We start from the raw sequence: 55,941 nt of genomic DNA, 5'->3' as shown, positions 1-55,941 counted from the left end.
TCCTCCTCGTTGCCGCCGCCAGCCTGGTGCTGGCTGCCTGTGCCACGGCGCCCAAGCCGCTACAGGGACAGTTCACCCCCGTTTCGCCGCGTGACGCAGTGGCGCAGAAGCAGACCGGCGCGCCGGTACGCTGGGGTGGCCGCATCATCGAGACCATCCCGGGCCAGGGCGAAACCTGCTTCCAGATGCTGGCCCGCCCGCTCAATGCCAGCGGCCGCCCGAGCACCACGTCCAGCGATGCCAGCGATGGCCGCTTCCTTGCCTGCCGCAGCGGTTTCTATGATCCGGCGGTGTTCGAGCCGGGCCGCGACGTGACCTTCATCGGCCGCATCGATGGCTACCAGAGCACCAAGATCGGCGAATACGACTACCCGCTTCCCAAGCTCTCCGCCGACGTGGTCTATCTGTGGCCGGTACAGCGCGAAGTGGAAGTAGTACCCGCCTACCCGTACGGCCCGTGGGGCCCGGGTTGGGGTCCCGGCTGGGGCTGGGGCTACCGCGGCTGGTGGTAACAAACTGAAAACGCCGCCCCAAGGGGCGGCGTTTTTGTTTGCTTCTTTGGCTCTTTTGTGGGAGCGGCGTAAGCCGCGAAGCTACAGATCCATCAAACACAGCAAGGCAAAGGCAAAGGCAAAGGCAAAACCAACCCCTCCCCAACCCTCCCCTTGCCTGCGGCAAAGGGAGGGAGCAAAGCTCGTCCCGCTCTTTTTTGTGGGAGCGGCGTAAGCCGCGAAGCTGGATATCCATCCGCCGCGAACTACGTCCCGCAATCAACAGCGGCTTGGCTGAGCCAAAGGGATCGGTCGTTGTTTTGTTGTTGTCAGCTTCGCGGCTCACGCCGCTCCCACAATCAACACAACAGCATCAAATCACGCGCCGAAATGCCCCAAGGGCGCACCCGCCAGCAGATGCAGGTGGATGTGGAATACGGTCTGCCCGGCATCTTCGCGGCAGTTCATCACGATGCGGTAGCCATTCTCGGCAAAGCCTTCCTGGCGTGCATACGCCGCAGCCGCCAAGGCCAGCTTGCCAATCAGATGCGCCTGCGTCGGCTGCAGATCATCCAGGGTCGGGATGACCTCGTTCTTCGGGATGAAAAGCACATGCACCGGCGCCTGCGGAGCGATGTCCTTGAAACCCAGCACTTCATCGTCTTCGTAGACGATGGCGGCGGGGATTTCGCGGCGGATGATCTTGCCGAAAATGGTGTCGGTCATGTGGGAGCTCGCTGCAGTAAACGACCTACAGCTTACAACCCCGACGCGGCTTATTCGCCGACTTCGCTGCGGCTGCCGAAGGCGTGCGACAAGGTGCCGCGATCCACGTATTCCAGCTCGCCGCCCAGAGGCAGGCCCTGCGCCAGGCGGCTGGGACGCACCTTGTTGCGACGAGCCAGCTGCGCCAGGTAATGCGCGGTGGCCTCACCTTCAACAGTGGAGTTGGTGGCGATGATCAACTCGGTGACCTCGCCCTGTGCCAAGCGCGTTTCCAGCTGATCCAGGCCCAGCTCGCGCGGGCCGATGCCATCCAGCGGTGACAAGCGCCCCTGCAGCACGTAATACACACCGCGGTAGCTGGTTGCATGCTCGATCGCCAGCCGATCGGCCGGTGATTCGATCACGCACAGCATCTGCCGCTCGCGGCTGCTGCTGGCGCAGACCGGGCACAGCTCGGTTTCGCTGAAATCACGGCATTGCTTGCAGTGGCCGATCTTCTCGATGGCCTCGGCCAGCACTTCCGACAAACGCTGGCCGCCGTCACGGGCACGCTCAAGCACGTGATAAGCCATGCGCTGCGCAGTCTTCTGGCCAACGCCGGGCAGCACCCGGAAGGCTTCGATCAGTTGTTCCAGCAGCGGCAGGCTCATCGCAACGGTCTCATCACAGCAGCGTATCGCTAAAACAAGCGCGCGAAGCCCGGAGGCTTCGCGGCGCGGGGACGTGCATGCGCCGGGCGAGCCGGCGCGGGCCACATCAGAACGGCAGCTTCATGCCCGGCGGCAGCTTCATGCCAGCCGTGGCCGAGCCCATGCGGCTCTGCGATTCGGCATCGATCTTGTTGGCGGCGTCGTTGAACGCGGCTGCGATCAGGTCTTCAGCCATTTCCGGATCACTCAGCACCGATGGATCGATACGCACCTTGCGGCACTCCTTGGTGCCACTCAGGGTCACGCTGACCATGCCGCCGCCGGCGCTGCCGGTGACTTCCAACTTGGCGATTTCTTCCTGGGCCTTCTGCAGGTTTTCCTGCATTTTCTGGGCCTGCTGCATCATTTGGGCGATATTGCCGCGCATGGTTCGTTACTCTTTGAAAGGACGGATGGAATCGGCCACGACCCGTGCACCCTGCTGTAGCAGCTGCTGCACCTGGGGGTCGGCCATGAACACGGCTTCGGCCGCGGATTGCTGTTCACCGCGCTGGCGATCTGCGCGCTGGTGCAAGGTTTCAGCCTGGGCGTTGCCGGTCTCAATAAGGATCTTGGGCGTGCTACCCAAGGCCTGCGACAGCGCCTGCGCCAAGGCATTCAAGGCGCGCTCAGACTGCAGGTATTCAAAGCCCGGCAACAAGGCCAGCCGCAGCACACCGTGCTGGAAACTGACGAAGGCGGCATTGGCGGCCAGCTCGCGCGACGGACCACTCAGGCCACTGTCGTCGATCAGGTCCAGCCATTGTTCTGCGTCGTTCAAGCTGCGCCCGCCCTGCGACGGTGCAACTGACTCTGCGGGTGCCGCCGGCTCGATGGCGATGCCGGTCGGGCGCACCGGCTCGGCCTGCTGGACCGGCTGCGGCGCGGCAACCGGCGCCGGCTTCGGCGCCTCAACCGGTATTGCAACCGGCATTTCAATGGCTTCGGGCGCTTCCGGCATGGCCATTTCGGCCGCCATTGCCTCATCGCGCGCATTCGCTTCAGCCGCCTCAACCGCCCATGGCGGCAGGTCTTCGTCAGCGGCTACTGGCTTGGCGGCTTGAACCGGGGCCGGCGCTGCAACCTGAGCTTGCACGGGCTCAGGCGCGGGCGCTGCGGGTTCCGGCGCAGGCGCGGCTTGCTGCGGCACGACGGCTGCGGGTTCGGGCACAGGCTCGGGCTTGGGTTCTGACACAGGCGCAACCGGTGCAACTACAGCCGGCTTGGCGGTTTGCGCCGACGCGGCGGCAGCGGCAGCGGCAGGAGCGGCTTGCGTGTTGCCACCCACGCCTGCGCCAGTCCCCGATGCGCTGCCTTCCGGCGTCGCCGGCACTGCGCCTGCCGGGCGGAACGCCAGCATGCGCAGCACGGTCATTTCAAAGCCCGCACGCGGGCTGGGTGCCAGATGCAGATCGCGACGGCCGCCAAGGGCCATCTGGTACCAGAGCTGCACCACTTCAGGCCGCAGGCGCTGGGCAAAGGCCACGGCGTCGACGCCTTCACCCGGCACCGAAGTACCCGGCACCAGTTGCTGCACCTGGATGCGATGCAGGCCTTCGGCCAGAGCGTCCAGCACGCCACTCCAGTCCGGCGAGAACTCGGCCAGTCCGGCAACCACCTGCAACAGGCGCGCACCTTCGCCATCGGCCAGTGCATCGAGCATGGCGCTGACCTGGGTGCGATCGACCGTGCCCAGCATCGTGCGCACCACATCGTCGCGCAGCGCGCCGCCGGCATAGGCAATGGACTGATCCAGCAGCGACAAGCCATCACGCAGCGAGCCATCGGCCGCGCGTGCCAGCTGCACGATCGCGCTGTCGTCGAACTCGATCTGCTCGGCGGTCATGATCCGGGTCATCTGCCCGCGGATCTGCTCCTCATCCAGGCGCTTGAGGTTGAACTGCAGGCAGCGGCTGAGCACGGTGACCGGCAGCTTCTGCGGATCGGTGGTGGCCAGCAGGAACTTCACGTGCTCCGGCGGCTCTTCCAGCGTCTTCAGCAACGCATTGAACGCCGCCTTGGAGAGCATGTGCACTTCGTCGATTAGGTAGACCTTGTACTGCCCACGCGAGGGCATGTACTGGGCGTTCTCGATCACCTCACGCACGTCATCCACGCCGGTATTGGACGCGGCATCGATTTCCAGCAGGTCGATGTAGCGGCCGGCGTCGATGTCCAGGCAGGCCCGGCACTGACCGCAGGGGTCGGCGCTGGTGCCGTTCTCGCAGTTCAGCGACTTGGCGAAGATGCGGGCAATGGTGGTCTTGCCGACACCCCGGGTGCCGGTGAACAGAAAGGCGTGGTGGACGCGGCCACTGTCGAGCGCATTGCTCAGCGCGCGGACCACGTGTTCCTGGCCCACCAACTCGGCAAAACGCTTCGGACGCCACTTGCGGGCAAGGACGAGATAGGACATCAGGCAACCGTCTTCATCTGAAGCCCCATTGTGCCACGCCCGACCCATCCACCAGCACCCCGTTCCGGGGGTGCTTGTGAACAGCCGCCAGTCCCTATAGAATCCACGCCCCTGCCGAGGCATTAGCGCGGCAGGATCCGGAGAGGTGTCCGAGTGGTTGAAGGAGCACGCCTGGAAAGTGTGTAAGCGTCTAAACCGCGCTTCGGGGGTTCGAATCCCCCTCTCTCCGCCAGATTACGCAAACCCCTGTTAACGCAGGGGTTTTTGCTTTTCTGGATTGTCTGCTGGGAAAGACGCAAGCCGGGACACATCGCCCTATGCGCATCCCTCATCACCTGGTTCGAGCCCGCTCTGGGCCCTGGTCGTTCCGGCAACGGGTTCCCACAGACTTGCAAACCCTCATCGGCAAACGTACCGCCCCCCCTCGCAGGAAGACTGGCGGAAGGCTCGCGGTCTCCAGCCAGTCAAGGCACAGCAGCACTCGCCGAAGCGAGGGAGCGGCCCACCCCTCCTGTAAGCTTCGGACGGAAACCCATGCGAGAGAAAACGACAGGACCCTACAGGACACTAGCAAAAGGAAAACATGGAACTGTTCTTACATCAGCGCAAGCAGAAAAGTCAGCTCGGCTTTCATTACACCAAGGCCTTCCGAGAAGCGACCGAGCTGTATGTGGTCTCCGCATACCTGACCGAGTGGGACGACACTTTAAAGATATCACCGGCTTGCAAGCGATTCCGCCTCATCGTTGGAAAAGACTTCGGCATTACCCGAAAAGATGCCTGTCGAAAGGTCCTAAAGTGGCTCGCCCCATCGAGGAAGGCAGAGTTCCTGGTTGCTGATGGAATCGAGGGATTCCATCCAAAGTCAGTCATCTGGAAGGACGTGAACGGTGACGCGTTCATGATCATCGGGTCTTCGAACTTGAGCAGAGCAGCCTTCAACAGCAATGTGGAAGCGAACATCCTCGTATCGATTTCCGCCTGTGAGTTCAATGACGTCAAAGCATGGATGGACTGGATCGAGGAATGGTCCATCCCAGTGTCAGAGGACTGGCTGGAGCACTATCGGGAGGCAGTGCGCCCGCCAAAAATCGGCAGTAATAAGAATAAAGCATCCTTCGCCGACAAGGCCTCTACCGTGGTCTTCAAGCTTCCCTGGCCCGCTAACGCCAAGGAGCGCATCAGAGAACGTCAGGACCAGATGAAGGCCTTTGAGAAGCACAAAAAGGGACTCATGACCCTTTTCAGGCGAACTGCGAATGGTGAAGTAACGAACAAAGAGTTTTATAAAATGCTACCGAGTCACTGGAGCATGGAGCTTGGCAATCGATTGCAAGGGAAAGGCTGGGAGAGACTAGGAATGGCGGCAGACTTTAAGGAAGTAGCCAATGCTTTCATTGCGATTGAAGGTGCTGCCAAACGAGACCGTGATGATGTCGTCAGGCGAGAGATAGACCGCCTTCATGATCGCGCCAACCCAGCACGCCGAGCTTTTCTTTCGGAAATGCTCTGCCTCCGATTCCCTGACTGTTACCCCGTCCTCAACAATCCGATTCGTGCATTCTTGGTCAAGCATCAGCTCAGCGCTCCGCGCGGATCCAGCGAAGGCTCGAAATATATAGATCTCGCGAAGAAGCTTAGGGCTGCCCTCCGCGCAAACCCTAGCTACATCGCGAAAAACCTAGCCGAGCTGGATCTGCTGATCTGGGATTCATCGGAATACAATCCACAGTGACGAAATCGGACAGCAGCAGACCGCCACGATAAGCGGCTGCGGCGACAGCGGATTGGCCTTTGCCTCGGCTGAAGGTTTTGATTGAGGTGTGGAAGATGGCCATAAAGATTCCTGTGAAGACAGCGACGTCCCCCCGGCCTGAGTAGAGGTCGGGTTTAGAGTCCTGTTTTGATCTTATCTGTCTTCGCCGCCAGCTGCGCGGCGTACTGGGCAGGTGTCATTCCGCCGAGTGCTCTTTTGGGTCTTTCTTCGTTGTAGTCACGTCGCCAGCTTTCGATGCTGGTACGGGCATGGAGCAATGTTGGGAACCAGTGTTCGTTGAGGCATTCATCGCGTAGCCGGCCGTTGAACGACTCAACATATGCGTTCTGATTGGGTTTCCCGGGCTCGATCAGGCGCAGGGCGATTTCCTTGTCGTGAGCCCAAGCCACCATCGCTTTTCCGCAAAATTCCTTGCCATTGTCCGTCCTGATGACTCGCGGCAGGCCGCGCTGAGCTGCCACCCTGTCCAGTACCCTGGATACCCCTTGGCCCGATATCGCTCGCTCCACTTCGATGGCAACTGCCTCATGGGTCGCATCGTCGACGATGGTCAAACACTTGATCACCCGACCCTCAGCAGTTCGATCAAACACGAAGTCCTTTGCAGCGAACCGCCGTATCAGCGGCTGTCGCTCGCCCACTGCGACCTTCTTGCGCTTCCTGCGGCGCACTTGTAGACCGGCTTCCTGGTACAAGCGCTCCACCCGCTTGTAGTTCACAACAAGCCCTTTTTGCCGCAGCTTCAGATGAATCATGCCCACGCCGTAGCGTTTGTGCCGTTGCGCCAAAGCGGCGATCTGCTCACGAAGCTCGGCGTTGTTGTCGGGCCTGGGCACATATCGCAACGCGCGCGCTCATGCGCGCTACCGCCAGCGCTCGTCGTTCGCTCAACCCCTTCTCAACCATGCTCCGCACCAGCAGCCTGCGCGCTGGTGCAGTCACCACTTTTTTCGCAATGCGTCCTTGATCACGTCGTTCTCGAATACCTGCTCAGCCAGTAGCTTCTTTAGGCGCGCGTTCTCCGCTTCCAGGTCCTTCAGCCGCTTGGCGTCGGGCACGCTCATACCGCCGAACTTGCTGCGCCACAGGTAGTACGAGGCCTCGCTGAAGCCGTGCCGGCGGCAAAGATCCTTGATGGGCATGCCTGCTTCAGCCTCACGCAGGAAGCCAATGATCTATTCTTCGATAAAGCGCTTCTTCACGTCCAATCTCCTTGTCATTGAGGATTGGACTCCAAACCCTTGTGCCACTCAATCTTGAGGGGACGTCGCGGTCGCGCTTCCAGTCTATGCCAAGGGGCAGTTTAAGAGGTGCCTGAAGGACAAGAGGAAGTTCTATCCATGATGTGTCCGAAAGTCAGTGGTAGGCTGTCATCCTTGCAACCTCCTCTCGTTCGGGCCGATGAACTTCCCTAAATCTCAGAAGACTGGTCGACAAGCAGAGCTTGCAGTAGAACAAGCCTTCTTAGATTGGAACTGGAATGTAGGGCACGATCAGATAGACATTGGTTACGACCTTTGCATCACTCCCGATCACACTGTCTACCACGGCATTCACTTTCTAGCACAAGTGAAAGGGACCTCTGTCGACCCCAGAGGGAGCCGCCTCACTGCTCAAGTTTCCAAAAGCAGATTGCGGCAGTATGCGAATAATGTGCTCCCAGTCTTCATTTTGAGGGTAACGCCCGACCGTTCCATCTATTGGGTTCACGCTCAAGAGTGGGCGAAGGGCAATCAAGAAAAGTTGATCGGCGATGGCAAAGGCGTGGTCACGTTCGAGCATTCAAAGGCCCTCAATGACCGTGAAGGCTTTGAACGCTATCTGTGGGACATCGTAGGGCCACTCCTTCAAACCCGAGATCCACTATCCATCGGAAATCAGCCATCCATTGATCTAGCAAAGCGCAGCGCCCGAAGAGCGCCCTCGGGTTCGGGCGAAAGCAAAACTCAGAAAGCGCAGGAGCTCTCGAAGGGGCTTTCTCGGCTGGATCTATCCTTCACACCAGTCGGAACTGCCGAGAACATAGCCCTGGTCCGAGACGCATATCTGTATGGCCTCCCACGCACATTTGACGTAAAAGACTTCAAGCTTGCGCCTCTCCCTGGCTTCCAGGATCAAATGAAGCCGCTACTTGCTCATGGCAAGCTCACCATGAAGACGAAAGCAGCCACCCAAGGCCATGTCCTCGTATGTCCAGGCCAGGAATATTCCGTCTTGGCGCAGGAAGTGAGCTTAGCTGCCGAGCTATTCAACGGCACCGCAGGAGCAGGCATTACGAATGAGTCTCTCCCATCACCATTGACGATCATCATTCGGTGCACGGTTGTAGAGACATCATTGAAGGCGGAAATTAACCTTAGCATCAGGGGCTCCGCGATATACGGAGTCGCGCTAAAGGAGCTTGATACTCTCGCCCCTCTAGCAACATGGGCCGACCAGATTGCTGCCGAGGACGCAATGATGCTGACTTTGGACTTCAATGGTATCCGCCAGCCACTGAACCCTGCGGTGTCGCCCATCGGTCAGATGCTTCCTGTGTTCCAGCGCATCAGAAGCCTGAGCAGACTCCATATGATTTGTCGCGCCCTCAACTCCCCCTTCATCCTCGAAAAGTCAGACGTGTTCTCCGAAGAGGACTTCCAGGACATCGACTTTGGCTTCGATCTTCTGAGGGGCGTACAGAGATCCGTTACCCTTAATACTATGGAAGTCGATCTAGTGGGCCCCGAGGCGCGCAAATTCATAACTGTTCCTGGCGAATTTCTCATTCAGACACATTGGCAACTGGATGTGGCTGGAAAGGCGCTCGGTCACTTCCCAGTCGAGATCCATATGACTGGCTATGCCTTTGAAAGCACCGCAGACCCCGAGAAGCTCAGGATTGTCAAAGATAGCAACGGGCAAGCTTGGGTTAGCTACAAGAAGCATGATGCAGCCGGGGACCATATCGTTCGGCGGAAGAGGTAGTCAGCGGCAAGCTGTCGCACCACATATGCCCTACGCGATAAGGAAATCAACATGGCTCAACCGCAAGAATCGACCGTCGCAGTAATGATTGACTGCGACAACGTTGCTCCCGAAATCGTGGATTTCGCGCTCCTCATGGCTGCACAGGCCGGGCGCGTAACGCTTCGGCGCGGCTATGGCAATCGCACTACCTTAGGCAACTCTTGGCAAGAGGCCTTGGTTCGCCAGGCCTTCACTCCATGCCTTCAGTTCCAATACGCAGCGAAGAAGAACACCTCCGATATCGCCCTGGCCTTGGATGCCCTGGAAGCGCTCTTCGATCAGAGGGCAGACATCTTCTGCTTGGTAACCAGCGACTCGGACTTTGCCTACCTCTGCAGGAAGCTCCGTGAGCGCGGGGCCACAGTTCTGATCGTCGGCGAAGCCGAGACTCCCGATGCTTTGCGCAATGCCTGCGATCAGTTCTTCGAGTGGTCCGCACAAGAAGCCTCATCGCTAGAGCCACCTGATCTTCAGGACCCGCCGCACCCTACTGACCCCACTAATGAAACCAAGACCACCGGCAGCGCGCCGCTCCCAAAGCGGCGTCCTCGGTTCGTCATCGAGGCTGTCTCACTGCTTGCCGGTAGTACCCCAGAGGGCAAGGTAAGTCTCAACTCCTTAGGCTCATATCTAAAGCGAGCAGATTCCGGCTTCTCGCCTGGCATCTATGGGCATTCCGGTCTTCTCAACATGGTGAAGACCTACGATCTCCTGTCGCTCAAGCAGGAAGAAAATGGGCAGTGGTCTGTAAGCCTGGCGCCTAAGGCAGAGACAGCCTGACGTAGGCCGCTACCGCCACTTGGCGAATTGCCCAAAAAAGCCCCGCATCTGCGGGGCCCTAGACTTCAGAGTCGGCTAGCATCCGGGACACACCACAGGACACAAATCCGGTTTGTGGACGCCTCCGGAGCTAGGCGGGACGGTCAAGGCACTGCTTCCCCCTCTCTCCGCCAGATAAAAAAGCAAAGGCCGCCCATCGGGTGGCCTTTGCTTTTTCCTGTCAATTGCCAGCCAGCGAAAAAATTCCCAAGGCCAAGTTCAGAGACTCGAAGAAATCACTTTCGATGGAATTGCAACGCTCGCTCTTTGAGCCTCCGGCAACCTCAATACCCGCAGCATCTTCAAGTTCACTCCACCGATTCCCCAAGAAACGTCGCTACCTTCGCCAACGCTTCATCCACAACACTGGCAGGCGCTCGCTCCACCTTTCGTGCACCACGCGCATTCAAATCCATGCTGCGCAGGTGATTGACCAGGACCACGCCCTGCGTCTCGGTGCCCGTCGCTGACAGCGACACCGCGAACCCTGCATTCCGCCCCACCATTCCACCTTGGGTGATCGGGGCAACGATTGCCAAACCTGTGCCGTTGAACGGTGCTGGACTCAGGACCAGTGCTGGCCGCATATCACCCTGCATTTCCTGGCCGGCGCTTGGATTGAGCTGGACCCGGATGATGTCGCCGCGATCGAATCGCGGGCGGCTCACCACGCTTCGTTTCCTACCGGCCTGCTGCTGTTCCAGGCGACCAGTTCGTCATCCTGCGGTGCGTTCAAATCGCACTGCGCCAGCAACTCTGACAATTGATAGCGGGGCCGTGCCTTGACCGGAGTCAGGATCAACGCGCCTTCTTCGACGCCAATCTCCAGCGTGTCACCACTTCCCAGATCCATGGCCTTGAGAATGGATGCAGGCAGGCGAACGGCCGCGCTATTGCCCCAACGCTGAATTTTGGCGCGCATGATGCCTCCACAGATGTAGATACATTGTAGATCCAAACTTCCGCCACAGCAAACCCGCATCCGGGTCAGGTTCAGTAGCCAAACCACCGTCGGCAACCTCCTGCCACAGTGGAGTTTGCAGCGCCGCGTCTCAGATCCAGACAGGACCGATGGCCCGCCAGACCGTCCTTGGACATGCTAGCTTCCCAACATTAGACCGATCCAAAAGGTGCGGGATGAAGCAGCTTGGCGCGACCCTGTTGGTGCTTGCAGCAACCGTAGCAACCTCTTCCCTGTCGCCGTCTTCGGCAATGGCGGCCTCGCCCGCCGCCAACGAAGCCGCCTATTCCGCCGTGAACCCCTTCATCGGTACCGGCGGCGAGGGTCATACCTATCCGGGTGCGACCGTCCCTTACGGCATGGTCCAGCTCTCGCCCGATACCCGCATCCAGTCGCGCAAGAACGGTTATGGCTGGGCGGCGGGTTACCGCTATGACGACAGCACCATCGTCGGCTTCTCGCATACGCACTTCTCCGGCACCGGCCATTCGGATCTGGGTGATCTGCTGATGATGCCCACTACCGGCGAGCTGAAGCTGGAGCGCGGCGATCCCGATCAGCCCTTGAGCGGCTACACCTCGCGCTTCAGTCATGCCAGCGAGACCGCCCAGCCGGGTTATTACGCGGTGACGCTGGACGACTACAAGGTGCGCGCCGAACTCACTGCCAGCGCGCGCGTTGGCATGCACCGCTACAGCTTCCCGGCTGGCAAGCCGGCACATGTAGTGCTCGACCTGCGCACCAGCATGTATGACTACCCGGGCAAGATCCTGTGGTCGCGCTTGCGGGTGCGAGCCGATGGCACGGTTACCGGTTTCCGCGAGACGCGTGGCTGGGCGCCGGGGCGACAGCTGTACTTTGCGATGCGTTTCTCGCAGCCGCTCAGCGGCCATCAGCTACACGACACCGAGCAGGATGTCGCCTACAAGGGCTTCCCGCCGCCGGGCGAGAAAGACCCGACGCAGCGCGCGCAGATCGAAGGGCCGCAGCTGGTTGCTGCCTTTGATGTGGTGCCGGAGGCCGGTAAGCCCTTGCTGGTGAAGGTCGCGATCTCGCCGGTCAGCGAGGAAGGTGCGATTGCCAACCTGGATGCGGAAGCGCCGAGTTGGGATTTCGATGGCATGCGCGCTGCCGCCAAACAGCAGTGGAGCGAGGCGTTGGGCGCAGTCGAAGCGCAGGGCAGCGCGGACGAACGCACGCGCTTCTATACAGCGCTGTATCACACGCTGCTTGGGCCAACCTTGTTCATGGACAGCGATGGCCGTTATCGCGGGCCGGACAACGCAGTGCATCAGGCCAAGGGCTGGACGAACTACTCGACGTTCTCGCTGTGGGATACGTATCGCGCCCTGCACCCGCTGGCCACGCTGGTGCAGCCGCCACAGCGCACCAATGACTTCGTCAATTCTCTGTTGGCCTCACGCCGCGAAAGCCCTTACGGCGTGCTGCCGGTGTGGTCGTTCCACGGCCTGGAGACCTGGTGCATGATCGGCTACCACGCGGTGCCGGTGATCGCCGATGCCTATATGAAGGGCATCCGTGGCTACGACACCGAGGAAGCGCTGCAGGCGATGGTCGCCAGCGCCAACTATGGCCCGTACGACGGCATCGCGCAGTACCGCGAGCTCGGCTATGTGCCGATCGATGAGGAAGGCGAAGCAGCCAGCAAGACGCTGGAATATGCCTATGACGATTGGACCATCGCACAGGTGGCCAAGGACATGGGCAAGACCGAGGTAGCGAGCGAGTTCAGCAAGCGCGCGGCGAACTGGAAGCATGCCTTCGACCCGGGTACAGGCTTCATGCGCGCGCGCAAGCGCGATGGCAGTTTCCGCGAGCCGTTTGATCCCAGCGCCAGCGGTTACGGCACGGATTTCACTGAAGGCAATGCCTGGCAATACTCGTGGTATGTGCCGCAGGATGTCGCCGGCTTGGCTGCGGCGCATGGTGGCAGCGACAAGCTGCTGCAGCGTCTGGACGATGTGTTTGAAGCCAAGGTTGATCCGTCGATCTTCGCGCACATGGAAGACATCACCGGGCTGATTGGCTGGTACGCACATGGCAACGAGCCAAGCCACCATGTTGCCTATCTGTATGCACATGCCGGGCAGCCGTGGCGCACGCAGGCACGCTTGAAGCAGATCATGGACACGCAGTACGCGGCACGCCCGGACGGCTTGGCGGGTAACGATGATCTTGGGCAGATGTCGGCCTGGTATGTGTTTACCGCGCTGGGTTTCTATCCGGTTACGCCGGGTAGCAACCAGTACATCATCGGTCGGCCATTCCTGCCGCAGGCGACCTTGAATCTGCCGGATGGGAAGCGTTTCAGCATCGTTGCTACCGGGCTGGATGCTGCGCATACGTATGTTGGTTCGGTGAGCCTCAATGGCAAGCCGCTGGACCGTGCATATGTGACGCACCAGGAGATTGTTGCTGGCGGGGAGCTGCGGTTCACGATGCAGGCTGAGCCGAACAAGTCTTGGGCTGCGGATGCGGCGACGTTGCCTTATTCGATGTCGCGTTGATTGGTTTTTGTGCTGCTAGGTTTGCGTTGTTTGACCGTTGAAAGCACGCTTCGCGCTCCCCTCTCCCCAACCCCTCTCCCGCAAGGGGAGAGGGGCTAAAGCTAAAACCAAAACCAAAGCCAAAGCAGCCCCCCTCCCCAGCTGTTAGATTGCAGCACATGCCGATTCGCCCCTACCAACCTGCTGATGCCGATGCCTGCTTGTCGCTGTTCGACAGCAATGTGCCCAAGTACTTCACGCTAGCCGAACGCGCAGACTTCGAGCAGTTTCTACAGCGCGATGCGCAAGGTTGCGACTATCACCTGATCGAGCACGATGACCAGGTTGTCGCCTGCGGCGGTTTGGCGATACGCGACGATGGCGTCGCCGTTTTCTGCTGGGGCATGGTCGAGCGCAGCCTGCATCGGCAGGGGTTCGGCAGGCAATTGAGTCTTGCCCGTTTACAGCAGGCCAGACAGAGCCCGAACGCGAAGCGCGTGGAGCTCAGCACCAGTCAGCACACGCAGGACTTCTACGCGCGACTCGGATTCAGCATGACCCGGATCGTGGCCGATGGCCACGGCCCGGGTCTGGATGCGGTCGAGATGGTGTTGGTGCTGCGCGAGGACTGAGGCTGTTATCAGCTGCTGGACAGTTTCATCAGCACCAGGCCGCTGACGATCAGCACCGCCGCACCAATACGCATCGCGCTGACCTGCTCGCCCAGGAAGATGATGCCGATGACGAAGGCACCTACCGCGCCGATACCGGTCCAGATCGTATAGGCCGTGCCCAGCGGCAAGGTGCGCATGGCCAAGGCCAGCAACCAAAAGCTGGCGATCATGCCGACGATGGTGACGATGCTGGGAACCAGCTTGGTAAAACCGTGGGATTGCTTCATTGCCAGCGCCCAGACGATTTCCAGCGCACCAGCGATCACGAGATAGATCCAAGCCATACAGCCTCCTAGAGAAGCCAGGCCGTCCTGGGTGAAGTCCCGTGATGGGCGGAGGTCGTCCTCCGTTGGGTGGGCATTCTATCCAAGCCGGGCGTCTGGGGCCGCTAAACGGCGGCTGCGGGTTACACGGGGTTCAAGCCGGAACGCTGGTCGGGCGGTAGTGCATACGCTACAATCGCCGCACACGATCAGGACCTGCTCCAGTTTGTGTCCGGTCCATGAAGCATCGGCGGCTGATGATCGCATCGCCCCAGCCTCTCGTATCGTGAATGGCCGCGCCTAGCGCGGCCAAACCGTCTCTATGGTGGCCCCGTCGGCCCCTCGCGACGCTAGGTCGAAAATCCCGCCAGGGCCGGAAGGCAGCAACGGTATCGATCGACGCGGGCGCCGAGGTCAGCCGGCGGGGTCGCCACCTTTTTGGGCCTTGGAAAGTTCCGCCGCTGATGAAGCGGTGGCTTTTGCTTGTGCGCGTTGTAGCCCGGGTAAGCGCAGCGCACCCGGGGCTCTGGCCGTGCAGCTGTTTTGCAGGATTGCCCGCCACGAGCTGGCCTTTCTTGATTGTGAGCCCCCGGCACGCATCCCGGGTGCGCTGCGCTTACCCGGGTCACGTTGCTGCGGAGGGTTCGGGTGAGGCTGATCTGGACCGGCTCCGGCCTTGCCCTCACCCCAACCCCTCTCCCGCTGGCGGGAGAGGGGCTCAGTGATCATTGCTGCGGACAATTTGGGCTCTACGTGCGCCCAAGCTTCGTGGAGCCGAAGCACGACGCTCAACCCTCAAACGGCTCCGCACGCGGCGCCGTCGGCTCGGCCAACACAACACATTCACCCGGCATCGCCACGCGGTGGCCGCGCGCGCGCAGCGCTTCGCCGTCGGCGGCGCTGGCGTAGTGGTAGAGCATCATCCGCGCCTGGGTGGCGGCGTCGTATTCGCGCTCCAGGTCGTCAACGCCGGTATGCGAAGGATTGCCGTGCAGTCCGCAGTCGTGGGCGATCAATTCGTTGTCGCCGGCAAATCGCGCCAGCATCTCCGGGATCGGGCGGGTATCGCCGCTCCACACCACTGCGCCCTGCAGGCGCAGGCCGTAGGCGGTTTCCGGCCAATGGTGGCGCACCGGGAACACTTCCAGGCGCACGCCCTCATGCCAGAACGCATCGCCCACTACGATCAGCTGGAAGGCGTCCCAGAAGTTGGCGCCACCTTCGGCCAGCACGTTCGGGTAGTCCCCTACCCGCTTGTGCAGCAGCGGCACCAGCGGCGCTGGCACGTATAGCCGCACCTTGCCGCGCCGTTGAGGGTTGAAGAAGGCATCGACGAACAGGCGCTCGAAACCGGCCACATGGTCCAGATGGATATGGGTGACGAACACCGCATCCGGCATGGCGCGGTAATGGCTGCGATAGGCCGTCAGTCCTTCGCCGCCGCAATCAATGGTCAGCCAAGGCTGGCCGCCGTGCTCGATCACCGACATCGGCGAACCCAGCTCCACCGCCGACGCATTGCCGACGCCAAGGAAACGCAACGCCCAACTCATGTCACACGCCCCGGTTCCAGGCCAGATCATAGGCGCGGCGCAGCCGCGCATAGTCCTGCTCGACGTCCTCGCGGCTGCGCGCGCCGCGCAGCTTCAGCAGGGAGCGCAGCAGGCGCTTGAGGTTACGCTCGCGCCAGCGGGTGGCGGGAATGCGCAGCACGCCGCGATCGAAATCGATCAGCCAACCACGGCGGGCGTCATCAAACAGGATGTTGTGGGCATTCAAATCAGCGTGATCCAGGCCCGCACGGTGGAAGCGCGCGATCATCCGCCCGGCCTCCTCCCATGGCGCGCCGCGCCCGGCGACCTGCGCGTGGTCGGCCAGCGAGCGCACGTCTTCCAGCCGCTCCATCAGCAGTGCCGCCTTGTAGCGCAGGCCTTCGCGCATGTAGAACGCCGCGTAGGGGTGCGGCACCGGCAGCTTCTGCGCGATCAGCTCGCGCATCAGGCGAAACTCGGCAAAGCTGCGCGTCCGGTTGGCACCACGCCACAAATAGCTGCTGTGGCTGATCTTGGCGGCGACACCGCCGCGCAGGTACTGGCGCAACACGCTGCGACCGAACGGCGCGTCGATGAACCATGCGCCGCCACGGCCGCCATCGCCCACCGGATGGGCCTTGCTGCCCCACTGCGCAGGCACGAACAAACCGGGATCGGCTTGCCGCAGGCGTTCGCGGTCGAACAGAATGGCGCCATAGCCGCGACCATCGCGGCAGGGCGTCAGCGCTTCAGTGGCGTCGAATGCGACCATCTTTACGAGTCTAACAACACATGCCTGCATCGTCGTCCCCGTTGTGTCTTTTGCGCCTCTCGGCACTGGGTGATGTCACCCATGTGGTGCCGCTGGTACGCACACTGCAGCGGGGGTTTCCGGGCACGCCACTGCACTGGGTGATCGACAAGGCCGGCCACAAGCTGCTCGACGGCCTGCCCGGGGTCAGTTTCCACGTCTACGACAAGAACAGCGGGTTGGCTGGAATGCGTGCGCTGCGTCGCGAATTTCCGCCTGGCCGTTTCGATGCCCTGCTGCAGATGCAGGTGGCCGCCCGCGCCAACCTGCTGTCAGCCTTCATCCCGGCCAAGCGCCGCATCGGCTACGACAAGTCACGCTCCAAGGACCTGCATGGGCTCTTCATCAATGAGCGCATCCCCGACCGCCCCGGCATCCATGTGCTCGATGCCATCGGCAGCTTCTGCGAGCCGCTGGGCCTGAAGCAGACCAAGGTCAGCTGGGACCTGGCCACACCGCCGGAAGCGCACGAGTGGGCGCGCGCCCAATGGGAGGAAGATGGCCGGCCGGTGTTGATGATCTCGCCCTGCTCCAGCCACCAGCGCCGCAACTGGTACGCCGAGCGCCACGCCGCGCTGGCCGACCACGCTGCAAGCCAGGGCTGGCGGGTGGTGCTGTGCGGCGGACGCAGCGAACTGGAACGCAGCACCAGCGACGCAATCCTCGCTGCGATGAAGCACCCGGCGCTGGACCTGGTCGGCAAGGACACGCTCAAGCAGTTGCCCGCCCTGCTGGCCCGCGCCTCGCTGCTGGTCACTCCCGACTCCGGCCCGATGCATATCGCCAATGCGGTCGGCACCAAGGTGCTGGGCCTGCATGCGGCCAGCAACCCGGCGCGCAGCGGTCCCTATTCCGACCGCCGCTATTGCGTGGACCGCTATGACGATGCCGCCCGCCGCTATCTCAACAAGCCGGCCAGCGAGCTGAAATGGGGCACCAAGATCGAGTTCGACGATGTGATGTCGTTGATCACGGTGGAGGATGCGATTGCCGCGTTTGAGCGCTATCGCGCGGATCATCAAAGCTGACCAACTGCAGGAGCCGCTTTTTTTGTAGGAGCGGCGTAAGCCGCGAAGCCAACCATGCTGCAGCGCTGGGAATTCCCGCCATCTGCTGATCTACGAGTTTCGCGGCTTACGCCGCTCCTACAAAGCAGATGCAGGCATTTTGTAGGAGCTGCGTCAGCGGCGAAGCTGGCCTTGCTGACGCGCCAGCACTTTCCGCAATCTGCTGGTCCAGGAGCTTCGCGGCTTACGCCGCTCCTACAACGCGGATTCAGCCCGCGCGGTAATCCTGGTAGGACTTCTCTTCCACGTAGCTGGAACCCAGCGCCAGGTTGATGGCCTTCTTGATGCGCGCGCGCTCATCGTTCTGGATGTAGACGCTGCGGGCCAGCTGCACGAACGCATCGTCGAAGGCCTGCGCCTTCTCTTTCAGGCGGATGTCGTCTTCGATGTCCCACAGGCGCTCATTGACCGCCTTCAACTCGGTACGCAGCGCTGCGATGTCCTGTGCCGCGGCCGGATGCGCGGCCCAGGTGCTGTCCAGCGCGTTCAACTCATTGCGCACATTGACCAGCTTTGCCGCATCGCTCATGCGCTCGGACTTGATCTGCAGGATGGAGATCTTGTCCAACAACTCACCGAAGGACACGGGGACGAGAATTTCTGACATGGGGCTTACCGGTTGGATCAGGCGCACAGTGTAGCCGCTGCTGTCGGGTATTCAGCCGCAGAGCCAAGGTGCAGGAGAAGCAAAAAGAAAAAGCCACCCGAGGGTGGCTTTTTCAAGTATCTGGCGGAGAGGGGGGGATTCGAACCCCCGAGGCGCTATAAACGCCTGCCTGATTTCGAGTCAGGTACATTCAACCGCTCTGCCACCTCTCCAGATGGTCCCCGGCGAACCGGGCTGCGAATAATAAGGGGCATCGGCTGCGCGGACAAGCGGTTTTTAACAAAAAAACGCTATTGGCCATCCAGGCGCTGCATTCCGCCAGCCAAACGAGTGTCTGCAGGCGCTTGCCGTACACCTCCATGAACGCGATGATGCAGAGACCTTCACCGTTGATATACAGCCCGCTCGGGCACTCATGATCGAATTTGGACACCTCAGCCACGTCGGCCTGCGTCGCCAGCTCAATGAAGACACCTACTACGGTGACGGCGAGCTGGGCCTGTGGCTGGTGGCAGACGGCATGGGCGGCCATGCCTGCGGCGAGGTAGCCAGCGCCCTGGCGCGCGAAACCATCGTCCGCGAGGTGCGCAACGGCGCTTCGCTGGTGCAGGCCATCCGCACCGCCGATGAGGAGATCATCCGCACCTCGCGCCGCCGCAACGACAGCCTGCCGATGGGTACCACGGTGGTGGCCGCACGCGTGCAGGGCAATCGTTTCGAGGTGGCCTGGGTTGGCGACAGCCGCGCCTACCTGTGGCGCGACGGCAAACTGGGCCAGCTCAGCCAGGACCACAGCTATGTGCAGGAACTGATCGCCCAGGGCACGCTCACCGCCGAGCAGGCGCGCGCGCATCCTCACCGCAATGTGGTCACGCAGGCATTGGGCGTGACCGATCCGGCCCACCTCAACGTCGCCACCATGACCGGCGAACTGCGTCCTGGCATGCAGCTGCTGCTGTGCAGTGATGGGCTTACCGAGGAAGTCGACGATGCCGGCCTCACCGAGGCACTGGCCCACGGCGACTGCAGCGCGCAGGAATGCGTGGATGCGCTGGTCGCCGCCGCACTGGATGGCGGCGGCTCGGACAACGTCACCGTCGTCCTGGTCCGCTGCCCCTAAGGCAGCGGAATTCCGTTCAAATCAACGACCGGCGTGACTCAGGCCGGCTCGCCAGGCGCGGGCGCGGGCTCGCCGTCCCACCATGCGTGTCCGGCTTTCTTGCGCAGCCTGGCCAGGCGCGCCTCGTGCGCCTCCTGCTCGGAGGCGGTCACCAGTACGCGGGGGCGCGGCAACAACGCCGATACATCGAATGCCTGCACGACACCGCTGGCACTGGTCGATTCGGCTTCCGGCTGGCCAAAACCAATCTCTTCCTGGCCCGAGGTCAGTGCGATATAGACGTCGGCCAGGATCTGCGCATCGAGCAGGCCGCCATGCAGCGTGCGGTGGGCATTGTCCACACCCAGCCGCCGGCACAGCGCATCCAGCGAGTTGCGCTGGCCGGGATAGCGCTCGCGCGCCATCGCCAGGGTATCGGTCACCGTCACCCGGCTGGCCAGGCGGCCCTTGCCGGCCAGGCTCATCTCGTTTTCGAGGAAGCCCATGTCGAACGAGGCGTTGTGGATGATCAGCTCGGCACCGTCCACATAGGCCAGGAATTCATCCACCACTTCTTCGAAGCGCGGCTTGTCGGCGAGGAAGTCCAGGCTCAGGCCGGTCACTTCCGCGGCGCCGGATTCAAAGTCGCAATCCGGCTTCAGGTAGCGGTGGAAGTTGTTGCCACTGGGGCGCCGCTCAAGCAGCTCCACGCAGCCGATTTCGACCACGCGGTTGCCCTTCTTCCATTCCAGGCCGGTGGTTTCGGTATCAAGGACGATCTGGCGCATCAGCTACCTCAGTTGCTCGCGGCGCCAGCGCGCACGCGGATTGCAGCATCGCGGGCCAACTGGTCCACGCGTTCGTTGTCCGGGTCACCGGAATGGCCCTTCACCCAGCGCCAATCGATCTGATGACGCTGCGTGGCCTCGTGCAGGCGCTCCCACAGGTCACGGTTCTTGACCGGATCACCGCCGGCGGTCTTCCAGTTGCGCCGCACCCAGCCCGACATCCACTCGGTGATGCCTTGGCGCACGTACTGCGAATCGGTGAACAAGGTGATGTTGCAGGGCTCGCTGAGCGTTTCCAGGCCCATGATCGCAGCCATCAACTCCATCCGGTTGTTGGTGGTGTGGGCTTCGCCACCGGCCAGCTCGCGCTCATGGCCCTTGTAACGCAACAACGCGCCCCATCCGCCGGGGCCGGGATTGCCGAGGCAGGCGCCATCGGTATGTACTTCAATTGACTTCATAGTGTTCCGTTGAATTCAGGTCGCCACCGGGTCGCGCCAACTGACGCGACTGGCCTTGATCGGGCCGATGTAAGCCTCGGTGCGTTTTTCAGCTTCCAGCACGCACAAGGCGCGCAGGGCCGGCAAAGCCGTGCCCGGGGTGTTGCCCGACTGCGTCCACAGCGGACCATAGTGCCGCAGCGAGCGACATCGTATGCCCTGCCGCTGCAATAGTGTCCTGCAACGTGTCACCGAAGGTGGCCGCGCGCCCTGCCATTGCCAGTGCGCGCGGTAGGGACTGCAGCGGTTGAGCAGGGTCACCCAGACCCGACCGCCGGGCATCAGCACCCGCGCGCACTCGGACAGCAAGGGCTCCAGTTCCTCGGCCGCCGGGTGCTCGATGACGATGGCCTTGATCGACTCGCTGGGCAGCGGCAACGGCAGGCTGCAACGCAGATCGCCCGTCCAGCCCGGCGCTTGCGGGTTGCGGTGCAGGCGCAGGCCACGGCCCTGCGGCGGGGAATCTGGCTTCCAGAAGGCGTTTGGCGCCAGCCACAGCCACGGCGGCGAGGGAAATCCGCGCATTTGTTCAGACAGCAGCCGCTGCTCCCATTCGCGCATCGCCTGCGCCCCGGCTTTCTCAAACCAAGGCGAGACTGCAGCTTGACGGGGGGACTGGGCGGCAGGCATTTTCCAATTCTATGCGACTGATCGCCCTGCCCGCATTTCAGGACAACTACATCTGGGCGTTGCAAACGCCCGATGACCGCACGATTTTCGTCGACCCCGGCCAGGCCGGTCCGGTTTTCGAAGCCGCTGCGCAAGGCATGCAGCCTGCAGGTGTCCTGCTCACCCACCACCACGACGACCATATCGGCGGGGTGGCAGAGTTGCGTGAGCGTTGGCCGCGCTTGCGGGTCATCGCGCCGGTAGATGAACGCATCGCACTGGAATGTGAACGAGTCAGCGAAGGCAACCGGGTAGAATTGTCGGGCTTCGACTTCAGCGTGATGGAAGTTCCCGGTCACACCCGAAGCCATATTGCCTACTACGGCCACGACCATTTGTTCAGTGGCGACATGTTGTTCAGCTTGGGCTGTGGACGCATGTTCGAAGGTACGCCGGCCCAGATGTTGGCCTCGCTCCGGCGAATGGCCGCCCTGCCCCCACAGACACTGGTCTGCTGCGGGCACGAATACACGCTGGCCAATGCCGTGTTTGCGCGGCATGTCGACCCCACCAACGCGGCATTGCAGCGCCGCCAACAGGAAGCCTCGGACATGCGCAGCAGTTCCCGTCCTACCGTTCCCGCCATCCTGGCGAGCGAACTGGAATGCAATCCATTTCTGCGGACTGCCGATACCGCGATCGTTGCAGCGATCGCGGCCCGGCTTGGTCGCGCGCCCACCGACGAGGTGGAAGTCTTCGCCGAATTGCGGCGGTGGAAAGACGGTTTTCGCGCATGAGGCGGCTTTGTCTGCCGTTGGCGCTGGGGATGTTGTTGGGCACGGGCAGCGGTACGCTGGCCGCGCAGACGCTTCCCGTCAGCGCCGGCATGACCCAGAACGTCGCCGCGCTCACTGCATTACCGTTGGACCCGGCCTCGCTGCCGGCCCCGACCACCCGTAACGGCCGCGAGATCTTCGCCAACTTCCGTGAGGGCCTGGCCGCACCACAGTGCGATGCCGAAGCCACCAGCCCACGCTGGCGCAAGCAGTTCTCGCACGCCCCTTCGCGACTGGGCAATGTCGAGGACGACGCGCTGCCGCTGTTCGGCTACGTCGTCGACGAGCTGCGCAGTGCCGGCCTGCCAACCGAATTCGCCCTGATCCCCTTCGTTGAAAGCGGCTACCGCCCCGGCGCTCGCAACGCCAGCGGCCCGGCCGGGCTGTGGCAGTTCATCGCCACCACCGCGCGCAACCACCGCGTGCCGATGGAGAAGGGCTATGACGGCCGCCTGTCGGCGGTGGATTCCACCCGCGCCGCGGTGCGCTACCTGAAGACCCTGCACGGCATGTTTGCCGGTGACTGGCAGCTGGCGGTGATGGCGTACAACGCTGGTGAATACCGCATCCTGCAGTCGCTGCGCCGCGGCGGCATGAACGCACAGAACGCCACCGCTTCCGAACTGCCGGGCCTGTCGCCGATCACCTACGCCTATGTAGAAAAGCTGCACGCACTGGCCTGCGTGCTGGAACAGGCCGAGAACGAACCCGACCTGATGGCGGCGCTGGACCGGCAGGTACCGATCCTGAAGGGCCACACCCTGCCAGCCAACACCACCCTGGCGGCCTGGTCGGCGCAGAACGCGCTGGACCCGGCCCGCATCGCCCGCCTCAACCCCGCCCTGACCAGCTCGCGCTCCGGTACCCGGGTGTTGGCACCGGCTGCGGCCATGGGCAGCGTGGAGAGCGACAACAGCGACAGCGTGCTGGTAGCCACCCGCGACGCGGCACCTGCCGCAGCGACGCCCGTCGCCAGCCGCCGTCCTGCTGCTCCCTCGCGCGCGGTCGCCTCGCCAAACACTGGCAGCCGCCACACCGTCCGCAGCGGCGAATCGGCCTGGACCATCGCCCGCCGCTACGGCATTTCGGTGAAGACCCTGCTCTCGTCCAACAACCTGGATGCCAGCGCGGTGCTGAAGCCGGGCATGGTGCTGCGTTACGACGAGGCGCGCTGAGCCATAGCTGCCACAGCAGAACGAAAGCAGAAGCCCGGCCAATAGCCGGGCTTCTGCGCTTGATGTAGTGCCGAGCCATGCTCGGCAGGGGCTTCAGCGCTGATCTTTCCGCTTGTGGGAGCGGCGTAAGCCGCGAAGCTGATGATCCATCCGATTGCGCGGATACCGGCGATTCCATTGCTGTCGGCTTCGCGGCTTATGCCACTCCTACAAAAGCTGGAGATTGTCGGTAATGCCCCTGCCGAGCATGGCTCGGCACTACAGATGCTGCTGGCTGTATCGGCAATGCCCTGCCGAGCATGGCTCGGCACTACCGGGTGCTGCTGGCTGTATTGGCAACGCCCTCTGCCGAGCATGGCTCGGCACTACATAAGAAAAAGCCCGGCTTTCGCCGGGCTTTTTGTTTGTTGATGCTCAGGTGCTCAGAGCTGGGATTCCTGCACCTGCACCTTGTAGCGCTTGCGCATGCCGTCGACATAGGTCTTGGCTGCGGCTGCGCCGTCGATCTGGCTCAGCTGGTCCTTGAGCATGGCCTGCTGCGCTTCCGGCACTTCGGCCGGGTTGCCCGGCGTCACCTTGGTGACCGCGAACACGGCATAGCGGCCCGGCTCCATCTCGACCTTGCCATAGCTCGGCTTGTCGCCGACCGGAGCCGCGGCAGTGAACGCAGCGCGGTTGGCTTCAACGGTCGGCATCGGCGCGGTGCGCGGCAGGCCCGGCATCGGCAGCAGCTGCAGCTGCTCGCTGCCAGCCAATGCCTGCAGGGTCTGGCCGGCATTCAACTTGGCCAGCAACGCGTCCGCAGCCTTCTTCGAGGCTTCTTCGGAACGGTGCGCACGTACCGCGGCAATCACCTGCTCACGCGCCTGCGCAAGCGGAATCGCCTGCTCCGGGGTGTGTGCGGTAACGCGGACCATGACCGTGTGGTTCGGAGCCAGTTCGATCGGGTCGCTGACCGTACCGTCTTCCTTCAAGGTATCGGAGAACACAGCCTTCAGCACGGCCGGATTGGCAGCGATGCCGCTGGCGGTGGCGCGGTTGAACGGGCCCAGGGTCTGCACCGGCAGGCCAACTTCCTTGGCTGCGCCACCCAGCTCGGTCGGGTTCTTGTAAACCAGATCGACCAGGCGACCGCTCAGCTCATTGAATGCCTTCTCGGTATCTGCCTGCAGCTGCTCGGCAGCCAACTGGTCACGCACTTCCTCGAACGGACGGCCTTCGCCACCCTTGATCTCGCGCAGCTTCAACACGTGGTAGCCGAACTCGGTCTTGACCGGGCCGACCACATCACCGGCCTTCATCGCGAACAGCGCGTCTTCGAACGGCTTGACCATCACGCCCTTCTCAACCCAGCCCAAGTCGCCACCGGAATCCTTGGAGCCCGGATCTTCCGAGTTGGCCTTGGCCAGCGCGGCGAAATCGGCACCCGGCTGCTTGGCCTCCGCGGCCAGCTTGGCTGCCTTGGCTTCGGCAGCCTTTTCATCGCTGCCCTTGGCAATCAGGATGTGCGAAGCCAGACGCTGGTCGGCGCTGACAAAACGCGCCTTCTCGTCTTCATAGCGCTGACGCAGCGTGGCTTCGTCAGCCGCCGTCGCGGCCGGCATGCTCGCAGCATTGAGCTCGACGTACTCGATGGTGACGCTTTCCGGCTGACGGAAGTCCTTCGGATGCGCCTTGTACCACTGGTCGATCTCGGCGTCCGTGACCGCTGCAGTATCAGGCGCAACGACCGGCAACAATGCGAATTCCACGTCGCGGGTTTCGCCCAACAGCTTCAGCAGACGCTCGCTTTCGCCCTTGGTGGTGAAGCCCGATTGGGCCAGTGCCGAAGGAATGATCGACTGCTGCAGGCTAGAGCGCACCAGCTGTTCGAACATCGCCGGCGTACGCGGCGGCATGCTCTGGGCAAGCGCCAGGCGGTACTGGTCCGGATCGAACTTGCCATCCTTCTGGAAGCCTGGAATCGCCGCGATGTAGTCGCGCACGGCCTTGTCGCCGATGACGATATGCGCGTCTTCGGCAGCCAGACGCACAACCTGCTCGTCGATCAGCTGATCGAGCACGAGGCGCTTGTTCTCGGCGGTTTCAAATTCGCGCGGGTCGAAGTTGTCGCCCTGCTGCTCACGCGCCTGCATGCGCGCCTGCTCAAAACGGGTACGGAAGTCCTCGACGCTGACTTCATGGTGGTTCCAAAGGAACGACATCGGCCACCATGACGGTGCCGAGGTCCACCACGACGGCGGCGCCGACACTTTGGCAACGTTCTGTGCGCCGACGCCACCGAGGTAGCTGTTGTCGATCACAAACAGGAACGGGATCATCAACAGGCCCATGATCACCGTAACGATCCAGCCTGAGGTCTTGTCGCGAAGTTTCTGCAGCATGGGCAAATCGAGGCCTGAGTGGCGAGCCCGGCAGTTTAACCCGCTTCCTGCCCCGCGCCCAACTCGGCCGCTGCCAATAGCGGGGCAAAAAAAAGCCCCCGGCTTGCGCCGAGGGCTTTGAGACATCTGGCGGAGCGGACGGGACTCGAACCCGCGACCTCCGGCGTGACAGGCCAGCATTCTAACCAACTGAACTACCGCTCCACACTTTCAAACTGTACTGCAATGCTTAACTTGGTGGGTGCTGAGGGTTTCGAACCCCCGACCCTCTCCGTGTAAGGGAGACGCTCTACCGCTGAGCTAAGCACCCCAGCTGAGCCGCTTAGTTTACAGCGTCTTTCAGAGCTTTACCAGCCTTGAAGGCAGGATTTTTTGCAGCGGCGATTTTGATCTCTTCGCCGGTCTTCGGGTTACGGCCGGTGCGCGCAGCGCGCTCACGAACCTGGAACGTACCGAAGCCCACCAGAGTCACGGCATCACCCTTCTTCAGGGCCTTGGTGATCTCGGCGATGACGGCATCAACCGCACGGCCAGCTTCAGCCTTGGTCAGGTCAGCAGCACCGGCAACGCCATCGATCAATTCGGTCTTGTTCATTCTGTAAAACTCCCTTTGCGGTAATCCGCGGAATTATTGAGTGGCACCCGTACGTCCCCAAGACGCACGACTGCCGAAGAACCTGCAAACACGCCGACAAAAAAACACTGCCGCGTGAGTCGCACTTTTATACCAGCGCCCCCCTACCCGCGCAAGCTGAAAAGCCTTTAATGACGCGGGTTTTGAGGGGTTTTACGTTCACATTTCAGTGCTTGACGCGGGCCGTCGGAGCTGCCTTCGCCTTGCCGCGAACTGCGACACGCTGCGCACTTTTGCCGACTTTCTTCGGCCTCAGCGGCGTTGCCAATGCGATATCCAGCACTTCGTCGATCCACTTCACCGGCACGATGGTCAGGTCGCGGGTGACATTGGCCGGGATGTCCACCAGGTCCTTGCGGTTCTCTTCGGGAATCACCACGGTGCGGATGCCGCCGCGCAGCGCGGCCAGCAGCTTCTCCTTCAGGCCACCAATTGCGGTAACGCGACCACGCAGAGTGATCTCACCGGTCATCGCCACTTCGGCCTTGACAGGCACCTTGGTCAGCGTGGACACCAGCGAAGTCACCATCGCGATGCCGGCGCTCGGGCCATCCTTCGGCGTCGCGCCATCGGGCACGTGCAGGTGGACATCGTGTTTCTGCAGGAAATCCACGTCGATGCCGAGTGCTTCGGCACGTGCACGCACCACCGACAAGGCGGCCGTGGCCGATTCCTTCATCACGTTGCCAAGCTGGCCGGTGAGCGTGACCGCGCCCTTGCCCGGGATCAGCGTCGACTCGACCTGCAGCAGCTCGCCGCCGACTTCGGTCCAGGCCAGGCCGGTGACCAGGCCGATCTCGTTTTCTTCCTCGGCACGGCCGAAGTCGAAGCGCTGCACGCCCAGGTACTTGTCCAGGTTCTTCGCGTCGACCACCACCAGCGCCTTCAGCTTCTTGGCCGACTTCTTGGCAGCAGCCTTCTTCACCGGCTGCGGACCAGCGAGGGCGATTTCCTTCACTACCTTGCGGCAGATCTTGGCGATTTCGCGCTCGAGGTTACGCACACCGGATTCGCGCGTGTAATAGCGCACGATGCCGCGGATGGCATCTTCTTCGATCGCCAGCTCTTCCGCCGTCAGGCCATTGGCCTTGAGCTGCTTGCTGAGCAGGTAGCGGGTGGCGATGTTGAGCTTCTCGTCTTCGGTATAACCCGGGATGCGGATCACTTCCATGCGGTCCAGCAGCGGACCGGGGATATTCAACGAATTGGAGGTAGCCACGAACATCACTTCGCTCAGGTCCAGGTCGACCTCGAGGTAGTGATCGTTGAAGGCGTTGTTCTGTTCCGGGTCCAGCACTTCAAGCAGTGCCGAAGACGGATCGCCGCGGAAATCCATCGACATCTTGTCGATCTCATCCAGCACGAACAGCGGGTTCTTGCTGCCGACCTTGTTGAGGTTCTGCACGATGCGGCCCGGCATCGAACCAACATAGGTACGGCGATGGCCACGGATCTCGGCCTCGTCGCGCACGCCACCCAGGCTCATGCGCACGAACTTGCGGTTGGTGGCCTTGGCGATGGACTGACCCAGCGAGGTCTTGCCCACGCCCGGCGGACCGACCAGGCACAGGATCGGGCCCTTCATCTGCTTCACCCGCGCCTGCACTGCTAGGTATTCAAGGATGCGATCCTTGACCTTGTCCAGGCCGTAATGGTCGGCATCCAGCGTGTCCTGCGCGACCTTCAGATCCTTGCGGACCTTGGTGCGCTTCTTCCACGGCACGCCCAGCAGCCATTCCAGATAATTGCGCACCACCGCGGCTTCGGCCGACATCGGTGACATCTGCTTGAGCTTGTTGAGCTCGCTCTTGGCCTTGGTCTCGACCGGCTTGGGCATGCCGGCTTCGGCGATCTTGCGCGCCAGCTCTTCCATCTCACCCGGCGCTTCATCCAGGTCACCCAGTTCTTTCTGGATGGCCTTCATCTGCTCGTTGAGGTAGTACTCGCGCTGGCTCTTCTCCATCTGCGATTTGACACGGCCGCGGATGCGCTTCTCCAGCTGCTGCACGTCGATCTCGCCGTCGACCAAGCCGACCAGCATTTCCAGGCGGTCGCCGACCTGCAGGGTTTCCAGCAGCTTCTGCTTGTCGGCCAGGCGCACACCGATGTGCGCGGCGATGGTATCGGCCAGGCGCGTTGGTTCTTCGATGCCGGCCAGGGTCTGCAACAGCTCCGGCGGCAGCTTGCGGTTGGTCTTGACGTACTGCTCGAACAGCGACATCAGCGAACGGGCAATCGCCTCGATCTCACGCGGCTCGCGCGATTCGTCCGATTCGATTTCCACGCCATGGCCCTGCAGCGAGCCGTCCTGCTCATGGACCTTGTCCACGGCAACGCGCGACAGGCCTTCGACCAGCACCTTGATGGTGCCGTCGGGCAGCTTCAGCAATTGCAGTACCTGCGCCAGGGTGCCGACGGTGTACAGGTCGGCAGCCGCCGGGTCGTCGGTTTCGGCAGACTTCTGCGCAAGCAGCAGGATGCGCTTGTCGGCCTCCATCGCGCGCTCCAGCGCCTGCATGGACTTGTCGCGGCCCACGAACAGGGGGATGACCATGTGCGGGAACACCACCACGTCGCGTAGCGGCAGGACCGGCAGGTCGAGGACTTCGAGTTGGGACTGGGCCATGGGGGCTCCGAGATTCGGTGGAGGCTAAATAAAAAAGCCGATGGCCCCGTTATGGGGCCATCGGCGAGGTGTTGCAAGAGCTGTCGAAAGCTGAACGTGAGCGGCGCAACCGCCTATTCACCTCAGTTCGCCCGGGTTCACTCGCCTGAGGCGGTTTTGACCGGTTCCGGCGGCGCCTGGTAGACGATGTACGGCTCGGATTTGTTCTCGATGACCGATTCGTCCACGACCACCTTGCTGACGTTTTCCTGCGAGGGCAGCTCGTACATGGTGTCCAGCAGTACCGACTCGACGATGGTGCGCAGGCCACGGGCGCCGGTCTTGCGCTTCAGCGCCTTCTTGGCGATGGCCGACAGCGCATCGGGGCGGAACTCCAGCTCCACGTTCTCCATCTCGAACAGCTTCTTGAACTGCTTGGTGATGGCGTTCTTGGGCTCGGTCAGGATCTGGATCAGGGCCGCTTCGTCCAGCTCTTCCAGGGTCGCGACCACCGGCAGGCGGCCAACGAATTCCGGGATCAGGCCGAACTTGATCAGGTCTTCCGGCTCGACTTCAGCCAGCACCTTGCCCACTTCCTGCTTGCGCTCGGCGCTCTTCACCTTGGCACCAAAACCGATGCTGCTGGTATCGGTGGAACGGGCCTGGATCACCTTGTCCAGGCCAGCGAACGCGCCGCCGCAGATGAACAGGATGTTCTTGGTGTCGACCTGCAGGAACTCCTGCTGCGGGTGCTTGCGGCCGCCCTGCGGCGGAACGCTGGCCACGGTGCCTTCGATCAGCTTCAGCAGGGCCTGCTGTACGCCTTCGCCGGACACATCGCGGGTGATCGACGGGTTCTCGCTCTTGCGCGAGATCTTGTCGATTTCATCGATGTAGACGATGCCCTGCTGTGCCTTCTCGACGTCGTAGTCGCACTTCTGCAGCAGCTTCTGGATGATGTTTTCCACGTCCTCGCCCACGTAACCGGCTTCGGTCAGGGTGGTCGCATCGGCCATGGTGAACGGCACGTTGAGCAGGCGCGCCAGCGTTTCGGCCAGCAGCGTCTTGCCCGAACCGGTCGGGCCGACCAGCAGGATGTTGGACTTGGACAGCTCGACGTCGTCGCTCTTGGAACGACTCTCGATGCGTTTGTAGTGGTTGTACACCGCAACCGCCAGCGTGCGCTTGGCGCGGTTCTGGCCAATCACGTACTGGTCGAGCACCTCGAGGATCTCGCGCGGCTTGGGCAGCGAACTGCGCGCCGACTGCGCCTTTTCCTCAAGTTCCTCACGGATGATGTCGTTGCACAGCTCCACGCATTCATCACAGATGAATACGCTCGGGCCTGCGATCAGCTTACGAACTTCGTGCTGACTCTTGCCGCAGAACGAGCAGTACAGAATCTTGCCGCTGCTGTCCCCGGTACGACCTTGCCGGTCTTCGCTCATGCTTCGCTTACCCAGTTGCTTCCCCCTCTGAACAGGGGGTTCAATTTCGAGAATAGCACAGGGCCGGAAGGACACCAGTCCGGTTCCGACCCTGCAAAATCAGGCCGATTTTCTGGCCGTTCAACGCATCAGGAGGCCTGGATGCTCTCTTCCGGACGGCGCTCCAGCACCTGGTCCACCAAGCCGTAAGCCGCAGCTTCGGCCGCGCTCTTGAAGTTGTCACGCTCGGTGTCGCGGGCGATGGTCTCCAGGTCCTGCCCGGTGTGCTTGGCCAGCACTTCGTTCAGGCGCGAACGCAGGGTCAGGATTTCACGGGCGTGGATGTCGATGTCCGTGGCCTGGCCCTGGTAGCCGCCGAGCGGCTGGTGGATCATCACGCGTGAGTTCGGCAGCGCGAAGCGCTTGCCCGGCGCACCGGCAGCCAGCAGCAGCGCGCCCATCGAGGCGGCCTGGCCGATGCAGGTGGTGCTGACGTCCGGCTTGATGTACTGCATGGTGTCGTAGATCGCCATGCCAGCCGTGACCACGCCGCCCGGCGAGTTGATGTAGATGCTGATTTCCTTCTCGGGGTTTTCCGACTCAAGGAACAGCAGCTGCGCGACCACAACGTTCGCCATGTGGTCGTCGATCGGACCGACCAGGAAAATCAGGCGCTCTTTGAGCAGGCGCGAATAGATATCGTAGGCGCGCTCGCCGCGGCTGGTCTGTTCGACCACCATCGGAACCATGTTCAGAGCTTTGGTTCGGTTGTCCATTACGTGAGGCACCTATTTTGGGAGGGAACTCCCCGCGCCGTGGCGCGGGGATGAAACACCGCCAGCTTACTGGCGGATGGCTTCCTGGAACGTCAAGGCCTGCTCGGTGTGCTGGGCACGCTCGGCGATCCAGTCGATGACCTGCTCTTCCATCACACGGTTCTGCAGACCCGACATAAGCTGGGGATCATTGCGGTACATCTCAATGACCTGCTCCGGCTCTTCGTAGGTCGAAGCGATCAGGCGCATGGTTTCGTTCAGGCGCTTCGGGTCCAGGCGCAGCTCGTTCTTGCGGGCCACTTCACCAACCAGCAGGCCGACCAGCACGCGCTTGGAAGCGGCGTCCTTGAAGCCTTCGTGGGCATCGGCCGGCACTTCGCCCGGGTTGCCGCCCTGGCGACGGATGGCATCGATCTGCTGGGCCAGCATCGAGCGGGCTTCACCCTCGACCAGGCGCGGCGGCAGCTCGACCGAGGAATAGGCGGCAATCAGCTGCTCGCCCACTTCGCGGCGCAGGCGGTTCATCAGCGCGCCCTTGAGCTCGCGCTCCAGGTTGGAACGGATGTCGGCGCGGAACTGCTCCACGTCGCCGTTCTTCACGCCGAAGCTCTTGATGAAGGCGGTGTCGACTTCCGGCATGTCCTGCTCGGAGACTTCAACGGCCTTGACGGTGACCTGCACGGTCTTGCCCGCCAGTGCCGGCACGCGCCAGTCAGCCGGGAACTCGACGTCCAGGGTCTTTTCTTCACCCTTGGCCAGGCCGACCAGGCCCTTTTCGATCTGCTCGAACATCATGCCCTGGCCGATGATGATGGTGCCCTTCTCGACACCCTCAGCCGGCAGACGCTCGTCGCCAGCCTGCGACCAGGTTTCCAGGCCGACCAGATCGCCTTCCTGGGCGCCGCGTGCAACCGGCTTCCAGGTGCGACGCTGGGCACGCAGGTTCTCGATCATCTGGTCGATGTCGGCATCGCTGATTTCGGCGGTGTGGCGCACGACGGTCAGCTTGGTGACGTCGACGTCGCCGAAGTCCGGGATCAGCTCAACGGTGGCAACGAAGTCGAACTCGCCTTCGCCAGCCTTGTCGATGCGCGGGTTACCGGCAATGCGCAGCTCGTGCTGGCGCAGGGCGGCGTCAAAGGTCTCGCGCAGCAGGCCGTCCAGCGCCTCGGCGCGCACCTGCGGGCCAAAACGCTGTTCGATCACCTTGGCCGGCACCTTGCCCGGACGGAAACCCTTGATGCGCGCGGTGCGCGCGATTTCGCCCAGACGGCCGCTGATATGCCCCTGCAGACGCTCTTCCGGCAGCGAGAAGCTCAGGCGGCGTTCCAGATTGCCGGTGGATTCGATCGAAGCTTGCATGTTGACTCCTGCCACCGGCGGCAACCGCCCCGGTTCGATGTGATGGATGAAACGGTTGTAGGGCGCGGTTATGCACCGCAGCCCTTTAGTTTGGCCGATATCGCCCGTGGCCGCCAGCGGGCAGACCCATACAGGTTGTCTGAAAAGGCCCGCAGCGGGCGGAGAACACCACTGACTGGTGCGAAAGGGGGGACTCGAACCCCCACGCCTTGCGGCACTGGAACCTAAATCCAGGGCGTCTACCAATTCCGCCACTTTCGCAATACTGACCCAGCGCAGCATTGTTGCAGGAGCGCCCGCAAAGCGGAAGCCAGCCCCGCCTGCGCATCGCTCCAACAATGAGCGCCTGAACAATGACCGGGCGGCATGCCGCCCTGGCTAAGAAAAAAGCCGCCAGATTTCTCCAGCGGCTTCTTGATTTGGTGGGCTGTCAAGGATTCGAACCTTGGACCTATTGATTAAGAGTCAACTGCTCTACCAACTGAGCTAACAGCCCTGAAACTTCGAGGTGAATTCTACACTACAAGCGTGTTTCATGCACCCGCCCAAAACACCGGGCTTACATAAAAAGAGAAAGCCGCTGGATCGCTCCAACGGCTTTCTTGATTTGGTGGGCTGTCAAGGATTCGAACCTTGGACCTATTGATTAAGAGTCAACTGCTCTACCAACTGAGCTAACAGCCCTGAAAATCAGGAGGCGAATAATGCCCCAATCCGACTTTTATTGCAAGCCCGGATTTCACTCCGAAGCCTTGAAACAGTGGGGTGGCTGAGGGGATTCGAACCCCCGACCACCGGAATCACAATCCGGTACTCTAACCAACTGAGCTACAGCCACCACTGAAACCTTGCTTACCTACCGCTTGCACCTGATGGCGCGCCCGACAGGAATCGAACCTGTAACCGCCGGCTTAGAAGGCCGGTGCTCTATCCAGTTGAGCTACGGGCGCTCTGACCGGATTGTCGCACTCCAACACGCGCTTGGTGCGTTGGATGGTCGGGGTAGAGGGATTCGAACCCCCGACATCCTGCTCCCAAAGCAGGCGCGCTACCAGACTGCGCTATACCCCGGCGGTGAATCCTTCCAATGCCCCGGAAAGGTCGGCTATTGTGGGAAAAACGCGCCTACCTGTCAACGGTAAATTTCATTTTGTTTGAATTGGGTATGCTGGCGTTCGATTCCCGCCCATTTCATAGCAACGGAGCATTGCATGCGCAGCGGCAACCCTGCCCTTTCCGATACAACCTTCCTCGACCTTGGCAGCGGCAGCGTGGTGTCGCGCGGCGCCGATGCGATGAGCATCAACGGCACCGTCAACAAGACCGGCATCCTGTTGCTGCTGGCCGCACTGACTGCCGCGTTCGCATGGAACGGCACCCTCAGTGACAGCGGCGAGCTGCTGCCTGCCGCCAAACTCTACATGTGGGGCGGCCTGATCGTCGGCTTCATCCTCTCGATGGTGACCATCTTCAAGAAGACCTGGGCACCGGTCAGCGCGCCACTGTACGCACTGGCGGAAGGCCTGTTCCTGGGTTCGATCTCGGCCATCTACGAAGCACGCTTCAACGGCATCGTGTTCCAGGCGGTGATCCTCACGTTCGGCACCTTGTTCGCGCTGCTGTTCGCCTACCGCAGCGGTCTGATCAAGGCCACCGAGAACTTCAAGCTGGGCGTGGTCGCCGCTACCGGCGGCATCGCCCTGGTGTACCTGGCGACGATCGTGCTGGGCCTGTTCAACATCAACATCCCCTTCATCCATGAGTCCGGCCTGATCGGCATCGGCTTCAGCCTGTTCGTGGTGGTGATCGCCGCACTGAACCTGGTGCTGGATTTCGACTTCATCGAAAGCGGCGTGGAAGCCGGCGCACCGAAGTACATGGAGTGGTACGGCGCGTTTGGTCTGATGGTCACCCTGGTGTGGCTGTACATCGAGTTCCTGCGCCTGCTGTCGAAGCTGCAGTCGCGCAACTGAGGTTGCTGCAGGTTGTTTGCGAAGGGCGCCCAATGGGCGCCCTTTGTTTTGTAGTGCCGAGCCAAGCGGGGCCTTGGGGTGTCCGCTAGCAAACCATCCGCGGCAATGGCGTTACCGATAGAAAACCTGCCGAGCATGGCTCGGCACTACATCAACAAAAACGGAGCGCTTTCGCGCTCCGTTTCTGTACCAGTAGCTACCGCAGCTGCAATCAGAGGCGGCTGGCGATGGCCTGGGCGAAGCCCATGGTGGAGCCGTTGCCGCCCAGGTCGCCGGTCAGCGAATCCTTGGCTTCCATCGTGGCAACGATGGCCTTGCGCAGGCGCTCGGCGTTTTCCGGCTGACCGACATGGTCCAGCATCTGTGCAGCGCCCAGCAGCAGGGCGACCGGGTTGGCCTTGCCCTGACCGGCGATATCCGGAGCGGTGCCGTGCACGGCTTCGAAGATGGCCGCATCAACGCCGATGTTGGCACCCGGGGCCAGGCCCAGGCCGCCGACCAGACCAGCACACAGGTCGGAGATGATGTCGCCGAACAGGTTGGTGGTGACGATGATGTCGAACTGCTCCGGACGCATCACCAGCTGCATGCAGGCGTTGTCGACGATCATTTCCTGGAACTCGATCTCCGGGTACTTAGCGGCGACTTCGCGCGCCACGTCCAGGAACAGGCCCGAGGTCGACTTGATGATGTTGGCCTTGTGCACGGCGGTGACCTTCTTGCGGCCGGTGCTCTTGGCCAGCTCGAAGGCGTAGCGCACGATGCGCTCGGAGCCCTTGCGGGTGATGCGGGTGCCGGAGAACGCGGTCTCGCCGTCGGCCGACACTTCCTGGCCTTCGGCCAGGTAGGCGCCTTCGGTGTTCTCACGCACCGTGATCATGTTGATGTTCTCGTAGCGCGACTTGGTGTTCGGGAACGAGATGGCCGGGCGCACGTTGGCGTACAGGTCGAACTGGCGACGCAGGGCAACGTTGATCGAGCTGAAACCGCCACCGACCGGCGTGGTCAGCGGGCTCTTCAGGGCGACCTTGTTCTTCTTGATCGACTCCAGGGTGGAAGCCGGGATCAGCTCACCATGCTTTTCCAGCGCGGCCAGGCCGGCGTCGGCGAACTCATAGCTCAGGCCAGCGCCCAGCTTGTCCAGCACGAACAGGGTGGCGTCCATGATTTCCGGGCCGATGCCATCGCCGCGGATGACGGTGATTGTCTGCGTCATTTCTAGGTATTCCGAACAGGGAGGAGGAATGCGCCATCCGGCTGCCCGGAACCCGGCGCGATTGAAAAGGTTTCAACTGTCAATTATGCCTGATCAGCCGCGCCAGCCCCAACTGGACGAAGGTCTGGGGTTCAGCTGTGCTCGTGCCCGGCCGGCGCCGCGGCCTCCCCGTTCTCCAGTTGGTCGAGGAAATCCACCGCCCGCCGCAGGTGCGGGATGACGATGGAACCACCCACCACCAGGCCGACCGAGAAGGTCTCGAAGAATTCCTCGCGGCTGACCCCGGCCTCCTTGCACTGGGCCACGTGGTAGCTGATGCAGTCATCGCAGCGCAGCACCATCGAGGCGACCAGGCCCAGCAGCTCCTTGGTCTTCACATCCAGCGCGCCGGCCTGGTAGGTCTGGGTATCGAGCGCGAAGAAGCGCCGCACCACCTGGTTGGGCTCGGCCAGGATGCGCTGGTTCATGCGCTGGCGGAATTCGGTGAATTCGGCCAGGCGGTCCTTTTCGTTGTCCGCGCTCATGCGCCCTGCCCGGCCAGCAGCGGCTCCAGCTTGCCTTCGCGGTGCAGCGCGATCATGTCGTCGTAGCCGCCCACATGAACGTCGCCGACGAAGATCTGCGGCACGCTGGTGCGCTTGGTCAGCGTCATCATCTTCTCGCGCGCGGCCGGGTCAAGATCAATCCGGACCTCGGTCCAGGACTGGTTCTTGCTCTTCAGGAAATTCTTGGCCGCTACGCAATACGGGCAGACGGCGGTGGAGTAGATGGTGATCTCCGGCGCACCGGTGCTGGATGAGGTTGTCACAACGAAACTCCTGGGTGGAAACATTGTCTATATATGGTACCGGTCGCGCGGATTAACGATGCCACCGACAGAACACAGCGGGTTAACCTGTGCTTCACACCCGCACCCCGCTTCCCCGTCATCCTCCGCCTTGCCACTACCCGGAGTCACCGCTTGCGCAACCTGCTGCTTGCCACCGCCATAACGCTGGCCCTGGCCACCCCGCTGTCCCGTGCCGATGAAAGCAAACTGCCCGATATCGGTTCGTCGGCGGGCGAGCTGCTGACCCCGGCACGGCAGGCGGAGTACGGCGGCATGATGCTGCGCGAACTGCGCAACTACGGCTACCTGCTGGACGACCCGCTGGTGGCCGACTGGCTCACGACCATGGGCACCCGGCTTGGCTCCAACAGTGCCCAGCCGCAGCAGAAGTACACGTTCTTCATGATGAAGGACCGGCAGATCAATGCGTTTGCCACATTGGGCGGCTACATCGGCATGAACGCCGGCCTGGTCCTGACCGCCGAGCGCGAGGACGAGGTGGCCGCGGTGCTGTCGCACGAAATCGCCCACGTCACCCAGCAGCATGTGCTGCGCGGGGTGGAACGTGCCCAGCGCGACCAGATCCCGATCCTGCTCGGCATGCTGGCGGCGGTGGTCGCCGCGCAGCAGGCCGGCGGCAACTCCTCCGGCGACGCCACCATGGCCGCGATCACCTCCGGCATGGGGCTGATGCAGCAGCGCCAGATCAACTTCACCCGCTCCAACGAGTCGGAGGCCGACCGCCTCGGCATCCGCACCCTGGCCCGCAGCGGCTATGACGTGGACGCCATGGCCGGCTTCTTCGAGCGCATGTCGGCAGCGATGCGCGGCAACGAAGGCGGCTATTCCACGCCGGATTTCCTGCGTACCCACCCGGTCAACATCACCCGCATCAGCGAAGCCAAGGCGCGCGCCGAGCAGATGAAGAAGGACACTGTCCTGTTGACCACCCAGACCCCGACCGGGGTCCTGCAGGAGCGGGTCAATCCGTCAGTGCCCGATACCAGCAGCCCGCTGGGTGGCGGCAATCCGCTGCTGCCAGCCGGCCTGCAGCTGTCCCTGCCCGACAACAGCCTGCCACGTGGCGCCACCGGCCAGTTCGACTGGGCCCGCGAACGCCTGCGCGTGCTCAGTGCGCCAACCCCGTCGGAACTGGTGCGCGAATACGAAGGCCTCAAACGCAGCCAGAAGAATGGCCTCACCGACGCGCAACGCTATGGCGTGGCCATCGCCAGGCTGCGTGACGGCGGCGCCGGCGGCGTTGCCCAGGCCCTGCCGGAGCTGCTGCAGCTGCTGCAGGAATACCCGGGCAACCTGTGGATCAACCTGGCCGTGGGCGAGGCCGAATCACGCAGCGGTCGCCATGAAGACGCCAACCAGCGCTTCGATGCCCTGCTCAAGCGCCTGCCACAGAGCCGCCCGGTGGCCCTGACCTATGCGCAGGTGCTCAATGAGCAGGGTGGCGTCGCCGCCGGCCAGCGCGCGCAGGCCATGCTGCGGCCACTGCTGGCCCGTTCCAGCGACGACCCGGTGTTCCAGGCCACCTTCGCCCGCGCCAGCGAACTGGCCGGCGACAGCACCCGCGCCAGCGAGGGGTATGCCGAGGCTGCGTACCTGAATGGACGGCCGGAACAGGCGTTGATCCAATTCCAGGCCCTGCTCAAGCAACCCGGGCTGGACTACGTGAGCCGCGCACGGGTGGATGCCCGCATCGAGTCGATCATGCCGACTGTGCTGGAAATGCGCCGGCTCGGCGTGCAGGACCCGGAAATGTCACGAAAGTGAACCTGCCAGCGACATTTCCGGGGTTTAGCCTCCACCAATGTCACAAACCCGTCATCAAACCGTAGTCTACTGAGCACATCCCTTATTGATGGGCATTCCGGTAGGCGCCACGTGCAGAAACGTATCCTGATTGTCGATGACGAACCCGCGATCCGTGACATGGTCGCCTTCGCCCTGCGCAAGGGTGAGTACGACCCGGTCCATGCCGGCGACGCACTCGAAGCGCAGACCGCCATTGCCGACCGGGTACCGGACATGATCCTGCTGGACTGGATGCTGCCCGGCACCAGCGGCCTGGAACTCGCCCGCCGCTGGCGCAAGGAAGTCCTCACCCGCGATGTGCCGATCATCATGCTCACCGCACGCGGTGAAGAAAATGATCGCGTCGGCGGCCTGGAAGCCGGCGTCGACGACTATGTGGTCAAGCCGTTCTCGGCGCGCGAACTGCTGGCACGCATCCGTGCAGTGATGCGTCGCACCCGCGACGATGACGAAGACGGCAGCGTCGGCGTTGGCAACATCCGCATCGATGGCGCCGCCCACCGCGTCTTCGCCGGCGATGTACCGGTGCCGATCGGTCCCACCGAATACCGCCTGCTGCATTTCTTCATGACCCACCCGGAGCGCGTCTACACCCGCTCGCAGCTGCTCGACCATGTCTGGGGCGGCAGCGTGTATGTGGAAGAACGCACCATCGACGTGCATATCCGCCGCCTGCGCAAGACGCTGGAACCCTTTGGTGCCGAGAACATGGTGCAGACCGTGCGCGGCGCCGGCTATCGCTTCTCCGCCGCCACCTGAACCGCGGCGGCCACGCGGTCGCAGGCGATGCTATAACCCGGGACACCCCCGACGGATCCACCCAGTACCACCGAGAGCGCAATGCCCCGCCAATTCCGATCTGCCTGGTTGAAGACGCTGGCCACCGTGGCCGCGTTGTTGTTGCTGGCATGGGGGCTGGGGGCGTTGCTGGGCCATCCCGCCCTGAGCGTGGCGATCACCGCCATGGCAATCCTGACCTGGCACTACTGGCGCCTGCGCCAGTTGCTGTTGCGGCTGACCGCCCGCCAGCGCTGGGACACGCCGCAAGGCGTGGGCGTCTGGAACGAGCTGGACCGCCTGCTGTCACGCAACCAGCAGGAAATGCGCGCGCGCAAGCGCCGTCTGGTCGAAATGCTGCGCAGCTACCGCGCCGCCGCCGCCGCGCTGCCCGATGCGGTGGTGGTGGTCGACCGCAACACCCAGCGCGTGCAGTGGTTCAACGAAGCCGCGACTGCCCTGCTCGGCCTGCAGCATCCGGCCGACATGGAGGCTGCGCTGGTGCCCCGCCTGCAGCCGCTGCCGTTGGCCCATTGGCTGGCCGGTGGCCGCAATGCCGAACCGATCCTGGATGCGAATTCGCCGGTCGATCCGGCCATCCGCCTGCATATGCGCCTGATCCCCTACTCGGATCACCATTGGCTGCTGGTCGCGCGTGACGTGACCAAGCTGCTGCACCTGGAACAGGTGCGCCGCGACTTTGTTGCCAATGTCTCGCACGAGCTGCGCACGCCGCTGACCGTGGTACACGGCTACCTGGACATGATGGACCCGGAGGATTTCCCCGATACCGGGCCGATGCTGTCGGAGATGCGCAAGCAATCGCAGCGCATGGCGCAGCTGGTCGAAGACCTGTTGACCCTGTCACGGCTGGAATCCCAGCAACATACCGAGCTGGAAACGGTGGGCATGACCTCGATGCTGGCATCGCTACGGCGCGAAGCCGAAGCACACAGCCAGGGCCGCCACACCATTGTCGTCGAGGACCTGGCCGGGGTGGATCTGGCAGGCTCGAACAAGGAACTGCACAGCGCCTTCTCCAACCTGCTGACCAATGCCGTGCGCTACACCCCGGCCGGTGGCCGCATCACCTTGACCTTCAGCCGCGAGGGCAATGGCGCGGTACTGGCGGTCACCGACACCGGTTATGGCATCCCGGCCAATCACCTGCCGCGCCTGACCGAGCGCTTCTACCGTGTTTCCAGCAGCCGTTCGCGCGAAAGCGGCGGCACCGGGCTGGGCCTGTCCATCGTCAAACACATTCTTGGCCTGCACCAGGCACGCCTGGAAATCCGCAGCGAAGTCGGCCAGGGCAGCACCTTTGCCTGCCACTTCGACGCCGAGCATGTACGCCCGCGCAATGCATCCCCCTCGCCCTTGTCCATGGAAGACTTTCCGGCATGACTCCTCCTCCGCCCCCCGCCACGCCCGCTGTCGGCACCGATCCCCTGCGTGATCCGTCGCTGTACATCAACCGGGAACTGTCACAGCTGGATTTCAACTTCCGCGTGCTGGCCCAGGCGATGGATGAGCAGGTGCCATTGCTGGAGCGGCTGCGCTTCCTGTGCATCTCCTGCACCAACCTGGACGAGTTCTTCGAGATCCGCGCCGCGGCGGTACGCCATGCGCAGGAATTCGGCCTGCCACCAGCACCGGACGGGATGAGCCCACAGGCCATCCTCAACGCCATCCATGACCGCGCCGCCGAACTGGTGGACCAGCAGTACCGCTGCTGGAACCAGGTGCTGCGTCCGGCCCTGGGCGAGGCCGGCGTCGGCATCCTCGCCAACAAGACCTGGACCCCGCGCCAACGCCGTTGGCTGCGCGCCTACTTCCGCAACGAGATCATGCCGGTGCTGTCGCCGCTCGGCCTGGACCCGTCGCACCCGTTCCCGAAGATCCTCAACAAGTCGCTGAACATCGTCGTCGTGCTGAAGGGCACCGACGCCTTCGGTCGCGCCGGCCATCTGGCACTGGTGCGTGCACCGCGTTCACTGCCGCGCATCATCCAGCTGCCCGAGTCGCTGGGCGGCCCACAGAACTTCGTGCTGCTGTCGGCGGTGTTGTCGGCCTTCGTCGACGAGCTGTTCCCGGGCATGGATGTGCAGGGCGCCTACCAGTTCCGCGTCACCCGCAACTCCGAACTGGTGGTGGACGAGGAAGAAGTGGAGAACCTGGCGCTGGCGCTGCGCGATGAGCTGGTCGACCGCGGCTATCGCCCGGCGGTACGCCTGGAGATCGCCCACGACTGTCCCAAGCCCATCATGCAGACCCTGCTGCAGAATTTCGGCCTGTCCGAAAACGCGGCCTACCGCATCGATGGCCCGGTCAACCTCAACCGCGTCATCCAGGTGTATGACCTGTTGCAGCGCGCGGACCTGAAGTACCCGCCGATGACCCCGCGCGTGTTCAAGTCGCCCGAGGGCATCTTCGAGACCGCCGCACAGGGCGACGTACTGCTGCACCATCCGTTTGATTCCTTCAGCACCGTGCTGGAGCTGATCCGCGAGGCCGCGGTCGATCCCAACGTACTGGCGATCAAGCAGACGTTGTACCGCACCGGCAAGGACTCGGGCATCGTCGAGGCGCTGATCCTGGCCGCGCGCAACGGCAAGGACGTCACCGTCGTGGTCGAACTGCGCGCGCGCTTCGATGAAGAAGCCAACCTCGGCCTGGCTGACCGCCTGCAGGATGCCGGCGTGCAGGTCGTCTACGGCGTGGTCGGCTACAAGACCCACGCCAAGATGCTGCTGATCGTGCGCCGCGAGGGCCGCAAGCTGCGCCGCTACGTGCACCTGGGCACCGGCAACTACCACAGCGGCACCGCCCGCGCGTATACCGACCTGAGCCTGATCACTGCCGACGCCGACATTGGCAACGATGTGCACCTGCTGTTCCAGCAGCTCTCCGGGCTGGCCCCGAAGATGAAGCTCAAGTGCCTGCTGCAATCGCCCTTCACCCTGCACACTGGCCTGATCAAGCGCATCGAGCGCGAGACCAAGCTGGCATTGGAGGGCAAGCCGGCACGCATCATCGCCAAGATGAACGCCCTCAACGAGGCGCAGGTGATCCGCGCCCTGTACGCAGCCTCGCAGGCTGGCGTGCAGATTGACCTGATCGTGCGCGGCGCCTGCACCCTGCGCCCCGGCGTGGAAGGCGTATCGGACAACATCCGCGTGCGTTCGATTGTTGGGCGCTTCCTCGAACACAGTCGCGTCTACTGGTTCGGCAACAACGGCGCGCCCGAGCTGTACTGCGCCAGCGCCGACTGGCTGGAGCGCAACCTGCTGCGACGCGTGGAAACCTGCTTCCCGATCCTGGATACCGATCTGTCCCGGCGCATCTACCGCGAAGTGCTGCAGAACTACCTGGACGACAACCTCAATGCCTGGGACCTGCAGGAAGACGGCCGCTACATCAAGAGCACGCCCGCGCCTGGCCAGCCGCCACATTCGGCGCAGCAGGCATTGATGGAAGGGCTGTAACCAGCAGCTACCGGGAACAAGTGACAGGAACCAGTGCAACAGCGGGCATCCGCCCGCTTTCACTGGTTCCTACGTGGGCGACCGTTAGCGTCTGGGCCACCTGTCGCAGACCGCGTCGCCACTGGTTCCCGGATCCCACATCTATGTCCCTGGTTACTTCATCCGCTACCATTCCGTCATGCCCCAGTCTTCCCTGACCCCACCGCCCCTGCAGGACGGCGACCTGCTGGCCGCCATCGACCTGGGTTCCAACAGTTTCCACATGGTCATCGCGCGCTACCTGCTCGGGCAGCTACGGGTGGTGGACCGCCTGCGCGAAACCGTGCGCATGGCCGACGGCCTGGATGGCAAGGGTGGCCTGTCGCCCGAAGCCCGCCAGCGCGCGCTGGAATGCCTGGCCCGCTTCGGCCAGCGCATCCGCAACATCCCGCCCTACCGCGTGCGTGCACTGGCCACCAATACCGTGCGCCAGCTGCGCTCGCCGTTGTCGTTCCTGATGCCGGCGGAAACCGCGCTCGGCCACGCCATTGAAGTGGTCAGCGGCCGCGAAGAAGCGCGCCTGATCTACCTCGGCGTCGCCCATGCGCAACCACCCAAGCCAGACCAGCACCGGTTGGTGATCGACATCGGCGGCGGCTCCACCGAGTTCATCATCGGCCAGGGCATGCAGACGCTGGAACGCGAAAGCCTGCAGGCCGGCTGCATTGCCAGCACCAGGCGCTTCTTCCCCGGCGGCAAGCTGAGCAAGAAGCGCTGGAAGGACGCACTCACCGAGATCGGCGCCGAGTTCCAGCCTTTCGCCAACAAGTACAAGGCATTGGGCTGGCAGGAAGCTCTGGGCTCGTCCGGCACGCACAAGGCGATCAGCGAGATCTGCGCGGCAATGAAGCTGAGCAAGGGCGCGATCACCGCTGAAGCGCTTCCGCAGCTGCGCGAGGAACTGCTGCGCGCCAAGAACATCAACGAGATCGAACTGCCGACGCTGTCCAACGAGCGCCGCCCGATCATCGCCGGCGGCGTGCTGGTGCTGGAAGCCGCCTTCCAGGCGCTGGGCCTGCAGAAGCTGCTGGTCAGCAAGGCAGCAATGCGCGAAGGCATCCTCTACGACATCATGGGTCGCGCCAACGACAACGATCCGCGTGACGAGTCGGTGGCCGCGCTGACCCAGCGTTACGCCATTGACGAAGCCCAGGCGCAGCGGGTGGAAGCCACCGCGCAGCGCTTGTTCGAACAGGTATCCGACGCCTGGAAGCTGGATGTCGACGATGCCCGCATGCTGGGCTGGGCCGCACGCCTGCACGAGCTCGGTTTGATGATCGCGCACAGCGGATACCACACCCACGGCAGCTACGTGATCGAGCACTCGGACATCGCCGGCTTCTCGCGGCAAGAGCAGCAGATGCTGGCCGCGCTGATCCGCACCCATCGCCGCGGCATCCCCAAGAGCGCCTTCGAGGCCCTGCCCGAGCGCCTGTTGCTGCCGGCCAAACGCACGGCGGCAATACTGCGGCTGGCGGTACTGCTGCACCGCGCCCACGAGTCCGACCCGATCCCGACCCTGGAGCTGTCCGTAGACGGCAATGCCCTGTCGCTGATCCTGTCCAAGGACTACATCGACGCCCGCCCGCTGCTGCGCGCGGATCTGGTCGGCGAGGCAGAAGGCATGACCGGGCTGGGTTTCAGCTTCCGCCCGTTCGTGGCGTGAGCGGCACCCGCTCACACCACTGATGCGGGCGTCCACGCCCACGCGCGACAGACAAAACCACGGCCCTTCGCATGCCGTGGTTTTCGTCATCCATGGCCGTCATAAAGCGGTCAGATCACAGTAACAGGTGCTTCATCGGCTACGCGCATCCTCGCCAAAAACCGGGAGCCAGCCATGCGCTTTGCGATCGTCACCGAGACCTATCCGCCAGAGGTCAATGGCGTTGCCTTGACCGTGCAGGGACTGGAACACGGCCTGCGCAGCCGCGGCCACGACGTCGATGTCGTACGCCCGCGCCAGCAGCAGGAAGGCGCCGGCGGCGCCCACGAGATGCTCGTGCGCGGCGCAGGCCTGCCGCGTTATCCCGGCCTGCGTTTCGGCCTGCCGGCACCGTTGCGGCTGGCCCGGCAATGGCAACAACAACGTCCGGACGCGATCTACGTGGCCACGGAAGGCCCGTTGGGATGGTCGGCCATGCGCACCGCGCGGCGGCTCGGTATCCCGGTCGCTTCAGGCCTGCACACACGTTTTGACGAATACCTGCCCGACTATGGCGCTGCCTGGTTGCAGGGCACTGCACTGCGCTGGATGCGGCGCTTTCACAATCAGGCAGAAGCCACCTTGGTTCCCACCCGCGAGTTGCAGCAGTTCCTTCTGGACAACGGTTTCTCCCGAGCGCGGTTGCTCGCGCGCGCGGTGGATGGCAGTCAGTTCGACCCAAACAAGCGCGATGCTGCCCTGCGCGCCGACTGGGGCATCGAAGGCGAAGGCTTTGCGGTGATCTACGTCGGCCGCATCGCCGCGGAGAAGAATCTGGGCTTGGCCATCAAGGCATTCCGCCGCATCCAACAACACCGGCCGAAGGCACGCTTTGTCTGGGTCGGCGACGGCCCGATGCGCGAGAAGCTGGCCGAGCAGAATCCGGACTTCATTTTCTGCGGTGTGCAACGCGGCGAGGCATTGGCACGGCATTTCGCCAGCGGCGACCTGTTCCTGTTCGCCAGCCGCAGCGAAACCTTCGGCAACGTCACCCTGGAAGCCATGGCCAGCGGCGTGGCGACGGTGGCCTTCAACTACGGCGCGGCCCGCGAACACCTGCAAAGTGGACACAGCGGCGTTGCGGTCGACAACGACGAGAACTTCATCGCCGCCGCCGTGCAGCTGGCCAATGATGACGAAATGCGCACCACGCTTGGTGCTAATGCCAGCCGCGCGATGCAGCGCCTGCACCCGGAGCGGGTGGTCGCCGAATTCGAAGCACTGCTCAGCGAACTGGCCTCCCGGAGACGCTGCCATGCGATTGCTGCCGCCTGAAGGAATCGCCGCGCGCGAGGCACGCTGGTGCCGCCGCGCAAATCGCTACGGCCGCCGCCGAGGCATCCGCCGCCTGTTCTCGGTGCTGAGCCGGCTCGGCGATGGCGTGTTCTGGTACATGTTGATGGGCGCGCTGGTGTTGGCCGATGGCCTGGATGGCCTGCAGGCCTCGGCGCACATGGCTGCCACCGGCGTGCTGGCGCTGACCCTGTACAAGCTGCTCAAGCGCTGGACCCGGCGCCCGCGCCCATTTGCCGCAGACCTGCGCATCCGCGCCTGGGTGGCACCGCTGGATGAATACAGCTTCCCGTCCGGCCACACCCTGCATGCGGTGTCCTTCACCGTGGTGGCGCTGGCCTACTATCCCTGGCTGGCCCCGTTGCTGCTGCCCTTCACCGTCGGTGTAGCGCTGTCGCGGGTGGTACTGGGCTTGCATTACCCCAGCGATGTATTGGCTGCCACCGTCATCGGGGTGCTGCTGGGCGCGGGCTCGCTGCAGCTGTTGCCGCTGCTCGCAGGCTGATCAGGCTCTACAATGCGGGCATGACAACGCTGTTCATCTCCGACCTGCACCTGGACCCCAGCCGTCCAGCCATCACTGAGCTGTTCCTCGACTTCCTGCGCGGCGAAGCGCGGCAGGCTGAGGCGCTGTACATCCTGGGCGACCTGTTCGAAGCCTGGATCGGCGATGACACGCCTTCCAGCGCCGCCGATGCGGTCGCGCTGGCGCTGCGTGAAGTCAGCGACGCCGGTGTGCCGGTGTACTTCATCCGCGGCAACCGCGACTTCCTGCTGGGCAACGACTATGCCGCGCGCGCCGGCATGCGCATCCTGCCGGATCCCTCGGTGATCGAGCTCTACGGCAAGCCAGTGCTGCTGCAGCACGGCGACCTGCTGTGCACCGATGACGTCGCCTATCAGGCCTTCCGCGCACAGACCCGCAACCCGGCCTTCATCGCCCAGTTCCTGTCGCAGTCGCTGGAAGCACGCGTGGCCTTCGCGCAGAAAGCCCGTGCCGCCAGCCAGGCGCATCAATCGGAAATGAAGCAGGACGACAAGGCGACGTTTGAAACCGTCACCGATGTCGCAGCCGCCGAGGTGGTTGCCACCTTCCAGCGCTACGGCGTGGACACGATGATCCACGGTCACACCCATCGCCCCGCGATCCATACCGTGAACGCAGGCGAGCACAGCTTCACCCGCATCGTGCTGGGTGACTGGTACGAGCAGGGTTCGGTGTTGCGTGTGGATGCGGATGGCTTCCGCTTGGAAGCATTGGGCTGACGCTGCTTGTAGGAGCGGCGTAAGCCGCGAAGCTGGAGCAAAGAGAACCGCCAGAGTTGGCTGCAATCGCAGACCTTTCTGGCGGTTCTTGCATTTGCGGCTTCGCGGCTGACGCCGCTCCTACAAGGCTCGGCCATATGTTTTTTGGGAGCGGTGTGAGCCGCGAAGCTGGCACAAAAAAGCCGCCAGGCATGCCTGCAATTGCAGACCTGTCTGACGGCATTTGCTTTTGTGGCTTCGCGGCTGACGCCGCTCCTACAAACACGTGGGATCAGGGTGCCTCGACAGGCACCGACGGGTCGCGGGCGCAGCCCTTGAAGGTGTCCTTGCCCAGCACGAATTCAGCGGTGAACGGGTGTTTCAGGTCGGACATGCCGTCCGAGCACTCGGCACGCTGCACGGTCAGCCGGAAGGCTTCCTTCCCTTCCCCGCCCTGCACTACCAGCAAGCCATCCTGCAGCGCGCGGCTGCCTTCCAGATGCAGCGGGCTGGCCTGGGTTTCCGGGGTGCTGTAATCGAGCTTGGCACCGTCCACGCGTACACCCCAGAACGGCTCGGTGCCGGAGGCCTGCACGATGACCGGGAAATCATCCTTGGCAGCGGCTGCTTCAGCCGCTGCGACAGGCGCAGCCGGAGCCGGCGCCGTGGCGCTGGAATCAGCCGCAGGCTTGGGTCCGTTGCACGCCGACAATGCCACGGCCAGCGCGGCCAGCGTAAGAATCTGCTTCATCGTTTTCTCCTTGATTGCATCGTTGCCGATCGAGGACACCGTGACATGCGACTCGACCTGATGTTGGCGCATGCCCTTGCATCAACCCGTGAAAGACAGGGATACGGAAAGCCGCATCTGCCACGCCGATGGTGGAATGCAGGCAAGCTGGCCGTCAATCGGACACGGCCCGAGTTGCGGGAATCATTCATCGTTGCGCCCTGCCATGCCGACGGGAACAGGCGCCGCCAATGACGCGGCGGCCTGGGTCACCGCGCGCGGCATTCAACCGGCTTGTTCAACCAGATAGTCCAGTTCGTCTTCATCGAAACCGGCCAACAAGCGCGCTTCCAGATTGAAGGGCCCGCGCAGATAGCCACCGGCGTATTCGCCCAGCAGCTCCTTGAACCGCTTGCGTGGCTCGACACCAACGCGCGCGCAATACCAGTGGTACCAGCGCGTGCCGGCAGCGACGTGGGCCACCTCTTCGCGCAGGATCACCTCCAGCACGTCGGCAGTCGTTGCATCGCCCAGCGAACGCAGCTTGCTGATCATCGCCGGTGTCACATCCAGACCGCGCGCTTCCAGTACCCGCGGCACCAGGGCCATGCGTGCCAAGCCGTCGTGCGCGGTCTTCTCGCACATTTCCCACAGGCCGTTATGGGCGGGGAAATCGGCGTAGTCGTGGCTATGTGCCAACAGACGATCACGCAGCAATACGAAGTGGCGCGACTCATCATCGGCACAGCTCACCCAATCGGCGTAGAAACTGCCCGGCAGGCCGCGGAAGCGATACACCGCATCCCAGGCCAGGTCGATGGCATTGAGTTCGATATGGGCGATGGCGTGGATGAAGGCGGCGCGTCCATCCACCGAACCCAGGCCACGACGTGGCAGGTCGCGCGGATGCACCAGCACCAGTTGCGGCGGGCGGCCCGGCGCGCGGATGGGGTCGGGCTGTGGCGCTTCTGCCGGCAGCTTCAATGTGCCTGCGCGATAGCGCGCGGCGTAGTGCTGGGTAAGTGCGACTTTCTCAAGCGGGTCGACGGCGGCCATGCAGATGCAGGCGGCGTCGAGCAGGGAGAAGTCGGCTGCTTCGGGCGGTGATAGGTAGCTTGTGTCTGCAGCTGCAGGCTGTGCTTGTTGCCGGTTCATGGGTGCTCGCACATTGCTGCTTCGTTCTGCCCTCGCCCCAACCCTCCTCCCGCAGGGAGAGGGGCTTTCAGATCAGGCGCGGCGCTGGGTCTTGGCTTCGTCCGAACGCAGTTGCTGGATGCGCTCGAAGTAACCCGGCTCGATGCCGGTGACGTATTCGCCGTTGAAGCAGGACGAATCGAATTCCTTCAGCTCCGGGTTGCCTTCACGCACGGCGACTTCCAGGTCTTCCAGGTCCTGGTAGACCAGCCAGTCGCAGCCCAGGTGCTTCTCGATTTCCTCGACGCTGCGGTTGTGCGCGACCAGTTCTTCGGCCGCCGGCATGTCGATGCCGTAGATGTTCGGGAAACGCACCGGCGGCGCGGCGCTGGCCAGGTAGACCTTGCGTGCGCCGGCATCGCGCGCCATCTGCACGATCTGCTGGCTGGTGGTGCCGCGCACGATGGAGTCATCGACCAGCAGCACCACGCGGTTGCGGAATTCCAGATGGATGGGGTTGAGCTTGCGGCGCACGGACTTCACCCGCTCACCCTGCCCCGGCATGATGAAGGTGCGGCCGACGTAGCGGTTCTTTACGAAGCCTTCGCGGTACTTCACGCCGAGCACGTTGGACATCTCCAGCGCGGCATCGCGCGAGGTGTCCGGGATCGGGATGATGGTGTCGATGTCATGGTCCGGACGCAGGCGCAGGATCTTCTCGCCCAGCTTCTGGCCCATGCGCATGCGCGCCTTGTGCACCGACACGTTGTCCATCATCGAGTCCGGGCGTGCGAAATACACGTACTCGAAGATGCACGGCGTCTGCTGGGTGTTGGTCGCGCAGATCTCGGTGAACAGCTCGCCGCGCTCGGTGATCACCACCGCTTCGCCCGGCGCCACATCGCGCATGCGCTCGAAGCCGAGCACATCCAGCGCCACCGATTCGGAGGCCACGGCGTACTCGACGCCTTCGGCATGGTTGCGCTTGCCCAGCACCAGCGGACGGATGCCGTGCGGGTCACGGAAGGCCACCAGGCCCAGGCCCAGCACCACGCTGACCACCGCATAGCCGCCCTTGCAACGACGGTGCACGCCGGCCACGGCGCGGATCGCCGCTTCCGGGGTCAGCATGCGCTGTGCGTCCAACTCGTAGGCGAACACGTTCAACAGCACTTCGCTGTCCGAATCGGTATTGATGTTGCGGCGGTCGGCCTCGAACACCTGGCGACGCAGCGCCTCGGTATTGATCAGGTTGCCGTTGTGCGCCAGCGCGATGCCGTACGGCGAGTTGACGTAGAACGGCTGCGCCTCGTCGGTGCCTTCCGAACCTGCAGTCGGGTAGCGCACATGGGCGATGCCGATGCGGCCCTGCAGCAGCGCCATGCGGCGCTCGTCGAAAACATCACGGACCAGGCCGTTGGCCTTTTCCACCCGCAGGCGGGTGCCGTCAGCGGTGGCGATACCGGCCGCATCCTGGCCACGGTGTTGGAGGACGGTCAGGCCGTCATAAAGCTGCCCGGCGACGTTCTGGTTGCCGACGATTCCGACGATGCCACACATGTTGCGCGATCTCCGCTGGGCGATGCCCGTTAACGTGAAGGTGGCCGTGCCTGGCCTTGAGGCTCAACCCGTATCGGCTTGAGTTGACCCGGGCGCACCTGCGCCGGATCGATGTTGGAGGGCAACGCCCCCGCCGGGTCAGCTCGGCCTTGCTCTGCACTGCGCTGGCGGGGATCAAAACGCGTCCCTTCCAACGGCGCCGGTAGCAAGCCACTGCCCGCATCTGCTTCGTTCGGTCCGCCATTATCGCCTGCCAACACCGACTTACCCAAGTCCATCAGCGCCATTGCCGGCGATTCAGGTGGCTGCGGCAGCTTTTCACGCATCCAGCCAGCCATCGGCTGCAGCCACGGCACCACACTGGACTGGCGCCAACCCGGCTCCTGAGGCATCGAGGTGAAACCCAGCAGCAGTACCGCCAGCACCGCGAACAGCCCCCCGCGCACCACGCCCAACGCCAGGCCCAGCAGCCGATCCGGCCATTTCAGCAGCACCGTGGCATCGACCACGCCACGCAGCAGGCGCCCGACCAGGGTCGCCGCCAGCAACACGCCGATGAATACCAGCAGATAGCCGCCGATGTATTCGCCAGTGCTGGGCTGGCCTTGATCGGCCAGCAGCAGGGCAGCGCGCTCACCGTAGTAGAACGCGGCCGCAGCGGCCAACAGCCAGTTCACTACACCGAGCACGGTCGCCAACAGGCCGCGCATCAGTCCGAACAGGGCCGACACACCGACCAGCGCCAACAACAGCAGATCAATCACCGCAGACCCCGCACGTGAGGCGCAGCACTGCGCGACTGCTCGACGGGACGCAACGCCGCATCAAGGATGCGGGCGGACCATGCCGGCAATGCCGACCTTGGCCGCGACCTGCGCCTTGAGCTGTTCGGCCTGCTCGCGACTGGCAACGGGGCCAACACGGACACGGTTGAGCACGCCGTTATCGGTACGCACCTGTTCAACAAACGCACTGAAGCCGGCGGCACGCGCGCGATCACGCAGCGCATTGGCATCGGCGGCCTGGCCGAAGGCACCCAACTGCACGGCGAAACCCACGCCGCTGGCGGCCGGTGCAGCCGGGGTGGTAACCGCCGGCTTGGCCGGGGTTGCCGCTACCGGCTTGGCCGGTTCAGGCTTCGGTGCTTCCGGCTTGGGCGCTGCCGGTTTGGGCGCTGCCACGACCGGCTTGGCCGGCTCCGGCGGCAAGGCCTCGGTGCGCACCGGCGCAGTATTCGAGGCGGCCACAGGGGTGCTGCTGGTAGCCGGTATGGCGGCAGCGGTCGGTGCAGCGACAGCGTTCTCGGCAGTGGCGTTGAGCACCACCACCTGCGCGTTCACGTCATTGCGGACCTTGCCCGCTTCCAGCCGCACCAGCTCAGCCTGGGCACGATCGGCATACGGGCCGATGCGCACACGCCAAGCCTGGCGACCATTGATGGTGTCGGCCTGGCGGAAGCCCGGCAGATTGGACTTCTTCAGGTGCGCGATCACCGCATCGGCGTCGGCCTCGCTGCCGTAGGCACCAAAATTGACCGCGTAGTTGCCAGCGGCGGTCGCCGGCGGCAGGCCATTGGCCGGCGGCTCGACGGCGGCGGCCACGCCGGTTTCCGGTTGCGCGGCCGGCATGCCCAAGGCACCACCCGCCGGTGCACCCGGCGCAACCAGCGGCAGTTCACGGGTCTCGAACTGGCCTTCGGCCGGTGCTGCAGGCGCGCTGAGCGGCACGTCCTGTACGCCACTGTCCGGTGCAGGCCCTTTGACCAGCATCGGCAGGAAGATCACGGCAAGCGCCACCAGAACGATGGCACCAATCAGTCGCTGTTTCAGAGGAGTTTCCACAATTGGCGTATGCGCGGCGCGGCGGAGTGCCCCGGTGATTATATGCGGGGCACGCGCGGCAACGTCTTAGTCAGCTGAACGGAGTACCGGCAGCGCCTCGGCCACCGTATGGAAGGAGCCGAACACCAGCACCCGGTCGCCTGCCCTGGCCTGGGCCAATGCAGCGTCCAGCGCCGCGCTGACGTTGGCGGACAAGCCGGCCTCGGCGGCATGGGTCTGCACCAGGCGTTCGCGCAGGTGTGCGGCGGTCTGCCCGCGCGCCCCTTCCAGCCCGGCCAGGAACCAGCCATCGACCTGCGACTGCAGGGCTTCGACCACTCCCACCGCGTCCTTGTCGGCCAGCGCGGCATACACGGCCAGCGTGCGCCCCTGCACCGGTTGGGCCTTCAATGCCGCGGCCAGCGCAGCAGCAGCCTGCGGGTTGTGGCCGACATCCAGCAACACCTCCACATCACCGCGCTGGAAGCGCTGCAGGCGCCCGGCGACATGCGCATCGGCAATGCCCTGCGCCCACGCCGTGCGCGGCACCGGCTTGTCCAGGGCGCGCAGCGCAGCGACCGCGGTGGCGGCATTGTTGCGCTGGATAGGCGCCCACAATGCCGGCTGCGGCAGTTCCAGGCGGAACGAGACATCACGCCAGCGCCACAGTTCGCCATCAATGTCCTCGGCGAAGAAGTCGCTGCCGAAGCGGATCGCATTGGCACCGAGCACGTAGGCGCGACGCAGCACGCTGGAGGGCGGATCGATCTCGCCGAGGATCAGCGGCTTCCAGCCGCGGATGATGCCGGCCTTCTCCTGGCCGATGGCTTCGCGGTCAGCGCCCAGCCAATCGGCGTGGTCGATATCGACGGTGGTGATCACCGCCACATCGGCGTCGATGATGTTGACTGCGTCCAGCCGTCCACCGAGGCCGACTTCAAGCACGGCCAAGTCCAGGCCGGCCTGCTGGAACAGCCACAGCGCGCACAAGGTGCCGTATTCGAAATAGGTCAACGCGGTGTCGCCACGGGCGTCTTCGACTGCATTGAAGCCGGCCACCAGGCTGGCGTCATCCACATCCTTGCCATCGATGCGCACGCGCTCGTTGTAGCGGAGCAGGTGCGGCGAGGTATAGGCACCTACCTTCCACTCCGCCGCGCGGGCAATGGACTCGATGAAGGCCACGGTCGAGCCCTTGCCATTGGTGCCGCCAACCACGATGCAGTGCTCCGCCGGCCGCCCCAACTGCATGCGCTGGGCAACCTCGCGCACGCGCTCCAAGCCCATTGCGATGGCTTGCGGGTGCTGCTGTTCGATATGGGCGAGCCACTGTTCAAGCGTGGCGGGACGGGCGGAAGACATGCGGAAGACTCTCGGGATCATGGGCCGGCACTGGAAGCCGGCTGCGCGTTGCGCGCGGGAATGGTGCCCATGATACAGCGGCGGCTGCACGTGGCCGCCAAGCTTGCCGCCATGTCATACCGGGACGGGTAGTGCCGAGCCATGCTCGGCAGGGGCTTCACCGGTAGAGCCTCAGCCCACCAAGGCACCGCTCAAAAGGCGCGGAGCCCCCGCGGCCTCAGCCAGCTAAGAGCCAACCCCTCCCCAGCCCTCCCCTTCGCTACGCGAAAGGGAGGGGGCAACTGCAGCAAAGGGAAGCCGCGTAGAGCCGAGCCATGCTCGGCAGGGGCTTCACCAGCAAGCCATCAGCCCGAGCGTTGCAGGAGCGGCGTCAGCCGCGAAGCCACTGCAGGATCAGAAGCGGTAAAGCCAACCCCTCCCCAGCCCTCCCCTTCGCTACGCGAAAGGGAGGGGGCAACGGCGGCCCTGCTGTGCCTTACAGCGCGCGGTGCTTGGCTTCGCCGAAGAACGGGGTGTGGTGGGCGCAGTCGTTCAGGCGTACCACTTCCAGGTGCTCGACGTCCGGGCCTTCCAGCAGGTTCAGCGTGGTCGGGGCCTGGCGGAAGCTCCACAGCTTGGAGATCGGCAGGCCGAGGATCCGGCACAGGATCACTCGATTGACCGCGTCATGAGCGACCACCAGCAGAGTGTCGTCGTCACCCAGGCCTTCGGCGGCGGCGGTCAGGCCGCGCCAGCTGCGGTCCAGCACCTGGCGCAGCGACTCACCACCGGGCATCAGCACGGTATCGGGTTCCTCGCGCCAGGCACGCAGGCGCGCCGGGTCTTTTTCATCAATCTCGCTGGCGAGCAGGCCTTCCCACTCACCGTGGGCGATTTCCTGCAGGTCCGGCTCGGTCAGCAACATGGATTCGCGTGCGCTGCCCAATGCGGCCTTGGCGGTGGCCTGCGCACGGCTCAGCGGTGAGGCCACGGCGCGGGTGATCTGCACATCGGCCAACCGCTCACCCAGGGCTTTTGCCTGGGCCTCACCCACCGGCGAGAGGGGAATGTCGATCTGGCCCTGGTAGCGGCCTTCGGCGTTCCACGGCGTTTCGCCGTGACGGGCAAGCAGGATGCGCATGCAGCTGTTTCCATTGTGATGGGGGTCCCCGCCAGCTGTCCGCGGCGGGAGGGGCATCATAGCCCGGCCATGCGCCGATACCGTCCACGGTTACCTTCGATACGGATCCGGCACCAGCACCTGTCCTCGCTGTACCCACGGTTTGCCGAAGCCGCAAGACCAGACTGCCCCGATACCCGGCAACAGCACCGACGGCACGGTTGCGCGCCGGGCGCAGGCGTTACCATGCCGGTTCCCTATCGGTGGCACGGTGTGACTTCCGCACGAGGGCAGCAACTTCAAGGCCCCAGAACGCGGCATGACCAACACCCCCAGTTCTCCCAAGCAGTTCAAACTCAAGCTCTGGCATGAACGTCGCGACCGCTGGGTCGCGGTGCTGGTCACGGCTGTGCTGCATGTGCTGATGTTGTTGCTCCTGCTCTACTCCAATCCGCCAGTGGTTTCCTCGCCTCAGGGCTCCTCCGGCGGCGGCCGCACCAAGGTCGATTTCGTCGGCGAGGCGCCGCCGTCCACGGAACAGAGCAAGGTGCCGCCAAAGGACAAGCCCAACAAGACCACGCGTTCACAACCCAAGCCGACCACGCAGCGACGCAGCGAGGAACGCAAGCCGGTACCGGAAGCCCGCTATATCGAACCGCCGAGCGAGCCGGAACAGGAAGAAACCAAGACCCAGGAACTGGCCCAGACCCCGGCCGCGCCGGCAGCCGCGGCCAGCCCGTCGGAAACCGTGCCGAGGCGTCCGCAGACCTGGACAGGACGCCCGCCCGGCTCGCTGGACAGGACCACCGCGCAGGATGATTACGGTCGCTCTGCCGGCCAGGGCAATGACAGCGGCAGGAGCGTCGATCGCAGTGCCGGAGCACCGGCCATGGAAGTGGGCGGCTACCAGATCGTCTATGACCTGCTCAGCGAGGAGAAGCTGCGCGCATGGATGGACGGGGCCAAGGAGGTCAATGGCAAGAAGGAATTGTCGATTCCGCTGCCTGGTACCACGTATTTGATGGTCTGCCCCGCCGAGGTCGCGCTGCGCCGTGGCTCCAGCAAGTGCCGCATGCTGCAGGCCGGTTCACCCGAGCTGCAGGACATCGGCGATGCGCGCCAGTTCGTCATCGTGATGTACGTCTACCGCTACGGCGAACTGCTGTGGCGCGGGCCCGGGCCGTACCGCTGAGCCGAACGAAGATGGGTAGTGCCGAGCCATGCTCGGCAAGGGCTTTCCCGGTAGAGCCCCGCTGTAGTGCCGAGCCATGCTCGGCAGAGGCTTCATCGGTAGAGCCTCAGC

Annotated in this window: 49 protein-coding genes, 10 tRNA genes, 1 other RNA gene and 2 pseudogenes (1 of these 62 only partly in view); 23 read left to right on the top strand and 39 right to left on the bottom strand. The window is 63.5% G+C overall.

The genetic code is table 11. From position 1 onward, the window contains the following. Window positions 1-512, top strand: partial view of a Slp family lipoprotein gene (locus tag AC1VWL_RS07030; RefSeq protein WP_282270727.1) — the 3' portion only. The gene continues 13 nt to the left of window position 1, outside the view; 512 of the gene's 525 nt are visible here — the last part of the coding sequence; the start codon falls outside the window, past its left edge; it ends in the stop codon at window positions 510-512. A 357-nt stretch (window positions 513-869) separates the two neighbouring features. Here AC1VWL_RS07030 and AC1VWL_RS07025 read toward each other — a convergent pair whose 3' ends face one another. The 4 genes from AC1VWL_RS07025 to dnaX form a co-directional block, all read right to left on the bottom strand. After that, complete coding sequence (locus AC1VWL_RS07025; RefSeq protein ID WP_296252765.1) at window positions 870-1,217, bottom strand: histidine triad nucleotide-binding protein; 348 nt, start codon at window positions 1,215-1,217, stop codon at window positions 870-872. Window positions 1,218-1,267: 50 nt separating this feature from the next. Continuing rightward, a complete protein-coding gene (gene recR / locus AC1VWL_RS07020) occupies window positions 1,268-1,867 on the bottom strand; it encodes a recombination mediator RecR (protein ID WP_282270729.1) in 600 nt (199 codons plus the stop codon). 106 nt (window positions 1,868-1,973) lie between these two features. Beyond that, entirely contained in the window at window positions 1,974-2,294 is a 321-nt protein-coding gene (locus AC1VWL_RS07015) for a YbaB/EbfC family nucleoid-associated protein (RefSeq protein WP_057629296.1), read from the bottom strand. Window positions 2,295-2,300: 6 nt separating this feature from the next. Beyond that, complete coding sequence (gene dnaX / locus AC1VWL_RS07010; protein WP_482986214.1) at window positions 2,301-4,322, bottom strand: DNA polymerase III subunit gamma/tau; 2,022 nt, start codon at window positions 4,320-4,322, stop codon at window positions 2,301-2,303. Between the two features lie 139 nt (window positions 4,323-4,461). On the opposite strand from dnaX, the gene AC1VWL_RS07005 reads away from it, so the two are divergent. The 3 genes and pseudogenes from AC1VWL_RS07005 to AC1VWL_RS06995 all read left to right on the top strand — a co-directional run bounded on the left by AC1VWL_RS07005 (window position 4,462) and on the right by AC1VWL_RS06995 (window position 6,057). Continuing rightward, window positions 4,462-4,554: transfer RNA gene (locus tag AC1VWL_RS07005), tRNA-Ser, on the top strand. 85 nt (window positions 4,555-4,639) lie between these two features. Next, a pseudogene (locus AC1VWL_RS07000) lies at window positions 4,640-4,738 on the top strand (DUF6538 domain-containing protein); the annotation flags it as partial. Between the two features lie 167 nt (window positions 4,739-4,905). Further along, complete coding sequence (locus AC1VWL_RS06995; protein ID WP_482986213.1) at window positions 4,906-6,057, top strand: phospholipase D family protein; 1,152 nt, start codon at window positions 4,906-4,908, stop codon at window positions 6,055-6,057. Between the two features lie 155 nt (window positions 6,058-6,212). Here the strand turns inward: AC1VWL_RS06995 and AC1VWL_RS06990 are convergent. Beyond that, a pseudogene (locus AC1VWL_RS06990) lies at window positions 6,213-7,241 on the bottom strand (IS3 family transposase). A 259-nt stretch (window positions 7,242-7,500) separates the two neighbouring features. On the opposite strand from AC1VWL_RS06990, the gene AC1VWL_RS06985 reads away from it, so the two are divergent. Together AC1VWL_RS06985 and AC1VWL_RS06980 are read left to right on the top strand one after the other, a co-directional pair. Next, the gene (locus tag AC1VWL_RS06985; RefSeq protein ID WP_482986212.1) at window positions 7,501-9,066 is read left to right on the top strand and encodes a hypothetical protein; all 1,566 of its coding nucleotides are present in this window, start codon (window positions 7,501-7,503) and stop codon (window positions 9,064-9,066) included. A gap of 84 nt (window positions 9,067-9,150) precedes the next feature. Continuing rightward, on the top strand, window positions 9,151-9,888 hold the full coding sequence (locus AC1VWL_RS06980) for an NYN domain-containing protein (RefSeq protein ID WP_482986220.1): 738 nt from the start codon (window positions 9,151-9,153) through the stop codon (window positions 9,886-9,888). Between the two features lie 347 nt (window positions 9,889-10,235). On the opposite strand, the gene AC1VWL_RS06975 is transcribed toward AC1VWL_RS06980, so the two are convergent. Together AC1VWL_RS06975 and AC1VWL_RS06970 are read right to left on the bottom strand one after the other, a co-directional pair. Then, window positions 10,236-10,595: a type II toxin-antitoxin system ChpB family toxin gene (locus AC1VWL_RS06975; RefSeq protein ID WP_481615575.1), complete on the bottom strand. Its 360-nt coding sequence runs from the start codon at window positions 10,593-10,595 to the stop codon at window positions 10,236-10,238. Then, window positions 10,592-10,849 carry an AbrB/MazE/SpoVT family DNA-binding domain-containing protein gene (locus AC1VWL_RS06970; RefSeq protein ID WP_482986211.1) on the bottom strand — a complete coding sequence of 86 codons (258 nt, stop codon included), beginning with the start codon at window positions 10,847-10,849 and terminating at the stop codon, window positions 10,592-10,594. The genes AC1VWL_RS06975 and AC1VWL_RS06970 overlap by 4 nt, the downstream gene beginning before the upstream one ends. 215 nt (window positions 10,850-11,064) lie before the next feature. Between AC1VWL_RS06970 and AC1VWL_RS06965 the strand changes: the two genes are divergently transcribed. Both AC1VWL_RS06965 and AC1VWL_RS06960 read left to right on the top strand, forming a co-directional pair. After that, a complete protein-coding gene (locus AC1VWL_RS06965; protein ID WP_482986210.1) occupies window positions 11,065-13,416 on the top strand; it encodes a GH92 family glycosyl hydrolase in 2,352 nt (783 codons plus the stop codon). A gap of 158 nt (window positions 13,417-13,574) precedes the next feature. Further along, the gene (locus AC1VWL_RS06960; protein WP_482986209.1) at window positions 13,575-14,027 is read left to right on the top strand and encodes a GNAT family N-acetyltransferase; all 453 of its coding nucleotides are present in this window, start codon (window positions 13,575-13,577) and stop codon (window positions 14,025-14,027) included. 8 nt (window positions 14,028-14,035) lie between these two features. On the opposite strand, the gene AC1VWL_RS06955 is transcribed toward AC1VWL_RS06960, so the two are convergent. Next, window positions 14,036-14,353 carry a DMT family transporter gene (locus tag AC1VWL_RS06955; RefSeq protein ID WP_296247842.1) on the bottom strand — a complete coding sequence of 106 codons (318 nt, stop codon included), beginning with the start codon at window positions 14,351-14,353 and terminating at the stop codon, window positions 14,036-14,038. Window positions 14,354-14,663: 310 nt separating this feature from the next. On the opposite strand from AC1VWL_RS06955, the gene ffs reads away from it, so the two are divergent. Continuing rightward, window positions 14,664-14,760, top strand: an RNA gene (gene ffs / locus AC1VWL_RS06950) — signal recognition particle sRNA small type. 360 nt (window positions 14,761-15,120) lie between these two features. Here the strand turns inward: ffs and AC1VWL_RS06945 are convergent. After that, window positions 15,121-15,885 carry an MBL fold metallo-hydrolase gene (locus tag AC1VWL_RS06945; protein WP_482986208.1) on the bottom strand — a complete coding sequence of 255 codons (765 nt, stop codon included), beginning with the start codon at window positions 15,883-15,885 and terminating at the stop codon, window positions 15,121-15,123. Between the two features lies 1 nt (window position 15,886). After that, window positions 15,887-16,636: a 3-deoxy-D-manno-octulosonic acid kinase gene (locus tag AC1VWL_RS06940; protein ID WP_482986207.1), complete on the bottom strand. Its 750-nt coding sequence runs from the start codon at window positions 16,634-16,636 to the stop codon at window positions 15,887-15,889. 20 nt (window positions 16,637-16,656) lie between these two features. Between AC1VWL_RS06940 and AC1VWL_RS06935 the strand changes: the two genes are divergently transcribed. Further along, window positions 16,657-17,703: a glycosyltransferase family 9 protein gene (locus tag AC1VWL_RS06935; RefSeq protein WP_482986206.1), complete on the top strand. Its 1,047-nt coding sequence runs from the start codon at window positions 16,657-16,659 to the stop codon at window positions 17,701-17,703. A 247-nt stretch (window positions 17,704-17,950) separates the two neighbouring features. On the opposite strand, the gene AC1VWL_RS06930 is transcribed toward AC1VWL_RS06935, so the two are convergent. Further along, complete coding sequence (locus AC1VWL_RS06930; RefSeq protein ID WP_482986205.1) at window positions 17,951-18,349, bottom strand: DUF6165 family protein; 399 nt, start codon at window positions 18,347-18,349, stop codon at window positions 17,951-17,953. Between the two features lie 121 nt (window positions 18,350-18,470). After that, a tRNA-Ser gene (locus AC1VWL_RS06925) sits at window positions 18,471-18,561 on the bottom strand. Between the two features lie 203 nt (window positions 18,562-18,764). On the opposite strand from AC1VWL_RS06925, the gene AC1VWL_RS06920 reads away from it, so the two are divergent. Further along, window positions 18,765-19,469, top strand: coding sequence for a PP2C family protein-serine/threonine phosphatase (locus tag AC1VWL_RS06920; RefSeq protein ID WP_482986204.1), 705 nt, complete (start codon window positions 18,765-18,767; stop codon window positions 19,467-19,469). 38 nt (window positions 19,470-19,507) lie between these two features. Here the strand turns inward: AC1VWL_RS06920 and dnaQ are convergent, their stop codons facing one another. Genes dnaQ through AC1VWL_RS06905 form a run of 3 tightly spaced genes read right to left on the bottom strand, consistent with a single transcriptional unit; the run spans window position 19,508 to window position 21,261 of the window. Continuing rightward, the gene (gene dnaQ, locus AC1VWL_RS06915; protein ID WP_482986203.1) at window positions 19,508-20,236 is read right to left on the bottom strand and encodes a DNA polymerase III subunit epsilon; all 729 of its coding nucleotides are present in this window, start codon (window positions 20,234-20,236) and stop codon (window positions 19,508-19,510) included. Between the two features lie 8 nt (window positions 20,237-20,244). Next, complete coding sequence (gene rnhA, locus AC1VWL_RS06910) at window positions 20,245-20,697, bottom strand: ribonuclease HI (RefSeq protein WP_296247856.1); 453 nt, start codon at window positions 20,695-20,697, stop codon at window positions 20,245-20,247. 15 nt (window positions 20,698-20,712) lie between these two features. After that, complete coding sequence (locus AC1VWL_RS06905) at window positions 20,713-21,261, bottom strand: class I SAM-dependent methyltransferase (RefSeq protein ID WP_482986202.1); 549 nt, start codon at window positions 21,259-21,261, stop codon at window positions 20,713-20,715. 116 nt (window positions 21,262-21,377) lie between these two features. Between AC1VWL_RS06905 and gloB the strand changes: the two genes are divergently transcribed. Beyond that, window positions 21,378-22,142 (top strand): hydroxyacylglutathione hydrolase, encoded by a 765-nt coding sequence (gene gloB, locus AC1VWL_RS06900; RefSeq protein ID WP_296247858.1) that lies wholly within the window; start codon window positions 21,378-21,380, stop codon window positions 22,140-22,142. Continuing rightward, a complete protein-coding gene (locus tag AC1VWL_RS06895; protein WP_482986201.1) occupies window positions 22,139-23,356 on the top strand; it encodes a lytic transglycosylase domain-containing protein in 1,218 nt (405 codons plus the stop codon). The genes gloB and AC1VWL_RS06895 overlap by 4 nt, the downstream gene beginning before the upstream one ends. A 422-nt stretch (window positions 23,357-23,778) precedes the next feature. Here AC1VWL_RS06895 and AC1VWL_RS06890 read toward each other — a convergent pair whose 3' ends face one another. The 14 genes from AC1VWL_RS06890 to AC1VWL_RS06825 form a co-directional block, all read right to left on the bottom strand. Beyond that, complete coding sequence (locus AC1VWL_RS06890) at window positions 23,779-25,740, bottom strand: peptidyl-prolyl cis-trans isomerase (protein ID WP_482986200.1); 1,962 nt, start codon at window positions 25,738-25,740, stop codon at window positions 23,779-23,781. Between the two features lie 127 nt (window positions 25,741-25,867). Further along, window positions 25,868-25,944, bottom strand: a tRNA-Asp gene (locus AC1VWL_RS06885). Between the two features lie 31 nt (window positions 25,945-25,975). After that, window positions 25,976-26,050, bottom strand: a tRNA-Val gene (locus AC1VWL_RS06880). 12 nt (window positions 26,051-26,062) lie between these two features. After that, window positions 26,063-26,335 (bottom strand): HU family DNA-binding protein, encoded by a 273-nt coding sequence (locus tag AC1VWL_RS06875; protein ID WP_282270927.1) that lies wholly within the window; start codon window positions 26,333-26,335, stop codon window positions 26,063-26,065. Between the two features lie 205 nt (window positions 26,336-26,540). Further along, on the bottom strand, window positions 26,541-29,000 hold the full coding sequence (gene lon / locus AC1VWL_RS06870) for an endopeptidase La (RefSeq protein ID WP_482986199.1): 2,460 nt from the start codon (window positions 28,998-29,000) through the stop codon (window positions 26,541-26,543). A gap of 137 nt (window positions 29,001-29,137) precedes the next feature. Continuing rightward, entirely contained in the window at window positions 29,138-30,427 is a 1,290-nt protein-coding gene (gene clpX, locus AC1VWL_RS06865) for an ATP-dependent Clp protease ATP-binding subunit ClpX (RefSeq protein WP_282270923.1), read from the bottom strand. 128 nt (window positions 30,428-30,555) lie between these two features. Then, the gene (clpP, locus tag AC1VWL_RS06860; RefSeq protein ID WP_057629317.1) at window positions 30,556-31,182 is read right to left on the bottom strand and encodes an ATP-dependent Clp endopeptidase proteolytic subunit ClpP; all 627 of its coding nucleotides are present in this window, start codon (window positions 31,180-31,182) and stop codon (window positions 30,556-30,558) included. Window positions 31,183-31,248: 66 nt separating this feature from the next. After that, a complete protein-coding gene (gene tig, locus AC1VWL_RS06855; RefSeq protein WP_282270920.1) occupies window positions 31,249-32,544 on the bottom strand; it encodes a trigger factor in 1,296 nt (431 codons plus the stop codon). Between the two features lie 176 nt (window positions 32,545-32,720). Continuing rightward, a tRNA-Leu gene (locus tag AC1VWL_RS06850) sits at window positions 32,721-32,805 on the bottom strand. A 159-nt stretch (window positions 32,806-32,964) separates the two neighbouring features. Next, window positions 32,965-33,040, bottom strand: a tRNA-Lys gene (locus tag AC1VWL_RS06845). A 112-nt stretch (window positions 33,041-33,152) separates the two neighbouring features. Next, window positions 33,153-33,228: transfer RNA gene (locus AC1VWL_RS06840), tRNA-Lys, on the bottom strand. Window positions 33,229-33,305: 77 nt separating this feature from the next. Further along, a tRNA-His gene (locus AC1VWL_RS06835) sits at window positions 33,306-33,382 on the bottom strand. 35 nt (window positions 33,383-33,417) lie between these two features. Continuing rightward, a tRNA-Arg gene (locus AC1VWL_RS06830) sits at window positions 33,418-33,494 on the bottom strand. Between the two features lie 44 nt (window positions 33,495-33,538). After that, window positions 33,539-33,615 (bottom strand) — tRNA-Pro (locus AC1VWL_RS06825). 140 nt (window positions 33,616-33,755) lie between these two features. Here AC1VWL_RS06825 and AC1VWL_RS06820 point away from each other — a divergent pair. After that, the gene (locus AC1VWL_RS06820) at window positions 33,756-34,517 is read left to right on the top strand and encodes a Bax inhibitor-1/YccA family protein (protein ID WP_482986198.1); all 762 of its coding nucleotides are present in this window, start codon (window positions 33,756-33,758) and stop codon (window positions 34,515-34,517) included. Between the two features lie 211 nt (window positions 34,518-34,728). Here the strand turns inward: AC1VWL_RS06820 and AC1VWL_RS06815 are convergent, their stop codons facing one another. From AC1VWL_RS06815 to grxC, 3 genes are all read right to left on the bottom strand, one after another. Next, the gene (locus AC1VWL_RS06815) at window positions 34,729-35,733 is read right to left on the bottom strand and encodes an isocitrate dehydrogenase (RefSeq protein WP_282269697.1); all 1,005 of its coding nucleotides are present in this window, start codon (window positions 35,731-35,733) and stop codon (window positions 34,729-34,731) included. Between the two features lie 131 nt (window positions 35,734-35,864). Further along, window positions 35,865-36,257: a carboxymuconolactone decarboxylase family protein gene (locus tag AC1VWL_RS06810; RefSeq protein ID WP_481546636.1), complete on the bottom strand. Its 393-nt coding sequence runs from the start codon at window positions 36,255-36,257 to the stop codon at window positions 35,865-35,867. Beyond that, window positions 36,254-36,565 (bottom strand): glutaredoxin 3, encoded by a 312-nt coding sequence (gene grxC, locus AC1VWL_RS06805; RefSeq protein WP_481513483.1) that lies wholly within the window; start codon window positions 36,563-36,565, stop codon window positions 36,254-36,256. Before grxC ends, AC1VWL_RS06810 begins: the two co-directional genes overlap by 4 nt. A gap of 129 nt (window positions 36,566-36,694) precedes the next feature. Between grxC and AC1VWL_RS06800 the strand changes: the two genes are divergently transcribed. The 8 genes from AC1VWL_RS06800 to lpxH all read left to right on the top strand — a co-directional run bounded on the left by AC1VWL_RS06800 (window position 36,695) and on the right by lpxH (window position 46,954). Beyond that, window positions 36,695-38,347, top strand: a complete 1,653-nt coding sequence (locus AC1VWL_RS06800) for a M48 family metalloprotease (protein ID WP_481615342.1) — start codon at window positions 36,695-36,697, stop codon at window positions 38,345-38,347. Window positions 38,348-38,458: 111 nt separating this feature from the next. After that, on the top strand, window positions 38,459-39,148 hold the full coding sequence (gene phoB / locus AC1VWL_RS06795; RefSeq protein WP_282269705.1) for a phosphate regulon transcriptional regulator PhoB: 690 nt from the start codon (window positions 38,459-38,461) through the stop codon (window positions 39,146-39,148). 81 nt (window positions 39,149-39,229) lie between these two features. Then, on the top strand, window positions 39,230-40,570 hold the full coding sequence (phoR, locus tag AC1VWL_RS06790) for a phosphate regulon sensor histidine kinase PhoR (protein ID WP_481615343.1): 1,341 nt from the start codon (window positions 39,230-39,232) through the stop codon (window positions 40,568-40,570). Continuing rightward, window positions 40,567-42,651: a polyphosphate kinase 1 gene (gene ppk1 / locus AC1VWL_RS06785; RefSeq protein ID WP_282269709.1), complete on the top strand. Its 2,085-nt coding sequence runs from the start codon at window positions 40,567-40,569 to the stop codon at window positions 42,649-42,651. Before phoR ends, ppk1 begins: the two co-directional genes overlap by 4 nt. 178 nt (window positions 42,652-42,829) lie before the next feature. Beyond that, window positions 42,830-44,356: an exopolyphosphatase gene (gene ppx / locus AC1VWL_RS06780; RefSeq protein ID WP_282269711.1), complete on the top strand. Its 1,527-nt coding sequence runs from the start codon at window positions 42,830-42,832 to the stop codon at window positions 44,354-44,356. A gap of 174 nt (window positions 44,357-44,530) precedes the next feature. Beyond that, window positions 44,531-45,670 carry a glycosyltransferase family 4 protein gene (locus AC1VWL_RS06775; protein WP_296253294.1) on the top strand — a complete coding sequence of 380 codons (1,140 nt, stop codon included), beginning with the start codon at window positions 44,531-44,533 and terminating at the stop codon, window positions 45,668-45,670. Beyond that, the gene (locus tag AC1VWL_RS06770) at window positions 45,651-46,193 is read left to right on the top strand and encodes a phosphatase PAP2 family protein (RefSeq protein WP_481615345.1); all 543 of its coding nucleotides are present in this window, start codon (window positions 45,651-45,653) and stop codon (window positions 46,191-46,193) included. Before AC1VWL_RS06775 ends, AC1VWL_RS06770 begins: the two co-directional genes overlap by 20 nt. 20 nt (window positions 46,194-46,213) lie before the next feature. Further along, complete coding sequence (gene lpxH / locus AC1VWL_RS06765; protein WP_282269719.1) at window positions 46,214-46,954, top strand: UDP-2,3-diacylglucosamine diphosphatase; 741 nt, start codon at window positions 46,214-46,216, stop codon at window positions 46,952-46,954. 271 nt (window positions 46,955-47,225) lie between these two features. On the opposite strand, the gene AC1VWL_RS06760 is transcribed toward lpxH, so the two are convergent. From AC1VWL_RS06760 to AC1VWL_RS06730, 7 genes are all read right to left on the bottom strand, one after another. Next, window positions 47,226-47,684 (bottom strand): COG3650 family protein, encoded by a 459-nt coding sequence (locus tag AC1VWL_RS06760; RefSeq protein WP_481615346.1) that lies wholly within the window; start codon window positions 47,682-47,684, stop codon window positions 47,226-47,228. Window positions 47,685-47,948: 264 nt separating this feature from the next. Further along, window positions 47,949-48,719, bottom strand: a complete 771-nt coding sequence (locus AC1VWL_RS06755) for a ferritin-like domain-containing protein (RefSeq protein WP_482986219.1) — start codon at window positions 48,717-48,719, stop codon at window positions 47,949-47,951. A 171-nt stretch (window positions 48,720-48,890) separates the two neighbouring features. Continuing rightward, a complete protein-coding gene (purF, locus tag AC1VWL_RS06750) occupies window positions 48,891-50,357 on the bottom strand; it encodes an amidophosphoribosyltransferase (protein WP_296251928.1) in 1,467 nt (488 codons plus the stop codon). Between the two features lie 29 nt (window positions 50,358-50,386). Then, complete coding sequence (locus AC1VWL_RS06745) at window positions 50,387-51,121, bottom strand: CvpA family protein (RefSeq protein WP_482986197.1); 735 nt, start codon at window positions 51,119-51,121, stop codon at window positions 50,387-50,389. A gap of 60 nt (window positions 51,122-51,181) precedes the next feature. After that, the gene (locus AC1VWL_RS06740) at window positions 51,182-52,198 is read right to left on the bottom strand and encodes an SPOR domain-containing protein (protein ID WP_482986196.1); all 1,017 of its coding nucleotides are present in this window, start codon (window positions 52,196-52,198) and stop codon (window positions 51,182-51,184) included. A gap of 66 nt (window positions 52,199-52,264) precedes the next feature. Next, entirely contained in the window at window positions 52,265-53,539 is a 1,275-nt protein-coding gene (gene folC, locus AC1VWL_RS06735; RefSeq protein ID WP_482986195.1) for a bifunctional tetrahydrofolate synthase/dihydrofolate synthase, read from the bottom strand. 475 nt (window positions 53,540-54,014) lie between these two features. Further along, complete coding sequence (locus AC1VWL_RS06730; protein ID WP_282273399.1) at window positions 54,015-54,659, bottom strand: histidine phosphatase family protein; 645 nt, start codon at window positions 54,657-54,659, stop codon at window positions 54,015-54,017. Window positions 54,660-54,957: 298 nt separating this feature from the next. Here AC1VWL_RS06730 and AC1VWL_RS06725 point away from each other — a divergent pair, with 298 nt between their 5' ends. Next, a complete protein-coding gene (locus AC1VWL_RS06725) occupies window positions 54,958-55,830 on the top strand; it encodes a type II toxin-antitoxin system RelE/ParE family toxin (protein ID WP_482986194.1) in 873 nt (290 codons plus the stop codon). The last annotated feature ends 111 nt before the right edge of the window (window positions 55,831-55,941 follow it).

This window comes from Stenotrophomonas sp. STEN063, assembly GCF_056854515.1.
Note: the sequence above shows the minus strand (reverse complement) of the source record. Positions and strands in the feature narration are given on the sequence as shown.

Bases quoted from the DNA above. Each gene is read 5' to 3' on its own strand.
- AC1VWL_RS07025 (WP_296252765.1), bottom strand. From the start codon at position 1,217: ATGACCGACACCATTTTCGGCAAGATCATCCGCCGCGAAATCCCCGCC.
- recR (WP_282270729.1), bottom strand. From the start codon at position 1,867: ATGAGCCTGCCGCTGCTGGAACAACTGATCGAAGCCTTCCGGGTGCTG.
- AC1VWL_RS07015 (WP_057629296.1), bottom strand. From the start codon at position 2,294: ATGCGCGGCAATATCGCCCAAATGATGCAGCAGGCCCAGAAAATGCAG.
- dnaX (WP_482986214.1), bottom strand. From the start codon at position 4,322: ATGTCCTATCTCGTCCTTGCCCGCAAGTGGCGTCCGAAGCGTTTTGCC.
- AC1VWL_RS06995 (WP_482986213.1), top strand. From the start codon at position 4,906: ATGGAACTGTTCTTACATCAGCGCAAGCAGAAAAGTCAGCTCGGCTTT.
- AC1VWL_RS06985 (WP_482986212.1), top strand. From the start codon at position 7,501: ATGAACTTCCCTAAATCTCAGAAGACTGGTCGACAAGCAGAGCTTGCA.
- AC1VWL_RS06980 (WP_482986220.1), top strand. From the start codon at position 9,151: ATGATTGACTGCGACAACGTTGCTCCCGAAATCGTGGATTTCGCGCTC.
- AC1VWL_RS06970 (WP_482986211.1), bottom strand. From the start codon at position 10,849: ATGCGCGCCAAAATTCAGCGTTGGGGCAATAGCGCGGCCGTTCGCCTG.
- AC1VWL_RS06965 (WP_482986210.1), top strand. From the start codon at position 11,065: ATGAAGCAGCTTGGCGCGACCCTGTTGGTGCTTGCAGCAACCGTAGCA.
- AC1VWL_RS06960 (WP_482986209.1), top strand. From the start codon at position 13,575: ATGCCGATTCGCCCCTACCAACCTGCTGATGCCGATGCCTGCTTGTCG.
- AC1VWL_RS06955 (WP_296247842.1), bottom strand. From the start codon at position 14,353: ATGGCTTGGATCTATCTCGTGATCGCTGGTGCGCTGGAAATCGTCTGG.
- AC1VWL_RS06945 (WP_482986208.1), bottom strand. From the start codon at position 15,885: ATGAGTTGGGCGTTGCGTTTCCTTGGCGTCGGCAATGCGTCGGCGGTG.
- AC1VWL_RS06940 (WP_482986207.1), bottom strand. From the start codon at position 16,636: ATGGTCGCATTCGACGCCACTGAAGCGCTGACGCCCTGCCGCGATGGT.
- AC1VWL_RS06935 (WP_482986206.1), top strand. From the start codon at position 16,657: ATGCCTGCATCGTCGTCCCCGTTGTGTCTTTTGCGCCTCTCGGCACTG.
- AC1VWL_RS06930 (WP_482986205.1), bottom strand. From the start codon at position 18,349: ATGTCAGAAATTCTCGTCCCCGTGTCCTTCGGTGAGTTGTTGGACAAG.
- AC1VWL_RS06920 (WP_482986204.1), top strand. From the start codon at position 18,765: ATGATCGAATTTGGACACCTCAGCCACGTCGGCCTGCGTCGCCAGCTC.
- dnaQ (WP_482986203.1), bottom strand. From the start codon at position 20,236: ATGCGCCAGATCGTCCTTGATACCGAAACCACCGGCCTGGAATGGAAG.
- rnhA (WP_296247856.1), bottom strand. From the start codon at position 20,697: ATGAAGTCAATTGAAGTACATACCGATGGCGCCTGCCTCGGCAATCCC.
- AC1VWL_RS06905 (WP_482986202.1), bottom strand. From the start codon at position 21,261: ATGCGCGGATTTCCCTCGCCGCCGTGGCTGTGGCTGGCGCCAAACGCC.
- gloB (WP_296247858.1), top strand. From the start codon at position 21,378: ATGCGACTGATCGCCCTGCCCGCATTTCAGGACAACTACATCTGGGCG.
- AC1VWL_RS06895 (WP_482986201.1), top strand. From the start codon at position 22,139: ATGAGGCGGCTTTGTCTGCCGTTGGCGCTGGGGATGTTGTTGGGCACG.
- AC1VWL_RS06890 (WP_482986200.1), bottom strand. From the start codon at position 25,740: ATGCTGCAGAAACTTCGCGACAAGACCTCAGGCTGGATCGTTACGGTG.
- AC1VWL_RS06875 (WP_282270927.1), bottom strand. From the start codon at position 26,335: ATGAACAAGACCGAATTGATCGATGGCGTTGCCGGTGCTGCTGACCTG.
- lon (WP_482986199.1), bottom strand. From the start codon at position 29,000: ATGGCCCAGTCCCAACTCGAAGTCCTCGACCTGCCGGTCCTGCCGCTA.
- clpX (WP_282270923.1), bottom strand. From the start codon at position 30,427: ATGAGCGAAGACCGGCAAGGTCGTACCGGGGACAGCAGCGGCAAGATT.
- clpP (WP_057629317.1), bottom strand. From the start codon at position 31,182: ATGGACAACCGAACCAAAGCTCTGAACATGGTTCCGATGGTGGTCGAA.
- tig (WP_282270920.1), bottom strand. From the start codon at position 32,544: ATGCAAGCTTCGATCGAATCCACCGGCAATCTGGAACGCCGCCTGAGC.
- AC1VWL_RS06820 (WP_482986198.1), top strand. From the start codon at position 33,756: ATGCGCAGCGGCAACCCTGCCCTTTCCGATACAACCTTCCTCGACCTT.
- AC1VWL_RS06815 (WP_282269697.1), bottom strand. From the start codon at position 35,733: ATGACGCAGACAATCACCGTCATCCGCGGCGATGGCATCGGCCCGGAA.
- AC1VWL_RS06810 (WP_481546636.1), bottom strand. From the start codon at position 36,257: ATGAGCGCGGACAACGAAAAGGACCGCCTGGCCGAATTCACCGAATTC.
- grxC (WP_481513483.1), bottom strand. From the start codon at position 36,565: ATGTTTCCACCCAGGAGTTTCGTTGTGACAACCTCATCCAGCACCGGT.
- phoR (WP_481615343.1), top strand. From the start codon at position 39,230: ATGCCCCGCCAATTCCGATCTGCCTGGTTGAAGACGCTGGCCACCGTG.
- ppk1 (WP_282269709.1), top strand. From the start codon at position 40,567: ATGACTCCTCCTCCGCCCCCCGCCACGCCCGCTGTCGGCACCGATCCC.
- ppx (WP_282269711.1), top strand. From the start codon at position 42,830: ATGCCCCAGTCTTCCCTGACCCCACCGCCCCTGCAGGACGGCGACCTG.
- AC1VWL_RS06775 (WP_296253294.1), top strand. From the start codon at position 44,531: ATGCGCTTTGCGATCGTCACCGAGACCTATCCGCCAGAGGTCAATGGC.
- AC1VWL_RS06770 (WP_481615345.1), top strand. From the start codon at position 45,651: ATGCGATTGCTGCCGCCTGAAGGAATCGCCGCGCGCGAGGCACGCTGG.
- lpxH (WP_282269719.1), top strand. From the start codon at position 46,214: ATGACAACGCTGTTCATCTCCGACCTGCACCTGGACCCCAGCCGTCCA.
- AC1VWL_RS06760 (WP_481615346.1), bottom strand. From the start codon at position 47,684: ATGAAGCAGATTCTTACGCTGGCCGCGCTGGCCGTGGCATTGTCGGCG.
- AC1VWL_RS06755 (WP_482986219.1), bottom strand. From the start codon at position 48,719: ATGGCCGCCGTCGACCCGCTTGAGAAAGTCGCACTTACCCAGCACTAC.
- purF (WP_296251928.1), bottom strand. From the start codon at position 50,357: ATGTGTGGCATCGTCGGAATCGTCGGCAACCAGAACGTCGCCGGGCAG.
- folC (WP_482986195.1), bottom strand. From the start codon at position 53,539: ATGTCTTCCGCCCGTCCCGCCACGCTTGAACAGTGGCTCGCCCATATC.
- AC1VWL_RS06730 (WP_282273399.1), bottom strand. From the start codon at position 54,659: ATGCGCATCCTGCTTGCCCGTCACGGCGAAACGCCGTGGAACGCCGAA.
- AC1VWL_RS06725 (WP_482986194.1), top strand. From the start codon at position 54,958: ATGACCAACACCCCCAGTTCTCCCAAGCAGTTCAAACTCAAGCTCTGG.